Here is a 53,117-nt window from a genome sequence, read left to right on the forward strand (position 1 = left end):
CCCGAATGCTTCGCCCCTACAGGACGCGGGCCGATGAAGACGCAAGGTTTTGAACGACGATTCTCTCAAAATCTTGCACCTGTTTCGCTCGTAAAGCCACAAAACCCTTACCTTGCCTACATTTCACATTTATTCAGCCAGCCTACTTATAGAGGAGAGGCACTCATGCAACAGGCAAGAGGCAAAAGGGGGAATAAATAATCAGTTTTTAATAACCAGATTTAGTATCAGTTCCTCTGAACTTAGATGTTCGGCTAAGTCAGCTTTCTTGGGCATTTTATCTCCTTGTCTTTACTCGTTTTATTATAACAGGATTTGGTATTAGAAGACAAAACAGGATAGACTTTTCTCTAGTCCGATCGATTTTGGGGACCATGAAGGATTTATTGGCGATTTTTAGCAAGGAATTAAGCTCTTGGTTTCGGCGCTGTTGGTTAGCGGTACTATTGACCGGCAGGGTTTTTTACTTCCTATTCACGCGCCAACCCGATTGGCGCGTCACCCAAGAACAAATGGTAGCAGCCGGGCCCGCCTCGCTGATTATCGCCATGATCACGGCTGCGGTGATCGGGATGATCTTTACGATCCAAGTGGCCCGGGAGTTCCAAGCCTTGGGCGCTGGCAGTATGGTGGGGGGAATTTTGGCCCTTGCTCTCGGTCGGGAACTCTGTCCGATTATGATGGCGATCGTGGTAGCCGGTCGGGTAGGATCGGCTTTTGCGGCGGAAATCGGTACCATGAAGGTGACAGAGCAGATCGACGCACTCTATATGCTCAAAACCGATCCCGTGGAATATCTGGTGCTGCCCCGTTTAATTGCCTGTTGTCTTATGGTTCCCGCTTTGAGTGTTATGGCGTTGCTGATCGGTTTAGGTAGCGGTTTGCTGGTCGGCGAAAGTTTATACGGAATTGCCAATTCAGTTTTTCTCGACTCGGTTCGCGGTTTTCTGGGTGTGGGAGATGTGCTGAGTGGACCGGTTAAAGGGGTGGTTTTTGGGGCTTTAATCGCGATTATCGGCTGTAATTGGGGTTTAACGACCGATGGCGGTGCTAAAGGAGTCGGCCAAGCTACTACCGCGGCCGTAGTCACTATGCTCTTAGCGATTTTTGTATCTAATCTGCTGATGACCTGGATCTTGTTCCAAGGATCTGGCAATAGTTCGGTTTTATTTGGACAGTAATTTCAGTTAAAAACTGTCATTTTCTCGCCATTGTTCTAATACTAAATCCAGTTATTAAAGACTGATTATTTATTCCTCCTTTTGCCTCTTGCCCCCGCCCCCCCCCGATGTCGTAGGGTTGATTCATGAATCAACCCTACCCCTACCCCCACGAAAAACTTTTTGCCGCAAACCCTAGCTAACTTAACAATACCCAGTTCACCAAAACTACCCCTGCACCACCTGTTTAAGGGTGGTAAAGGTTTCTAGGTTGATTAACCCCCGGCGCTGGCCTTTTTGGTTGGAAATGCCCAAAAATACCGATTCTCCCTGTTTGGGATTGCGATCAAATCGGGGTGAAGAATTGATATAAACTAAAGCACTATCGGACTCCATGGCGAATTGACGACTTTCTCGATAGGATTCGGTGACAATACAATCCGCGTGACCGCTACTATACTTATTAATCCAAGCGATCGCATCAGTGAGGGTATCCACTAACCTAAAGGCCACCGTTTTTTCTAAATAGGGTCTTTGCCAATCATTATCGGTGGCAATGGTTAAATGTTCGGGAAAATCCGCCGCTAATCGGGTATCTCCCCGCAATTTAAAGCCTTTTTCCTGCAAACTTTTAAACAAACGACTTAAAGTCGAAGAATTCTGATGGGGACTAATTAAAACTTTTTCGATCGCATTAACCGGATCTGGTATGCTGCCATGACTATCGATAATTACCTGACGGGCTAACTCCAAATCGCCACTAGGAGACCAATACAAATAACAGTTTCCCATGGCCGCGCGCAAAACGGGAACCGTGGCCAATTGACTCACCTGACCGATTAAACTAGGGCGACCGTAGGGAATAATCAAATTAACATAATTTTCCTGCGTCACCAACTCCTCTAGGGAGGGACTAGAATCACAGGGTAAACCACTAACACAATCCACCGGTAAACCCACATCCTCCAATGCTTCTTGGATAATTTCCGTAATCACTCCATCGGAATGACTAGAGGCATTGGAACCGCGAATAATCAAACTATTGCCACTTTTTAGGGAAAATCCCGCCGCTACCATCGCTAATTCGGGAAAACCTTCATAGACTAAGGCAATCACTCCTAAAGGCATCCTTTGGCAATAGGTTTGGGACGGATTAAGTTGATAGGCCGCGTTAATTACCTGTTGCAGCGGATCCGATGCTTCCGCTAGTTGTTGCAATACCTCCACCGTCGTCTCTAAACGTTCGGGAGTTAACCGTAACCAGCGAATCATTTGTTCTGAGACGGCCATCTCTCGACTGACCTCTAAATCGAGGGTATTGGCTTCTAAAATGCGATCAAAGCCAGTTTTAATGCCATTAGCGATCGCGATTACCCCGCGATTTCTTTCGTTGCCATTGAATTGACCCAGATCCAGAAAAGCATTGTATGCTTGCTTAAAGATCGTCGGGGGGGTTTTGGGGGAACTTTCGATCATAGATTCTTGTCTAGCGTCGATAGGCTAACCAAAAGATGAATGCGGGCAAAATAACTAATAGCATAACTAGAATTGCCCCAAAAATCACGCTTACCCCCGGCGGTGATTTCAAGATTAACGGTAGCCAGACGACCGATAATAACAGAATTATCCCCATCATCAGGGGCAAGACTCCTTCCCCAAGGCGCTGATTCGTACTCACCCAACGAAATCCCGTCCAGCGCCAAGTGCGTTTATAGGGATAGTGGGGGGCTAATTGTTCGATAATTTGGCCGTTTTCCTGTACCACAAATATCTGTTGACAGCGATCGCAGCCAAAGGCATCGGTCAATAAAATCGGGCATAATGTCCCTTTCCGACGACAGGGACAAGGATAGTCTTGGTGTTGGTCGATTTTGGTATATTTATGCGGTCGCACAAGCTAAATTTTTGTTTATAAACGGTTGTTTTTAGTCGCTCGTGGTCAATGGCTAAGGTATTCAACGGTTGCCCAAAATTCTCAACCCTATTGCTCACGGGTAATTCCCATCTTAAGGGATATCCCTAAATTATTCATCCTGACCTTAAGGTATATTTCAAGATTTTTTCAAGCGGGCAACGCGATTCGAACGCGCGACATTCACCTTGGCAAGGTGACGCTCTACCACTGAGCTATGCCCGCAAGCTTTTTTTTACACTTCTATAAGTGTGCCAAATCTCAGAGCATTTGTCAAGTAGTTTGGAGCATTTTTTTACAATGATTCATCTTCTGGCAAATCCCCCAAACCGGTAATAGCTTCGAGAACCACTTCTATCTTAGCCTGTAGTCGGTTGAACTGATGTTCCAAACGATCAAAGCGCTTGTCAATGGCGGCGAATTTTTCAGCCACTGCGGCGAATTTTTCATCTATATGCCGTTCCATAGCGTCAAAAGCTTCCGTAATCCGCCCCTCTGGTTCTAAATCTAATTCCAGAGTCTTGATTCTCTCGACAGCGTTGACTAATTGCCGTCTGAGTTGGTTAATATATTTGTTCTGTTCAGCTTCGCTCATCAGTGGAACTCCGGGAGTGGGGACAACTAAAATCCTAAATGCCGGGGGAATTTTCTTAGCCTTCCATCAGTGCCTGTTGGGGATTATTTTCCAATAATTCTAGGGGTTTATCTTCATTCCGGGGGCGCAATTGACGCATGAGACTAGCCATTTCTAGGGCAGATAGGGCATAATTCCAGCCCAAATTACTTTTTATACCGGCCCGTTCGAGGGCCTGTTGTAGGGTATCAGTGGTGAGAATACCGAAGACAACGGGAACACCTGTCTGAAAAGCGGCCGCAGCAATACCCTTAGCAGCCTCGGCGGCAACGTAATCAAAATGGGGCGTTTGGCCGCGAATAATTGCCCCTAGACAAATGACGGCATCGTAACGGTGGGAAAGGGCGACTTGACGGGCTACCATTGGCACTTCAAAGCTACCCGGTACCCAGATATAATCGACTTGGGTGCCATCGGGATTGACATCAACCCCGTGACGCTTCAGACAGTCTTGACAGCCTGATAACAGTTTATCAGTGACGAGATCGTTAAAACGACCAATCACGACCGCAAAGCGCAAAGAGGATATGTCCTCGGTAAAATTTCCCTCAAAAACAGTCATAGGTAGAAGGGGATAGGGGTTGGGGAAGTGGGGAAGTGGGGTAGTGGGGAAGTGGGGTAGTGGGGAAGTGGGGAAGTGGGGTAGTGGGGTAGTGGGTAAGCTGTCTCATCACCCTATCACCCCAAAACCCTATCACCCTATCTCCTCCTGTCTCCCATCTCCTGATCAAGGCTAAATCACTAAAAAGTTTAAAATAGCGACGGCAACCACTAAAATCGCCCAAATTGCCGAACCCACATAGAGAAGGGGTTTCGATTGATCCCAGTTTTGGGGGGAAGCATAGGCAACGGGGACACCAATCACCATCAGCAAGGAAAATAAAACTAAGGCAATGAGAAAAAATTGAAAAACAATAGACATGATTGGGTTCTCCTAAAGCAGTTGATGTTTATTTAGATAATTCTCCCAGATTTGATACTTGTATGGAAGAGCCTCGCTTCCACTCAACTTAACTGGACGATCCTTCCTCTAAGTCCTCTCTGAATCAGGGGTTCCCAGGAGATATCCCTGTCAGACTGAATCCACGAGCATTTTAATTTTACTGCCACTGACTACCCAGCCGCAGCGGGTTCTAAAATTTTTTTGATGTCTCCATCCTTGTCAAAAGCAGGATTGTAAGGGTTAGGTGGGGGAAGTGACTCCCTGTAATCCCTTGCCCAGATTACAGTATTTTCGCGTTTTCGCCAAACCTAGCCTAGAAAGGTCTCCAGACTGCTGAACTGCTAAAAGCTAATGGTCAAGCCCCCCAAACGGATGCCAGCGCCAAAAATGACGAACAATACTGCTAGAGTGGTGACGGCGACTATGTGCAGGGCGAGGAAATTTAAGTTTTCCTCGCTCAGTTTAGGAATGAGAAAAAAGCGGGAATGAAGGGCCAAGATGAGAGTTAATAGCAGTAAAGCTAACTTAATGCCTATATAAACCGATAAAAAACTATCAAATGACCAAAAATCACGAAAAACGGGCAAATAAATCCAAGTCAGTCCTAGGCCTGTTATTACCTGCAACAATAGCGCAGATAACCCAAAACCTTCAAAATATTGCTCAAATTGACGAATTCGGTCTGGTTCTCGGTTTTTGAGGGCCTGGGGTAGAACGGTGACTGCCAACAATAAATGACCACCGGCCCAGACGGTCGCCCCTAGGGTGTGGAGAATTACTAAAATTTTGAACAACATCGGTTTCTCTCAGTCAAGATTTGCTAACTTATAGTTCTTGGCTCGGCTATTTCCGAGCATTTAGTAACAATAGATACAGAAAAAATCCCGATAACTTCTCCTTACTAAAAAATATGGATTTAATTTTATGTCATCAAACGGCGGATTTTGACGCTTTGGGGGCAGCGGTGGGTTTATCGTTGCTGAAAGCGGGTAGTCGCATTGTGTTAACGGGGGGAGCGCACCCGACGGTGAGGGAATTTTTGGCCCTGCATCGGGATGAATTCGCTTTAATTGAACTGCGTAGTGTCAATCCGGCCCGTATTCGCTCTTTAATTATCGTTGATAATCAGTGGCGAGAGCGTCTGGGAAAAGCCTCCCAGTGGCTCGATTTAGGGCATTTACAGGCGATCGAATTGTATGATCATCATTTAGATAGTGAAAGCGATATTCATGCCTCTAGCGTCCATTTAGAAGCAGTGGGAGCCACCACGACTTTAATTGTCGAAGCTTTACAAAAAGCCCAGATTAAACCAAACTCGATGGCAGCGACGGTAATGGCACTCGGTATTCACGTTGACACGGGTTCCCTGACTTTTGCCGGTAGTACCCCCAGGGATGCCTATGCTTTGGCTTGGTTAATGACCTGTGCTGCTAACATTAAAACGATCGCCCAATACTGTCAACCGAGTTTTTCCCCGCGCTTACAGGAGTTATTTAGCCTTGCTTGGGAAAATCTAGAGATTAAAACGATCCATGACCGTAAAATCGCCCACGTTCTCCTCCATACTGCCGATTTTATCCCGGGTTTGTCTAGTGTGGCCGAGCGCCTGCTGGAATTATCCGATAGTGATGCGCTACTTTTTGCCCATAGTTATAGTAAAGACGAGGAAGATAATTCCCGACAGCGTTTAACCGTGATCGGTCGCTCTAGAATCGATGGGGTGAATCTATATCGGCTTTTTTCCCCCTATAACGGCGGTGGTCATGCTCAGGCCGCTTCGGTGAGTTTTCGCGATGTTCAGCCAGTTCAACAGTTAAACCAACTACTGGGGGACTTAATTGCTCAAATTCCCCCTTCTCCCACCGCTAGGGATTTAATGTCTTCTCCGGTGCGGACAATTCGTCCCGATACTTCCATATCTCAAGCCGAGCGCATCCTTTTCCGTTACGGCCATTCGGGTTTATCGGTGGTAGATGAGCAGGATCGCTTAGTTGGGGTGATTTCTCGTCGTGACCTCGATTTAGCTCTCCATCACGGCTTTTCTCGCTCTCCCGTGAAGGGATACATGACTTGTAATCCGAAAACTATTACCCCCGACACTTCCCTTCAGGAAATCGAGTCGCTGATGGTAACGTACGATTTGGGGCGTTTACCTGTACTAGAAAATGGGCAGTTAGTCGGTATCGTCACTCGTACAGATGTATTAAGACAGATTCATCAAAATGAGCGGGTGCGTTTTGAAGGGGTTGCTTTGGTTTCCTGTCTTTTACCGACGATTAAAGAGCGTTTAGAGCCGATTTTATGGTCATTCCTGCAAGCTGCCGCCGCTGCCGCTCAAAAACGCGGTTGGCATCTCTATCTGGTTGGGGGTGCGGTGCGGGATTTATTGTTAGCCACAGAAAGGGATACTTTATTGTTACAGGATATCGATTTAGTGGTGGATGGCTGCCATCGCGCCGCCGGTGTGGGTGCAGGGGTGGAGTTGGCTAATTGTTTACAGGAAATTTATCCGGGGGCCCGGTTATCGATTCACGGGGAATTTCAGACGGCGGCTTTGTTATGGCACAAAGATGAGCGTTTTGGCTCGTTATGGGTGGATATCGCCACGGCACGCACGGAATTCTATCCCTATCCTGCCAGCAATCCCCAAGTGGAGGCTAGTTCGATTCGACAGGATTTGTATAGAAGGGATTTTACGATTAATGCTCTGGCAATTCGCCTAACTTCGCCGAAAGAGGGGGAATTACTCGACTTTTTTGGCGGTATGTTGGATTTACGCGCCCAACAAATCCGGGTTCTCCACGCTAATAGTTTTATCGAGGATCCGACGCGCATCTATCGAGCGGTGCGTTTTGCCACTCGGTTAGGATTTGTTATTGAACCCTTGACAGAAAGCTATATTAGGTATGCGATCGAAAGTGGAGTTTATGAGCGCTCACGGCAACAAAATCAGAATGCACCCGCTTTACAGTCTCGTTTAAAAGCGGAGTTGAATTATATTTTAGAGGCGGATTACTGGGAAAGTGCCTTAGAAAAGTTGGCCGATTTGGGGGCTTTGCACTGTTTACACGGGGATTTAAGTTTAAATCGGGCTTTATGGCGACAATTGCGCTGTCTCAGTCGTTGGTTAGATTGTTTAAGTCTGGAATTGCTGGTGAATGCTTGGTTAATGCGGTTGGAATTATTAATCGCTTCTCTGGCTGTGGGGGAAAGAATAGCGATCGCTAATAATTTACAATTGCCCAAAGATAGTGTGGGGCGTTTACAAAAACTAGAAGTTATGGAAAGGGAGATTAGCAATAATTTTGCTTATGATCGACCCGTTAGTCAAATCGTCAGCTTTTTCAATGGTTATAAGGTTCCTAGTTTGTTACTGGTGGCGGTGAGGAGTGAGACTAGGATGCGGGCTTTAATCTGGCAATATTTAACTAAATGGTCGCAGATCGAGGCTCCTATCGACGGCAATGACCTAAAAGCTTTGGGTTATCAACCCGGTCCCCAGTTTAAATCGTTACTTGCGGCGGTGTTGGGGGCGACTTTAGATGGAATAGTCAGCAATAAAAGCGAGGCTATGGCTTTTATTGCTAGATTAACTAAGTCAGCAGATTAGGTATCGGCTGCCCCTTCATTTTCCGAAGATTGTCTTTGATCGCTGGAATAACCGCCTCTACCTCCTCTGGTGGTGGTACGATTAGAGGCAGCCCGGAATTGACGCGCGTAGGCGCGGTTGCGTTCAGCTTTTTCTTTTTTCAAATTACGACGTTTAGCCACAAGAATCTCCTTGGGATATTAGATAGACAAGCGGGGAAACGAGCGCTCGCTTCCCCTGTTGACATTGACACTCTCCGCCCTAAAAGTGCGGAGATTCTTGGGCTGAATCCTGCCTCCACTAGCAACGCTAATTTTGGTCTTACGGTTTCATGTCTAGTCCGACTACACCGATAAGGCAAGCACTCTTATGGACTACTCCCCAAGCGTAAATTTCTGTGTGTCCCACAGTATTTAATTGTTTTGCGTTCTTACAGTTTGGACTTAATTGAACACCATTGACTGTTAGAAATTTTCAGATCACGGAGTAGGACGTTTAACCTGTTTCCTCACGTTCTCACGCTCGGAACCACCGACAAACATTCTCGCACAAAGCCGTCCTAAAAGGACGGGGTTTTCAACCCAAATTTCCGATCACCTAGAATGGTTACGGTCGGGGATTAGTAGCGACGCTCCCGATTGCGATCGCCGCCAGCGCCGAAGGAAGATCTGGGTTCTTTTTCGCGAGCTTGATTGACTTTTAATTCTCGTCCCATCCATTGAGCGCCGTCAAGAGCGGCAATAGCGGCCGATTCTTGCTCTGGGGTTTCCATTTCCACGAAAGCGAACCCGCGTTTTCTTTTCGTTTCCCGATCCATGGGGAGGTGAACGCGCTTAATTGCACCATATTCCTTAAAAACCTCAACTACGTCGTCTTGGTCAACCTCGAAGGGGAGATTACCAACATAAATTGACATAAAACCTATCCTTGCACCGATAAAAACAACAGATTTGTAGAGAACGAAGATTTCGGGAACTAGCTGAACCAATACTAAACAGAAACGCTTTAACCATTAATACTGACCACGAGCCGCAGTGCCGACTTTTATTCTCGACTTCCATCCTAGCACATAGCTATTAGCTTTGCTCGATTCTGCCTGTCTCGCCACGGGAGCAGATAAACTAGACTAGAATGCTGCCCTATAAAATGCCCTAATTATGAGTTTATCCCCCCATCCGATCGAAACTGCCCTAAAAACCCTGGCAGCGAAAGCGGAAAATTCCATCGAACAAACAACAACCCTAGAAGACTTAGAACAGCTAAGGGTGAATTATCTCGGTAAGAAAGGAGAATTATCGCAGATTTTACGCGAAATGGGCAAATTAACCCCCGAAGAGAGACCGCGATTAGGTGCGATCGCTAATGAGGTCAAAGAATTAGTACAATCGCTGCTGGAATCCCAGCGAGAAAGTCTCCAGAATGCCCAAATTAAGGCGAAATTAGCGGCGGAAACCCTCGATGTCACCCTACCTGCTCTTAGCCGTCCTTTAGGGCGAATTCACCCCTTAAATAGCACAGTTGATCGCATGATCGATATTTTCGTCGGTCTGGGTTACAGCATCGCCACCGGGCCGCAGGTAGAAACCGATTATTATAATTTTGAGGCTTTAAATATCCCTGCTGACCATCCGGCCCGGGATATGCAGGATACTTTTTTCTTGAGTGATGGTCGTTTATTGCGGACCCATACCTCCCCGGTGCAGATTCGCTACATGGAAAGTCACGAACCCCCGATTCGGATTGTGGCCCCGGGCCGCGTTTATCGTCGCGATACCGTGGATGCAACCCATTCCGCGGTTTTCCATCAAGTGGAATTATTAGCGGTGGACCGGGGATTAACCTTTACGGATTTGAAAGGAACAATTAAAGAATTTCTTAAGCAAATGTTTGGGGCCGATTTACCGGTTAAATTCCGCGCTTCCTACTTCCCTTTTACTGAACCCTCGGCCGAGGTAGATGTGCAGTGGAAAGGCAAATGGTTGGAGGTGATGGGCTGTGGTATGGTGGATCCCAATGTCTTAAAAGCAGTCGGTTATGACCCCCAAATCTATACGGGTTTTGCTGCTGGTTTTGGCGTGGAAAGATTTGCTATGGTATTACATGAGATAGACGATATTCGCCGTTGTTATAATAGCGATATCCGCTTTCTCCGCCAATTTTAGGGGGATAAACCCGATGGTCATGAGTGAAGATTTAACCAAAAAAAGACTCCTATCCGTGGCTTGTCATGCTTCGATCTTTTTGAGTGCTACGCTGGTATCGGTGGGGATTCCCTTAGCTATTTATTTCATTTCTGATGATGGAACGGTGAAGGAAAACGCCAAAGAAGCTTTAAACTTTCACCTGAATATGTGGTTATACTACCTAATTGCTGGGATTCTGGTTTGGGTTTTAATCGGTTATTTGCTCTTACCGATTCTTGCTGTGGTGAACATTGTTCTCCCCATTCTTGCTATCCTGCAAGTCTGGAAAGATGCCTATAAGGTTTTCCGTTATCCTTTTATTTTCCGGGTTCTGTAATTAATTATCGGGGTTGAAACCTGTTCAACCCTTTTTTAGTCCTATTCCCACTAGAAAAATAGCCTCTGGAGTTTATGACTAAAATTGTCATCATCGGTGCGGGGATAGTGGGGGCCACCATTGCCTACGAATTAAGTGCCATCGAAGGATTAGAAATTACCCTCATCGATGAAAAAAAACCAGGACAAGGAGCAACCGGGGCAGCCCTAGGGATTTTAATGGGGATTATCAGCCATAAAACTAAAGGTAGAGCCTGGAAACTGCGGCAAGAAAGTTTAAAACGTTACGAAACTCTCCTTCCTGAGCTAGAATCCCTCACCGGACTGACTATTCCCTGTAACCGTGATGGTATTGTCCTACTGCGATCGAGTGCCGAAGACGAAGAAAATTGGCGCAAGTTAGCCCAAATCCGCCAAGAACAGGGATATTGTCTAGAAATCTGGGATAAAGAGACTTTAAACCAAAAATGTCCCCAAGTGGCCAGCGATCATCTCCAGGGTGCTATCTATTCTCCCAGGGATCATCAAATTAATCCGGCCCTGCTCACGGAGTCTCTCGTCGCTGCTGCGGCAAGAAGGGGGGTAAAATGTCAATTTGGGGTAAAAGTTGAAAATTTCGGGAAGACAGAGCTTCAAGGCTCTAATGTGAGGCAATGCACCCAGGTTTATAGTTCCAATGGTATAGAGGAAACCGACTCTTTGATTCTTTGTGCGGGAATTGGTTCTACTGCTTTAACCGAAACTCTTACCCATCCAGTGGAAATCCGACCGGTTTTAGGGCAAGCTTTACAGATAAAATTGACGCAACCCTTAGAAAGTTCCGATTTTAAGCCGATTTTAACAGGAAATGACCTGCATATTCTGCCTTTGGCTGGATCGGAATACTGGATTGGGGCAACGGTGGAATTTATGGACGAAAAGGGCGAAATTATCGCCGATACTGCCTTATTAGAACAAGTGTATCAAAAAGCGATCACTTTTTGTCCCTCTTTGGCTGCGGGTGCGATCGTGCGTACTTGGTCCGGTAAGCGACCGCGACCGGAGAAAAAATCCGCTCCCATCATCGAATATTTGCCCGGATACGATAACGTTATTCTGGCCACGGGACACTACCGCAACGGGGTTTTATTAGCCCCCGCTACCGCTAAAATCGTCAGGGAAATGTTAAGTGATAAGTTAGCTATCGATCGCTAAATTAGTGGCTTGCCGATGTAGTCCCCTTAATCTCTCGGATTTGAGGAGCGGGTGTTTACTCATCTTGCGCTGATAGGAAATGCGATCGAGATACTGTTCGATAAGCTTGTTGAGGATGGTTCCTTAGTTGGGGGTGTTTAAGCTCCAGCAATCCCTCATCTATCATCGGGTTGACATAGTGATTACGAATAGTATCAGGTTCTCTTCCGAGCAGTTGAGCTAATGTTCCGAGGGGTAGATATTGTTGGGAGCATAGTTCAAGAATCACTTTTCGTACCGAGTCTTTACTAATGCGGCCTTTTCTGCGTATGGGTTCAGCAATTGCCTCTAACTGTTGGTAATGTTCGGAGCTTGGTGGGTAATGTTCGGAGCTTGGTGGGTAATGTTCGGAGCTTGGTGGGTAATGTTCGGAGCTTGGTGGGTAATGTTCGGAGCTTGGTAATAGAGAAAGTTGCGCTGAAAAATTCTGGTTCGGTAGGGTGTAGCGTGTTCCCCGACACTTACCTGACTGGTGTAACCAGCCATTTTGAACTAAATTACGAAGGCGTTCGCTAATATCTCTGGGATGTTCTGATCGATAACGCTGAATGTCAGTATTACTAATTTCCTCAAACTGATGCGCTAATACTAATATTATCCTATCAAGATCACCTAACTGACGGTAAGCATCCCCGATAATCCTTTTTAATTCCACTTCAACTGCTTCGGGAATAAAACTTGTCATCGGTAAATTAACAGATGTAACTTCTAGGTCAAGTTTTTCCGAAACTAGGGGACTCAACCATTGTTGTTCTTTCCAAGCACGAAGAATTTTCCCAAATCCAGAGCCAGCTTTTTCACCTAATCCGAGCATTTGAAACATTTTTTGTAGATGAGGATTACGAGGATCGCTAGTACCGCCTTCATAGAGACGCTGTAGGGGAATTCTCAGACGACCGGGATTAGAAAACAGATAGCCATCGATAGATTTTACCACCTTTATAGGCCGTGACGACTGGTGATCGGCGTGGATTAAAGTATTAACTAAAGCCTCTCTTAAAGCTTCATGAACATGGGTTTCATCTTTACGAACGGCATCTTTGTCTAATTGAAAAGGAACATCTAAATTATTAATTAATCTGCCATAAACACGATAATAAGAGTTAAGTAAATTAGCTTCCCATTTACCATCAAGAGTTAAGCGATATGTCCATCTTTTTTCAGGATCATCAGATAATTTTTCCTGATAGTCGAGACTATAATGGGGGAAAGCATCTAAAATACTGCGTTCTCGTCCAAACATGAGTAAACCCGCTACAGTTAATCCTTCTTTGCTAGAATTTCTATCTCGTCGCCATCCTCCTAACTGATGGAGTAATTGTTGATCATTGTATGCTAACCAAGGATGATCGGGTTCGCGATTGCTGAACCGTTGGCGAAATACTTTCAGAGTATCAGGATCAATATCGTTGAGATTAAAATTATCTAAAACTTGAAAATCTTGAGGTTCATTGCTGGCATCGCGAAACATTTGCTCTATTTCCTCCTTATGACAGCGATAATCTCCCTCATAATTTCGCTTATATGTACCAGTCATTGGGTTATTGTTAATATATACAGGACGCTGAGTTCGGGTAGCTCTAGGAATATGAATAATGAGAAGCTGATATTCATTAATCTTTTTTACTTCTACGTCTGAATTAGAACAGATAGATATATTCAGTTTTTGTCGGTTGTTGTGGTTATCCCAAAACTCTTGTTGAAGATTTTTAGGGTTACGCACTCCTGTAATTTCTAATCTAGGTTTTTTTTCGCTAACACCCAAAATAATGTAACCGCCATCGGTATTAGCGAAAGCTGAAAGAGTTTCCCAAATGTCTTTTGGCAAGCCTCCCTCGGCTGATTTAAACTCATATTCTTGGTCTTCTCCAATATCAATTTGCTGCAGTAGTGTGTCAATTTCCATGCTAAAATTCGGCGATAAATTTATGGATGCAGTTTTTGCTGTGAAAATGAGCAACTAGGCTGAGTTCGAGGTCGGCTAAAACTCTGAGACTATCGTCGGCTGAAAGTTCGATGTAGAAGTCATGGTAAAAGATACTTAAACAAAACTGATCTTAAATCGCCAACTCAAAAATGAAACCCACGACTCCTTAAGAGTTGACAGAGAAAGGCTCATGAGGTATTGTCCGCTCAATGCAACAACAAATCCCAAAAACTAAGCCCCCAACACCTTAACATAGAACAAAGAAACTTGCTCTACCAACCTAGTCAAGAGGGAAATTTATCTCAACGGCAAATGGCCGTCTTGCTCGGATGTCATCAAAGCACGACCAAAGGGATAATTAAGAAGTAATCAAAGTTGCCTCGGATGCTATCTAGCCGATGACCCTATCTGACCAAGAAAGACAACAACTCTGTGACACTGCTCGGGAAGTGGCGAAACTTTCCTATTCTCCCTATTCCCGTTTTCGGGTGGGGGCAGCGGTCTTGACAAATAAAAAGATTTATGCTGGTACTAATGTAGAGAACGCTAGTTATGGCTTGAGTTTGTGCGCGGAAAGGGCAACTTTAGCGCAAATAGTCGCAGCGGGCGATCGAGAAGTACGGGCGATCGCTATAGCCTGTATCGATGGGAAGGATGATATTAGTCAGTTAACTCCCTGCGGAGCCTGTCGTCAATGGATAGCCGAATTAGCGCCGCAAGCGGAGATTATTATCTGTGGAACTCAGCAAAATTATCGTTTTAATCTCTCGGATTTACTGCCTTTTTCCTTTCGTTTTTAACTGTGGGTAAAGTATAGGGTTCAAGGTACTACAACGCTATCGCCTTGAGGCACTTTTGACTATTTAGCAATCGTTTTAATCTTCGGCTACCTCTGAATTTTTAGCCGCTGCCGTTGGAGCAAGAGCCTGATTATCTCGCATCACTCTAATTAAGAATCGTAGTGCCTCATTAACTGCATCAGCGCTAGGAAACATTTCTGCGACATCAGGTTCTAACCGTACAGTAACTCCACCAAAACTTTTTCTTCCAGGGCCTAACTTTCTGACTCGAAGGCTCTTGAAGTCATACTCTGCCCGTAAATCATCTTCCATTCCTGACTTATCCCTGTTCATAGGTTTCTCGCTCGGTTTTTGTCACTTCTCTTGCGCTAATGAGGCGTATTAAGTTATCCCTTTCGGTATAGGATATAATCAACAATCGTCCTCGGTTTGACTGTCCAACGAGAAGATAACGATCCTCATCTTCAGAATGCTCTGGATCGTAGAAGTCAACATAGAGAGGATCATCAAAAACAGTTTTTGCCTCCTCAAATGAGACTTCGTGCTTTGATAGATTGCGTTCTGCCTTATTTTTATCCCAGTCAAACTGCATAAAGCCATTATACTGCTACTTACCGAAACTGATGGCACATTTTTGATATGTTTTGTCTATTACTTGAACGGAATATATTCAACTGTATTGAACCATAGATCTGGTTCAGAAGCCTTAGCAATCAATTCTAAATCCTTGACAAATTGACCAATAGTGCCTCCAAGTTGATGACCAAAAATTAAACCTGAAAACGGTTTGCCTTTTACTTGCCAAGTTTCGGCTAAAACTCTAAAGCGAATGTCTTGGGTAAAGAGAATGCGCTTAAGCTCAGTTACTCTTAGCAAAAGTTGATCATCAGGTAGTTGTTCGGTTCCGTCTTCAAATGCTGTTAATACATCTATGCCTCGGCGACGCAACTGTTCGGTAATTGCCTGGGGAACGTGAACATCCATGTACAAAGCAATAGTCATTTACAGTAGCCCTTTGGCTTTCATACGAATATAAAAAGGCGACTTGGCAGCTTGATTAGTCATATTTTCTTGTACTTGTTGCCATTCCATTGTGATTTCTTGGTCAATTTCTTCTTGATGGTCAAAATAGTAACCCATGACTGCATGAGCTTCGGCTGGGGTTAAATAAAGGTGTTGACGACAGATTTCTTCTACGGACCAACCATAGGCGATGTAGTCCATGACAATTTGAGCAACGCGGATACGCGGTAATCTTTGTAAATGTGCGGGTTGGTCGTCACTTTTTTCTATGTGTGGATAGGTTAGAGCTAACATAGGGCCTCTAGTTAATTGATTTGACCTATTCTAACAGTTTTAGGCGTTGCTGGATCAAGATATGGATGCTAATTGTGAATCCTATCCACAACCAACGCTTAGGACTAGGTTTGAAAAATTGTCTAGGGGACAATTCATACTTAAAATCAGCAAAGCCGTTTCCCGTTCAAGAGACGCATTACACTTAGTTAATATACTACAAGCTCGGCACAGTATTAGGCAGTGCCTTCGGTATTGCACTGAAAACGTCTAACTGATAACTGTTATTAGTCGGTTCACCCTCGGACACTGGACGAATCTATATCTACATACCACAAATTCTTAAGATATTTTCCCGTCGCTCTAGAGTGTATCAGATTTATCTGAAATGACTATATTCTTTGAATACCGATCAATTATCTCCTCCCGTAGCGACATTTTTAAATCTTTCTTGGGCAGCAGAAAAAGCCTCTTTCATCACCCTTTGAATCCTCTTAGGATCGGGTTTTTTACCCCCCATTAAATCGCCAAAATAGACACAAGCGCCCTCTCCTAGGGCCCAGGTATAGGCAGCAGACCAAGAAGCGGCGATCACACTGCCAAAACCGGGGATAAATTTCACCAATTCCCGACCGATGGCCTGGGCCAAAAAGCCGCCAGCGATCGCACTGACAACTCCGCCGGCTTGGGATGGGGTTAACACTTGACCGTATAATTTGCCTAAAACACCCACCATTGACACTTGTAGGGCGGTTAACACGGGCATAGTCGCTAAGGGTAAGGGAATCGCCGCCAAGGTCGCCGCTATGACGGAAAAGGCTAACATATAGCGTCGGGCCACGTCCCGATAGAGATTGCCTAATTTATTGCTGGTTTCCCGATCTAAAAGTTGGTGGATGGTGTTAGCCTCGGCTTTTGGCAATAAATCGGCTAAATTGTCTCTAAATGCCTCTAAACCGTAAAAAACGGGGTTATAACCGTCTTCCTCTAGGGTAAAATCTATTAGCACAGAATTGTCGTATAAATCCTTAAAAGTTTCTTTAATTTCTTGATAGGCGCGATTGATATCCTCGCAATCGGGAGGATAAGGGGGATGATCAACGGTATTAGGAGTATAAAGCTGATGAAGACAGGTGACAGCCAGTAAACAGGGGATTTTAGGATATTTTTGCCGCAGTTGTTTGGTAATTTCCAGAAGGCTATCGGTGGCAAAATCATCAATTTTTACCGTCAGGATAAAAACTTGGGCGCGTCCCGTATTTTCGGCTAAATCTGCTAATAATTCCGCGATTACCCTGTCTGTGTGTTGATAGGCATCCCCTAACCCCACCGTATCGGTAAAAATCAACAGGGGTAAGTCTTCCGCGGGGTAGGTGTAGCGCTGGGTGTTTTGGGTGTGGGGACGGAAACCCTGCCCGACGATTTCCGCCGAAACTCCCGTTATTCCCCGAATAATCGAACTTTTTCCCGTTTGGGGTTTGCCGATTAACAGCGCCTCGGTGGTGGGTAATTCTTGACGGACTTTTTCTAAAATTTCCGCCACTTGAGTGTCACTAACACTAAACCACTGGAGGACAGTATTAGTCAACTGGTCGATGGGGAGTCTTTTCATCACTTCCCCCGTGAGACTATTCCAAGTATTGACCAAAGAATCAATGGGCAGTTTATCAGTCATGGGGATTAGAAAGGTTTATGATAACTAAAATAGAGATTTTCAGCCATAGAATCAGACGATGACAAAAGCCGCAATAACTCCGCAAGATTTATCATGGCCTTTTTGGCCAATTGTACCACTTTATCCCTACGGTCAAAGACGGACAATTCGCCAAGAAGTGGTGCAAGATACGCTCTGGACATTTGAGCAATTGCAGGGTATTTTTTATGTGGTCGTGCCGATTCGCATGACGGTAATTAGGTTAGCATCTGGGGGTTTATTTGTTTATGCACCAGTGGCCCCGACTCCGGAATGTATTCGCTTAATGCGTGAGTTGGAAGGTGAACACGGGGAAGTTAAATATATTATTTTGCCGACGATTTCTGGGATTGAACATAAGGTTTTTGTCGGTCCTTTTGCCCGTTATTTTCCTAAGGCTATAGTTTATGTTGCTCCTAATCAATGGAGTTTTCCTCTTAATTTACCTTTGAGTTGGTTGGGTTTACCGGCAAAACGAACAGAAATTTTACCTGCTGACTCGGCAACCACTCCTTTAGGAAAAGATTTTAGTTATGAAATTTTACCCGCAATTGATCTGAATGTGGGATACTTCTCGGAAGTGGCTTTTTTTCATCACTACTCTCAAACTCTGCTGCTGACTGATGGAATTATTTCTATCCCAGAAAATCCTCCCGCTATTTTAGAATTAGACCCCTATCCCCTGCTGTTTCACGCTAAAAATAGTGCTAAGGATTTGGTGGAGGATACCCCAGAAAATCGCCGTCGGGGTTGGCAAAGAATTTGTCTTTTTGCTCTTTATTTTCAACCTGCTGTTTTAGCTGTTCCCAATTGGATTAAGGTCTTTCGAGATGCTTTTACTGCTCAGGAAAAGAGTAAAAAAGCCTATTTTGGTTTATTCCCTTTTCAATGGGGTGATGATTGGCAAAAGACTTTTTTAAATTTGCGTCGAGAGGGGAGGTTAATAGTAGCACCCATTTTGCAAACTTTGATTCTTAATCGCACTACTGACGAGGTTAGTCAATGGGTTGAGCGAATTTGCCAATGGCCGATTAAACAGGTTATTCCTTGTCATTTTGCTAGTCCGATTCAAGCTGATAGTCAAGAGTTTCAGCAGGCTTTTTCTTTCTTGTTAAAAGATTCTTATTTACCTAAAGATGACTTGGAATGTTTAGAAAGTATTGATAGTTTTTTAGTGCGCTGGCGATTGACTCCTCCTCCTGATAAAAAATTGTAATTTATGGCTAAGAACTGCTATAATATATGCGGTTGTTAGTTGATTGCTAATCAAGGTCATGCAAATTCCCGAAAATCCCAGTAATGATGACATCAGAGAAGCGTTGATTCAATTGCGAGAAGAACTTGGTCAAAAAGTTGACCGCTTAGAATATAAATTTGATGCCTATCAAAAAGGTACAGATGGTATGGTGAGAATGGCTACTACTATCATCATTGCCACCGCTTCTGTGGTAGTTTTATCTAGTCTTAGTCCTGCGGTGACAGCAATTATCACCGCTTTATATTCTGGTAATGCTCATTAATTAATTTATCGCTAAATTCTGGTGCGTTAGGCTACCTTTTGGTGCGATTCGGTGCGTTACGCGCTCGCTAACACACCCTACCTTTCCTGAATTTTTACCCGTTTGTTTAATTGATTCATAGTCAAGGAAATCACCAGATTAAAGAATAAATAGGTGGCCATAACTACTATTAACATTTCTAGAGCTTTTCCTGTCTGATTAGCGATGGTACTAGAGATAGCATAAATATCATTATAACCAATAGCGATCGCTAAACTAGAGTTTTTAACCAGGTTTAAACATTCATTAGTTAAAGGAGGAATAATCACTGGCAAAGCTTGGGGAAAAATTACTAATCTCATCACTAATAAAGGTTTTAATCCCAAGGCTTTAGCTGCTTCCCATTGTCCCCGATTAACCGATTGAATCCCTCCCCGTACCGTTTCCGCAATAAAGGCGGCTGTATAAACAGTTAAACCGATTAGGAGAGTAGCAAACTCGGAAGAAAGATGTAAACCGAAGTCAATATTTTGATTAAGAGTATTAACTTGGGGACTTTGCCATTGTAAACCCCAGATTAGAGGAATTATAACTAGGAGTATTAGGCTAGTTAGACATAAACTAAGTTTATTTTTTAGGTATAAAAATACTGAGATAATTATTCCTAAAGCAATGATAAATAAGGCTAACCATGTCCTGAAACTATTAGCGGGGAAAGGCAAATAGACTCCTGAGTTATTTAAGAATACCCTGCCAAAAAACTCTAGAGAGTCCTCAATCTTCGGCAGTTTCAGAAATACAGCAAAATACCAGAAAAATAATTGTAATAATAGAGGAGTATTGCGAATAGTTTCCACATAAATTGTTGCTAACTGACGAATTAACCAATTATCCGACAAACGACCTAACCCGATGACTATTCCCAGACTAATCGCCAAAAATATGCCAGTAATCATAATGCGGAGGGAATTAACTAATCCCACCAAAAGAGCGCGAAAATAGGTATCGGTGGGACTGTAGGCAATAGGAGAGTCACCAATAGCAAAAGAGGCTGGTCGGTCAGGATCAAAGAGAAAGCCAAAGCCAAAACTTAAGCGTAAGCGTTGGAAATTAATCACTAAATTGCGACCAAAAAACCAGAAAATTAGGCAGACAATTAGCAGAATAATTACCTGTAGAAAAATCTTCTGAAATCGCTCATCGTACCAAAAAGAATTTTTTTGAGGTAAAGTCATAAGTAGTCGTGCAAAATTAATTTCTTGGTTAGGATAGGCAAAAGGCAAAAGGCAAAAGGTAAGAGGCAAGAGGTGGTTAGATATGTGTAATTAATTTTGCTTAGGTACTTAACAAAAGAAATCGGTGACTTTTGGCCACCGATTGAGAAAATCAAAACATATTTAGATAACTCCCAGACGGGAAAGACCGAGGATGACACCGGCACCGAGGACATGACCAAAACTGGTAGTACCCAGTAAAGCGCCTAATCCCATACCACCGAATAAAGCGGGGGAAGGTAAAGCAGGACCGACATTTTGTTGTTGAATAGTCGCTTTACCGAAAGCAATAGCGAGAATATTGCAGATAATCATGACAATCGCCACTTTGGGACTCCATTCGCTGGAACCTTGTACGGCGGTAGCGGCCATTAATAGGGTTGAATACATTGAAATTCTCCTGAACAGGTCGTTTTAAGTTTTTAATCTTAAAGGTAGTTTTCACCCCACATCACGCCCTGTTGCAATACTTAATAATCAAAAGCAGAGGAGTCAACAATAAGGCCGATTCGTCTCCACTTATGAACTACTCGCTTAGTACAAATTCAAGTTTAAGCCTACTTCTCTAGCGAAGACGGCTAATCCTTTCTTTTCAATGGTTTTGATAGCTTTGGTGGAGATGCGTAGTTTTACCCAACGGTTGCCTTCCGACCACCAAACTCTTTTCCATTGTAGGTTAGCTTCTTGTAATTTTTTGGTGCGACGGTGGGAGTGGGACACCGCATAGGCGTTATTGGCCTTTTTCCCCGTCATAGTACAGACTCTAGACATAATTTACTCCTGTGCGATCGATGTTTGTCAATAGTCAACCTTTCTAGTTTAACTCAAATCTCGCCAGAAGTCCCCCCTTCCCCTGGGTGAAGTGAACGGAGATAAATTTAACAGCAAGTGGGGGGATTAAGAAGTTGATTAAACCGGTTCACTGCTCAGACAATTTCGACAATTGCATCAAAGGTAATGGTGAGAATATTGTCAACAAATTTAGCTGTAATTTTTTACTGAATAAAAAATATTTTAATAAGTTTTACATAGTTTCTATTATTCTGGTTAATTCATTTTTATTTTTCCACAATTTTACTTGAAAATCTTGGTATATTTTGGCGATAAAAGGGGCTTGATTACCTTGAATTATTTTTTCGATTTTATCGATTGTTTCGACAAAAATATTAACCATGGTTTGACGAGGTAAGTTACCAGAAACTAAAACAAATACTTGAGCCTGATAACGGGCTATCTGTTGAACTTCTAAAATATTTCTACCAATGTTTACATCTTTAGTTAATACTATCCATCCTCTTTGACTAACAATAGGTAGCCACTCCGTATCCGGTGCATCTGGGGCAAAATGGGCATGATGAAATTCAATTTTAACCCCTATTTCTTGCAAAGCTTCACCGATAGATTTTCCTAAAGCGCGGTCGATAAAATAGGTGTATTGATAGGTCATGCCGCTTGCCAATTGCACTCGAATAAAATCGCTTTTTCAATTTGCCAAGGTTGACAATTATAATCATTGGCAATATCTTCTATAGAGTCCCCCGCATCATAAAGTTCTGTGACAACTTTAGTGGGAATTCCTGTTCCTGTGATCACGGGTTTTCCGAAGGAAATATTAGGGTCTATCTTTAGGACTTTATTGCTGAAGTCTTCCCCATTTATGTCGATAGTGGGAAAAAGCCGTGTGGCGATATCTTGTTCATCCCATTCAATACGAGTTAAGAGATTATTTAAGAATTGTTTCATCGTCAATTGTCCCGAACGGGAGGCATTAATTAAATGTTCAAATTGTTCAATAAAAAGGTCAGTTCCATCGGTACTAAATTGTTTTTGAACCAGAGGATGATCGGTGTTAAATTGTTCACTAATATAGTCTAGGGCAAGTCTAACTTTATCGAGAGGGATGTTATGAACTTTGCGAATAACTCTTAAAACGTGCGCTTCCACTAAGTTAGTAAAGGAAAGTTGCGGAATATTCGGATTAGGTCGTTGAATGAGGGGTAAAAACTCTTTTTGTCCTTTTTTAGTGGGGTAGGTGCGTCCTCGTACCCACGTTCTCAGAGTGGGCAAAGGAATATGGAGATAGCGCGCAGTATCGGCTATAGTGTAGGTGGGAACATGATAGAGATGCTCTAGAGATAAGGGAGATGATGCTTTGACCATCGTTAATATTTTGGTGAAGTTGTTGGGATGAGATTATCGCCTATTATTTCATTCTAGCTAATTTTGGTATCCTTGAGGATAGGGATAAAGTAGGATGAGGGCAGTGGACATTGGGGGCAAATGAGGTTATATTTTATCTAGAGAAGAACGTTTGTATGCAACACTGATAATGAGTAATTCACTGCCAAAATATCTAGAGGAAATCACAGGCATTTATCAACAGGGTAACGCCACAGAACACAGTTATCGTCCTGCTTTAAAAAAATTAATTGAATCCCTAAATAATAACCTACAAGCTCTCAATGAACCCAAAAGGATTGCTTGTGGCGCTCCAGATTTTGTGATTAATCAGGGTATGGTAGAAATTGGCCATCTGGAAGCAAAAGATATCGGAACTTCTCTCAAAAAGATTGAAAATACTCCCCAAATAAAACGTTATTTACAGGCTTTAGGTAATTTAATTATCACCGATCATTTAGAATTTCGTTGGTATGTATCGGGAGAATTGCGTCTATCAGCGTCCGTGGCAACTCTTAATCAAAAAAAGCAAATTAAACCTGATTCCCAGGGTATTTTACAAGTAGAACAATTGTTCTGTCAATTTTTCCTCTCAAAAGTTATTCAGATAACAACACCTCGAGAATTAGCCAAAAAAATGGCCGCTTTAGCGCAGTTAATTCGAGACGCAATCGGCCAAGCTTTAAAAGATCAAGATTGCGGGGGAATGTTGCGGCAACAATTGCAATCTTTTCAACGAGTTTTAATTAGTGATCTCAATGAAGCGCAGTTCGCGGATATGTATGCACAAACAATCTGTTATGGTTTATTCGCAGCACGCTGTAATACGGATCAAATAAGTTCTTTTTCCAGGGAAACGGCAGCATTTCGACTCCCAAAAACTAACCCTTTTTTGCGGGGAATTTTTCATCAAATTGCTGGTACAGAATTAGATGAGCGGATTACTTGGGCCGTGGATACTCTAGCGACTATTTTACAACAAACGGACATGGAGGGGATTCTTAGCAGCTTTGGAAAACGCACGCGCAAGCAGGATCCTGTAGTTCACTTTTATGAGACTTTTTTAGCCGAATACGATAGTAAAATGCGTGAGTCTAGGGGTGTTTATTATACCCCTGAACCCGTGGTTTCTTACATGGTTCGCAGTGTGGACTATATTCTGAAAAATAAGTTTCAGATTCCTAAAGGTTTGGCCGATGCCAAAAAAATTACGATTAAGCATCCTAATGATAGCCAAGAAACTCAGGAAGTTCACCAAGTTTTAATCCTCGATCCTGCTGTGGGAACTGGCACTTTTTTACACTCTGTTATCGACCATATCTATGATAGTTTTCGTCAACAGCAAGGGATGTGGTCTAGTTATGTCAGTAAACATTTATTACCCCGTCTCTTTGGGTTTGAATTACTGATGGCTCCCTACACCGTAGCACACATGAAATTAGGTTTACAACTTCAGGAATTAGGCTATGATTTTAGTGCCGATGAACGCTTAGGAATCTATCTCACTAACACCCTACAGGAAGCTTTTCAAATTCCCCCTGCTGATGGTTTTTTAAATCGTATTCGCGATGAAGCAGCCGCGGCAAAAGATGTTAAGCAAGAAATGCCAGTTATGGTTATTTTAGGCAATCCACCCTATTCCTATCAGTCGATGAATACTGACCCTTGGATTGTGAATTTGGTTAAGGATTATTATCAATTAGATGGAAAACCATTGGGAGAGAGAAACCCTAAAGGTTTATTAGATGATTATGTGAAGTTTATTCGCTTTGCTCAGTATCGGGTAGCGGAAACTGGTTATGGAGTTGTGGCGTTAATTACAAATCATGGTTATTTGGATAATCCCACTTTTCGGGGAATGCGTCAAAATTTGATGCAGACTTTTGATGAGATTTATATTTTAGATTTGCATGGGAATAGTAAGAAAAAAGAAGTTTGTCCCGACGGTTCACCCGATCAAAATGTGTTTGATATTCAGCAAGGTGTAGCGATTGCGTTTTTTATTAAGTATCAAGATAGTCAGCAAGATTTAGCCAAGGTTTATCATGCTGATTTGTGGGGTGTTAGAGAGGTTAAAGAGCATAAGGAGTTAGTTGGGGGTAAGTATTATTGGTTAGATGAAAATGATATTAGTTCAACTGAATGGGAAATTATAAATCCCAAATCAGATTTTTACCTATTTAATCCTCAGAGCAAAGTCTCATCTGATGAATATAAAAAATATTGGGAACTTGATACAATCATGTTGACAAACGGTTCTGGCATCAAAACCCATAGAGATCACTTTGTCTATGATTTTGATAAATCTAAATTAATAGAGCGAATCAATGACTTTAGAAATACACTTATCAATGATTCAGAAATAAAAAATAAATATAAGTTGGAAGACAGTTTAGATTGGAATTTAAATCAAAAGAGAAAATCTTTTACCTCTGAATCTAATTGGCAATCTTATTTCACTCAATGTTTATATAGACCTCTTGATATTAGACCTTATTATCATCATGATGCTTTAGTAAATCGGTTGAGGCATGAAATAATTCAGCATACGATGAATAAGAATAACATTGGTATAGGTATAGGTCGCCAAGGAATTGCGGTTAATGATCCTGAATGGGCTTTGATTACTGTTTTTGAGAATGCCATTGATACTAATATTTTTAGAAGAGGTGGAGTTAATATTTTCCCCCTTTATCTTTACCCAACCAATACCCCAACCCTATTTGAAACAGAAGCAACCAACTCGCCAAATGGTCGCCGTCCCAATCTAGCGCCAGAATTTATTAACAAACTTTCGGCAAAACTTGGCTTAGAATTTATCAGTGATGGCAAAGGAGAAGAAAAGAAAACCTTTGGACCAGAGGACATTTTTAACTATATCTATGCCGTCTTTCACTCTCCCCAATATCGCCAACTTTACGCCGAATTTTTAAAAATAGACTTTCCTCGTGTTCCTCTCACCAGTAATCAAGAATTATTCTGGGAATTAGTCAAAAAAGGTGACAGATTAGTGCAGTTACACCTGATGAAAGCAACGGGAAAAGAAATTAGTAGCTATCCCGTGGCGGGTTCTAATCTAGTCGAACAGGTGAAATATAACGAAAATAAACAACAAATTTCGATTAATTCTGACCAGTATTTTGCGGGGATTCCGCCCCAAATTTGGAACTTTTATATCGGCGGTTATCAAGTGTGTCAGAAGTGGCTAAAAGACCGCAAAGGTCGCCACCTTAGCTACGATGACCTAGAACATTATCAACAAATTATCTCCATTTTGGGCGAATCGATCGCAATTATGGAAACTATAGATATAATTATCAATAAATATGGTGGTTTCCCCTTTAGTTAAGCCACCAGTGAGAGAAGATTAATACTAAATCCGTTGACTATAGGCTACATATCAGGACAGGTAAAAGGGAGAATCAATAATCAGTACAGGTGCAAGATTTTGAGAGAATTGTGCTTCAAAACCTTGCGTTTTCATCGGCCCGCGTCCTGTAGGGGCGAAGCATTCGGGCAATAACCTATCGGTGAAACCGGAGATTTTCTATCCGAATGCTTCGCCCGTACTTTTTGCCGCAAACCCTAGATTGATATTTTATCGCAGGTTTCAACCACAGATAAAGCGTCTTCTAGGTTATATTTATTAGGGTTTTTCTTCCTTTTTTGTTGCGGTTGCCTTTTAAATTTATATTGAAATGTCTCAAAAATTTTGGCGTTGTCAAATTGAAAGATCTCCGAATCAGCACCGGAACTGAAATTACTTTGATAGGAAAGATTACATGGCATCTTGACAATTAGTGTTTAATGAACGAATAGTGCCGATAGTTGGGCTTAAGTGGGGAACAAGACTTGCCCTGAGCCAAGTCGAAGGGGTCGCTCGATTTAGCAGTGGAATTAGCCCTACAATCGGCGTAGGGCTAATTCATGAATTAGCCCTACAATCGGCGTTGTCAAATTGAAAGATGCTCCGAATCAGTTGGGAGCATTGCATCTTTCCTCTTCTGAATCTGACAACGCCGTCCCTTTTCACCGATAAATGATTCTCCACTCCCAACCAGAGTGATACAATTGTTAACACCACAGACCAAGAGCCAATCGAAGCGAGAGAATAAAAACTGCTATGTTAAAAGCCCTACTCGGAGACCCCAACGCCCGCAAAATTAAAAAATTTCAGCCCCTCGTCACCGAAATCAACCTGCTGGAAGAGGATATTAAAAACCTGTCCGATGAGGAATTAAGGGGCAAAACCAGCGAATTTAAGGAAAGATTAGACAAAGCGAGAAATTATGAGCAAAGAGAGGAGATTCTCGAGGAAATCCTCCCCGAAGCTTTCGCCATTGTCCGGGAAGCGGGAATCCGAGTCTTAGGGATGCGTCACTTTGACGTGCAGTTATTGGGGGGAATGGTACTGCACAAAGGACAAATCGCCGAGATGAAAACCGGGGAAGGAAAAACCCTGGTTGCCACTCTCCCCGCTTATTTGAATGGATTGACCGGAAAAGGGGTTCACGTCGTCACCGTCAACGATTATCTCGCCCGTCGTGACGCGGAGTGGATGGGGCAGGTACATCGCTTTTTAGGGTTAAGTGTGGGACTAATTCAAGCCGGCATGAGTCCGGAAGAAAGAAAGAAAAATTATGCCTGTGACATCACCTACACCACTAACAGCGAACTCGGCTTCGATTATCTGCGCGATAACATGGCTACAGTGATGGGGGAAGTTGTCCAAAGACCCTTTAACTACTGCGTTATCGACGAAGTGGACTCCATTCTTATTGATGAGGCCAGAACTCCATTAATTATATCAGGACAGATCGATCGACCCACAGAAAAATATATTCTCGCCGCCGAAATCGCCAAGCAATTAGTGCGCCAAAAAGTAGAAGACGGACCGGGAGACTACGAAGTTAACGAAAAAGACCGTAACGTTTTAATGACCGATGAAGGCTTTAAAAGAGCGGAAGAACTATTAGAAGTTACCGATTTATACGACCAAGAAAATCCCTGGGCGCACTATATTTCTAACGCTATTCGTGCCAAAGAACTCCAGAAAAAAGACGTTAACTATATCGTCCGCAGTGGTGAAATTGTTATTGTTGATGAGTTCACGGGACGGGTATTACCGGGGCGACGTTGGGGCGATGGTTTACATCAGGCAGTGGAGGCTAAGGAAGGGGTAGAAATTCAACAGGAAACCCAAACCTTAGCCACGATTACCTATCAAAACTTTTTCCTACTCTATCCGAAATTATCCGGCATGACTGGGACGGCTAAAACCGAAGAAACGGAACTAGAAAAAGTCTATAACCTGCAAGTAACAATTGTTCCCACTAACCGCGTTTCTCGTCGGCAAGATTTAGCCGATGTGGTCTATAAAAATGAACAGGCAAAATGGAACGCCGTCGCCGAAGAATGTCAACAAATGCACGAACAGGGTCGCCCGGTTTTAGTTGGTACCACCAGTGTGGAAAAATCAGAAGTGCTTTCGCTGTTATTACAGGGAAGAAAGATTCCCCATAACTTACTTAATGCTCGTCCGGAAAACGTGGAAAGGGAATCGGAAATCGTCGCCCAAGCAGGCCGGGCTGGGGCCGTAACTATTGCTACGAATATGGCGGGACGGGGAACCGATATCATCCTCGGTGGTAACTCCGATTATATGGCCCGATTGAAAATTCGCGAGTATTTAATGCCGAAATTAGTTATGCCCGAGGATGACAATTTGGCCTTTAGTTTACCCAGTTTAGGAGAACGCAATCGCCCGCAAGGATTCGCCCCGGGTAAGAAGAAAAAAAACTGGCGCGCCTCGGCGGAAATTTTTCCCACCGAGTTACCGAAAGAGGTAGAAAATGCCCTGAAAGAAGCGGTTAAATTTGCCGTTGATACCCACGGAACTCAAAGTTTACCCGAATTAGAAGTAGAAGAAAAAATCGCCATCGCGGCCGAAAAAGCCCCCACGGATGACCCGGTTATTCAAAAGTTACGCGAAGTCTATAAATTAATTCGCAAAAGTTATGAAGATTACACAGGTAAAGAACACGATGAGGTAGTAGAAAGGGGCGGACTGCACGTTATCGGGACGGAACGCCACGAATCCCGCCGTATTGACAACCAATTGCGAGGCCGGGCGGGCAGACAGGGCGACCCCGGTTCCACACGCTTCTTTTTAAGCCTAGAAGACAATTTATTGCGGATTTTTGGTGGCGACCGCGTGGCGGGTTTAATGGATGCCTTCCGGGTGGAAGAAGATATGCCCATTGAATCGGGAATGTTAACTCGTTCCCTGGAAGGAGCGCAAAGAAAAGTGGAAACCTTCTATTATGATGCCAGGAAACAGGTGTTTGAATACGACGAGGTGATGAATAATCAACGGCGCGCTATTTATGCCGAACGTCGTCGGGTTTTGGAGGGGATGGACTTAAAAGAACAGGTGCTGCAATACGCCGAAAAAACCATGGATGAAATCGTCATGGCTTATATTAATCCCGAACTGCCGGCGGAAGAATGGGATTTAGAAAAACTGATTAGTAAATCTCAGGAATTCGTCTATCTCTTGGCAGATATTACCGCTAAAGATATCGAGGATATGAGTGTTAATGATATCAAGATGTTCCTACACGAAGAAGTTCGCAAAGCTTACGAAATTAAAGAACGTCAAGTGGATAGTATTCGTCCCGGTTTAATGCGCGATGCCGAACGTTATTTTATCCTGCAACAAATCGATATGTTATGGCGCGAACACCTGCAAGCTATGGAAGCTTTACGCGAGTCGATTGGTTTACGCGGTTACGGTCAAAAAGACCCCCTAATTGAGTATAAACAGGAAGGCTACGAGATGTTTTTAGAAATGATGATTGATATCCGTCGTAACGTGGTTTATTCCCTGTTCCAATTCCAACCGCAAGGACAACCCCAAGCAGTGGCTAGTGAACAGTAAAAATTAAAAGTTGGCTGAAATTGGGGAGAATTGGCTAAGGCTGATTCTCTCATTTTTTTCCCCTGAGAAATCAGTCACCCACAATCCACACTAGGACGAAAATTATCAGTCCAATCACTCCATAGGACAGTAACGACCCCAAAAAATTGAGGATTTGTACGGGAAAATGAATCAAAACTTGGTAAGTAAAATCGGCAGCTGCCAGCAAGGCAGCGAAAAACATAATCACAAGTGTTATCATACTTAATATCTTCTCAATCTGATAGAATAAATGGCTATCCTTTGCGGGAATCGGCACCCCAAGAAAAAACTCCGAGTCACTCTCCCGATTCTACCGCAATTTTAACAGCGATCGAGTTATAATAAATCTTTAATTGTAACTGGCTACTTAGTTGATGATAGGTGGTGCGTTACGACGGATTGTTACCTTCAAGTCAAAGCAGCAATTTCTGCCGTCTAACGCACCCTACGTTTTACTTAGTAGATTGACAAAAATAAGATGCACCCATTAAAAACAAATAAATATTTCCCCGTTTCTCCTTCCCTTTTGCGATAAGATAATTAATATAACTGCAAGGGTACTACTCTATGAATATTCGTATTGGTAACGGCTACGATATCCACCGATTGGTAACAGGAAGACCTTTAATTTTAGGAGGAGTAGAAATTGCCCATACTGTCGGTTTATTGGGTCACAGTGATGCCGATGTCTTAACCCACGCTATTATGGATGCCATGCTGGGGGCGCTTAGTTTAGGCGATATCGGTCATTATTTTCCCCCCACAGACCCGCAATGGCAAGGGGCGAATAGTTTAAAATTATTAGAGCAAGTTAATCAATTAATTATCGATAAAGGTTGGCATATTAATAATATTGATTCGGTAATTGTCGCCGAAAAACCGAAAATGAAATCCCACCTTATTGCGATGCGAACCAAGTTAGCAGAAACTCTCAAGATTAATCCGGAACAGGTGGGAATTAAAGCCACTACTAACGAACAATTGGGACCAGTAGGACGAGAAGAAGGTATCGCAGTTTATGCCGTGGTTTTATTGGTTAAGGAATAAGTAATTAGTAATAACTAGCTCAAATTAAGTATCCCAAACCTATGAATATAGACACAAAAATCTTAGAAACTGTCGAAGCAATGCCAGAGTTCTTAAAAATAGAGCTGCTTCACTATGCTGAATATTTGATGGCCAATTATCAATCAGATGTTATTATAGAGAAACCTTCTCTTAGGAAACGTCGTTCAGGAATTTTACAAGGTACATTTACCTTGCCTTTGTCCGATGACTTTGATCAGTCTTTGGAAGATTTTCAGGAATATATGTGATGACATCTTTTCTTCTGGACACCCATACTTTCATCTAGTTAACTGAAAACGATCCTAACTTGCCTGATAATCTTCGGGAGGAAATAGATTTTGCTCCTGAAGTTTATGTCAGTATTGTTAGTCTCTGGGAAATTGCGATTAAGTTAAATTTAGGTAAGTTAGCCCTACAAAAAAGTTATGAAACCATTGAAACTAAACTAGAAGCATCAGATATAACCTTGCTGTCTATATCATTTTCTGATACTCTAAAAATTTGTACTTTACCCTTGCATCACCGTGATCCATTTGATAGAATGCTAATTGCTCAATCTCTAAACAGATCGCTAATTCTAATTAGTAAAGATACTAAATTTGATGCTTATAATGTACCAAGAAAATGGACATAATGCCCCGTTCGGCTTAATTCTATTCAGGATGAGAGCAAGATAAATTTCCTAATTACCCATAGATTTCTAACATTCATTGCTAAATTCTCTCTATGACTGCCATTATCCAACAAATAAAAGAGCGTTTTTCCCAATCCCTAGTTAAATCCTTTGGGGAAAACTTCGCTGATACCGATCCTCTAATTGTGGCCGCTAGTAACCCCCGTTTTGGCGACTATCAATGTAATATTTCCCTCTCTTTAGCCAAAGAATTAAAACAAAAACCGCGGGAAGTGGCGGCGACTTTACTAAAAAATCTAGAGATAGATGATCTCTGTCAAACCCCCGAAATTGCCGAACCCGGTTTTATCAATCTTACCCTTAAACCCAGTTATCTAGAAACCCAATTAAAAGACCTAATTACTGACAACCGTTTAGGAGTTGTCGCTGCTAACCCCAGTCAAAAAATTATTGTCGATTTTTCCAGTCCCAATATTGCCAAAGAAATGCACGTCGGTCACTTGCGATCAACTATAATTGGTGATTGTATTGCTCGGATTTTGGAATTTCGTCATCATCAAGTAATTCGTCTTAATCACGTTGGGGATTGGGGTACTCAATTCGGGATGTTAATCACCTATCTACAAGAAGCTCATCCTAGCGCTTTAACCCAAGCAGATGCTCTCGATTTAGGGGATTTAGTTAGCTTTTATAAAAAGGCCAAAATTCGTTTTGATGAAGACGAAAACTTTAAAGAAACGGCCCGTCAAGCTGTAGTAAAATTACAGTCGGGTGATCCTCAAAGTCGTCAAGCATGGCAGTTACTTTGTCAACAATCACGACGGGAATTTCAGAAAATCTATGATATTCTCGATATAAAACTGACCGAAAGGGGGGAATCTTTTTATAATCCCTACCTGGAAGCGATAATCAGAGAATTAGATCAACAGGGATTGCTAACAGAAGACAACGGTGCTTTATGCGTCTTTCTCGATGGTTTTACCAACAAAGAGGGGGAGCCTTTACCCCTAATTGTCAAGAAATCCGACGGCGGTTATAATTACGCCACCACCGATCTAGCGGCAATTTGTTATCGAGTGCGTCAAGATAAAGCTGAAAGAATAATTTATGTCACCGATGCTGGACAAGCTAACCATTTTGCCCAAGTATTTCAGGTGGCTAAAAAAGCGGGATTTTTGCCCGATAATGTGGCAGTGGTTCACGTCGCTTTTGGATTAGTTTTAGGGGAAGATGGTAAAAAATTAAAAACTCGTTCCGGGGAGACGGTAAAATTACAAGAATTACTCGATCAAGCGATCGCCTGTTCCTTGGCTGACTTAGAAAAAAGACTGGCAAGCGAGGAAAGAGAAGAAACCGGCGATTTTATCGCTAAGACTGCCGAAACTGTCGGATTAAGTGCCGTTAAATACGCCGATCTCAGCCAAAATCGCCATAGTAACTACGTTTTCAGTTACGACAAAATGCTCAATCTGCAAGGCAACACCGCCCCCTATATGCTGTACGCTTACGCTAGAGTCCAGAGTATCAGTCGCGAAGGTGGTATTAATTTTCAGGATTTAAGTGCCAATTCATCGCTAATTCTCAAGGATGAAAGCGAATTAATTCTGGCTAAACAATTACTGCAACTGCCGGAAGTAATTAGTGCCGTGGAAGAGGATTTATTACCCAATCGTTTATGTGATTATCTTTATGAACTCAGTAAAAAGTATAATCGTTTCTATGAGAATTGTCCCGTTCTGAAAGCGGCAGAACCGATTAAAACCTCTCGTTTAGTTTTGTGTGATTTGACGGCAAGAACCCTAAAATTAGGCTTATCTCTCCTGGGAATCCCCGTTTTGGAAAGAATGTAAATCAGTTATCAGTTATCAGTTATCAGTTATCAGTTATCAGTTCACTGTTTACTGTTTACTGTTCACTGAAAAATTCATAATTCCCACAACCCGCACCCCACCCCTTGGATTGCGTATCTTTGACAAAAGCGGGTGCTATTTTATACCCAGAAAAAGTGTACTATGCTGACGTGAAAAAACCTGAGTTTTTGCTAACCTAGAAATAGCTCTAATCAGAGCCAATATCTTTGGGTGAAGCTTAGAGATTAATCTAGTTAAACTCACTCGTGACGTTATCTTATTGTCGTCTGTTGCCTATTCGCTTTCAGGTGATAACTCGAAGATGGGAAGTTAGTACAAATGCTCAAACTTCCTCTCCCTGCTCCCTGCTCGCTCATAGACAGTCTTAACGAGTAGTTTAGATAGTTAATAGCTTACTCCCGCATCCGGGCCGCTGACGCGGTAGGCCACACCTATTATCCCAGGGATGTTATCGTTAAAGCGGTCAAATGTCCGAACGTCCCAGAGGATTTTCGGGAAAGATTGTTCGCCCTGTCGTAATCTCAGATAGAACCTTATGAGTCAATCAATAGAAGGTAAGACTATGGCCGATGCTGATGTATCAGATTATACCACAAATAAAATAATTTTGTCTAATTGGATTGCCCCTTGGTCGAAAGGCAATCGGAAAAACCCGTCACCGCAACCAAAATGGGATTTATGGCAACCCCTGCGGCAACGAATTGATCGCCTAGAGATTAATACACCTGCACTGGCTCATCGGATTTGTCGTCTAATTCCGGCTCAATGTCCCTTTGCGCGGAAAATTACCCTATTTAGCCGGACAATTCTAGAGATTCCGCCCCTTTGCAAGCTAAATCCCCTCTACGAAAACCTAATGATGTTAAGATTTCGCGCTCTTTCTTACCTAGCCGATGAATGTGGAGAGGATATCGGTGCTTACTGCTAGAATGGGTGAGTGTCTTTAATCGCCACACCTATGGCCATCATTGCCCTGAAAGCTTGGTATCTGGACAAATACGAACCTATCCGCGAGGTTGTCAAACGTCCCCACGACTTGCGCTTAAGTCGCAATAGTCTCTTAAAATCGGGTTTAAGAGCCGATTTTCTCGATGATAGTCTGACGATACAGGGTTCTGTCTGGTTCCAACGCTATCTAGAAGGGGAAAGGGTGGAATTTTACCTCGAAGGTAGTGGCGGTTACGTCATCTCGAATATTGACCTGATTTCCCAAGAAATTTACTTTACTAAACAGGACCTCAGCGCTTGGTTGGATCCCGTCATTTATTTTAGCTCCCAAAGCCAATTTAAGGACTCTAGCACCGCTTTAAGAACAATTTTGACCGAAACCGTCGAAAATCTCAATAAACGCTCCCGTTTGCCCTTAACCATGGAAGAAACGCCCCGAACTGAGGGCAATGTCACCAGATTGAGTGATAGTCAATTACGCCAAATTCGCAAAAGTTTATTATTTATTGCCGATGCTACGGCGATTAGCCAAAAGGAAACGGAATTACTGCCCAGTCCCCTAGTGGGTGTAGAATTAGGTTATGCGATCGCTTGTAAACAGGGCGGACAAATTCTGTTAACCTATCAAAATCGAGCGGAATTAAAGGGTAAACTAGCTTTTGACCTGCCAAGCTACCAAAAATTAATTTTCTCGGATCTGAGCGAATTGCGTCTCACTTTTCCGCCTTTAATGGCAACTTTATTACAAAAATTCAATCTGATTAGTTAAAAAAAATGAGTAGAAAAGCTGACGAGTACGCCGTACATTTGTTCTTAAGCAGTGGACATCGCGAGGAAGTCCGTTTTTTGACTATCCAAGAATTTCAAAAGTGGTACAGTAACGAATTAGTTCCGAAAGCCGATTCCCAGGATTTTATCAATGTTCCGATCAGAAATATCCAAGGGGAATATATGGTTTTACGTCCGGCTAGTGTCATTGCTATTCGCGTGGAACCCGTCTTTTTTGGCAGTGTGGAAAGAATCTAATTTGTCGTTATTGCTAAAAAAGATAGTTAGATGCCGAAAATTTCAGAGATTATCGATAATTCTCTCAATATCAGCTTGAATTTGATTGCTGACTTTGCCTTGCCAGCGTTCTTTTAATTCCCTTAATCCCACTTCTGCGTATTGACATATCTTATCTAAAACTTCTTTGCCATCGCTGGGTTGAGGATAGGAATTCTTTTTACAGATAATATAAATTCCTGCGGTTAAAGCTAAAATAACTTCTGGATCGATTTGGCTAATAGTAATTAAATCCTGTCGATTGCTCAAAGTGGTTCCGTAGATACTGAAGTCTTGTTTAATGGCAAAAGCAGCGGCGAATAAATAAGCATCTACCATGCGCTCAAAGGTTTTATTATCTTTTAGTACCTGTAGATAATTTCTGGAAGTTTCCGAGGCATAAATCTTCAAACTGGGATCGATTCTCTGCATTAGTAATTCTCCATCACTTCAATCACGGAAGCATCTTCATCGGCAGCTAAACGGTGTATTTTGAAAATATCGGTAGTGTGGGGAAGCAAGAGATTTAAAAGTGGATATGGAAGATCGCGATCCGTTGCTAAAATAATTACTTGGGAGTTTAAATTAGGGAGAGAGTTAATAATATTTTTTTGATGTTCTTCGTCTAAATGTCCAAAAGGTGTATCCATAATTAGGGGAACACAAGTATCAGTTATTTGATTTAAACTGGTGATAAAAGCAAAAGCTAAAGCTTCCTTTTCTCCCGCACTTAAAACATCGGGATTTAATAATTTTCCTGTGATGGTACGGATTCCTAAAGTGTATTCGGGAGTGATTTCTACTCCTCTATATTCCTCCGGTTTGTTGGTTACTTGTAAATAGCGATCGCTGGTTACTTGATTAATCATTTTTTGGGAATTATCGATATTCCATTCGATTAATTCGTTAGTGGCATTTTTTAAACCTCTGGCCATTTTAACCTGATTAGATAACATCAACGTGGTTTGATTTTCACTAGCTAAAATTTGCACTTGTTTGCGTAAATTTTCTAATTGCTTTTCTTTGATTTCAATTTCCTTTTGCAAGCGTTCGATCCTTTCTTGGATAACCTTAACTTTTTGTTCCGATTCGCCAACTTTTCGCCAAATCTCATTAGCTGATTCTTGATTGGTTCCCGTAGTTTCCCGTTTTAGCTGTTTAATATATTGATTAATTTCTTCGATTTCTTCTTCTAAACGATCTCTTTGTAAAAGCCATTGACTATAATAGCTAAATTTGGCATTATCTCGGATAATTCCCTGTAAATCAATTCTAAGTTGGTCTTTTTCTATTCTGGTGGCGTTGTCCACTTCTAAGGACTCTAGTTCGGCAATTTGTTGCAGGATAAAGTCACGAGAATTTTGATCTAAACAACGACCACATAGACAACTTTCATCGTCAAGTATTAATTTTAAAACTGCTGTAGAATTAGTTTTAGAAGTGCTTTTTAAGCTAGTAACTTGCAAATCGTCAGCCATTTCCTGCACAAAGTTAATCAGCAAAGGTATCGAAGCTTTTTTTAACCAAGAATCGATAGACTTTTGCAGGTTATCTAACTGAGTTTGTAAACCGATACGCTTTTTCTCTAAGTTATCAATTTCCTCTAATTTTTCTCGTAAACTTTCAATCTGAGCGGCTTTTTCTTGAGCGTCTTGGTAGATAATTATAGCATCTTTTTCGCTATCTTTGGCATTTTTAAGCTGACCTTTTTTAAGATCAATTTCTTCTTCTAAGTCTCGTAATTGTTGCAGCTTATCTGTAAATCTTTGACTGGTTCCCTCTGCTTTATTTAAACGGTTTTCTAATTCTTGTAAGGCTTTTTCTGTATCATCGCGCAGATTTCTTAATTCCGGGATACCCAAAACTTTTTCAATTGCTTCTTTTGCTTCTTTAGTTTGAGTTATCTGGGTATATTGTTCAATTTTTAAGCCATCAAAACAGAAAAAATCTCGAATAGATTTAGGAAGCAATGCTTCGATATATTCCCTAGAGTTACTTCTTATGGTTCCATCTTCATAAAATAATGCTTCCTCTGCGCTGGGATAAAAAGTGCTACCATTAACTTTTAATTTTGCTGTGCGACTGATAAAGTAATTTTTCTCGTTTCTAGTAAAATTTAATTCTACCCGCATTTCTATTGTCGGTGAAGAATCTCCCTTACCTCGATAAAAATAGGTTTTCAGAGTCTCTTTAGATACAATATCTCCCCCATAGAGACACCATAAAATCGCCGTCATCAGAGAAGTTTTACCGTGACCATTATTACCGAAGATAATCTGAATTTTTCTGTCGGGATGCAGATTAAAAGTAATATTTTGACTAGGGTAACATTTCCAATTAGTTAAGCGAATTTGTTTCAGTCTCAAAGTCATAGAGTTTATTTATTGTGAGGAGTCGGTATATTTTTCGATAAGTTTGACAATTTTAGGTGATAGCTGCCGATTTTTTAGAGTAATTTTTTCTACTTCTAAAGCCATGGCTTCCTTGAGCAGTTGGGGAGGTATCTCATATTTTTGTGCCAGTTCTTCAATTTTAGCAGTTATGTCCATGGATTTTCTGGGGGTTAGGGGTTAGGGAGTGGAGATTGTCAAGTCTTAATTCTTATTGGCCAAGAGATACCTTGATGAGGATAAATTTTATAAGATATCTGAGTAGGTAAGGCCATAGTAAGTTATAGCCTTTGTCATAAACATGAAGTATAACCTAATTTGGTATTGACGACTGACTACCCAAAAGGAAAACTTCGTACTTCACCATTAAGATAACTGCTATAAGCTGATCTACTCTCAACCTTATACAAAAACACCATAAAAGCTAAAATAGATAGCTGACAGTGATTCTGAACACAATAGTAATATAGACTAAACCGCCTTGTATTATCGTCTTCTTCTTGATTTTAACACCCTAGAAAACGGGTTAATTGTCTTAACACCCGAACAAAGTCATTATCTTAAAAAAGTTGTTCGTTTAAAATCCCATGACCGTTTTATTGCCCTCAATGGACAAGGACAAGCTTGGTTAGCAGAAATAATTGATAATTCGGCCCATCTTTTAGAAGCGATAAACGAAACCACGGAACTACCAGTACAAGTGAATTTAATGGTAGCAATTCCCAAAAATGGCTTTGATGATATCGTTCGCGCTGCCACCGAATTAGGAGTTTATCGGATTATCCCGCTGCTGACAGAACGGGGTTTAGTTAATCCTAGTCCTCAAAAAATTGACCGTTGGCGAAAAATTGCCCGGGAAGCTGTAGAACAATCAGAAAGACAGATTATTCCCATAATCGAAGAACCACAACCATTTTTAGCCATCCTTAAGCGGGGAGCTAACCCAGGGACAACTTGTTATATTGGTGTTACCCGTAGAACAGTGGACCGGCTACTTTCTCAATTGCAAACATCAACCGAGATAACCATTGCCATCGGACCGGAAGGGGGATGGACGGAGACAGAAATAGAACAAGCGATCGCCGCTGATTTTCTACCTGTATCACTGGGAAAACGGATTTTGAGAACAATTACCGCTCCCTTAGTGGCTCTCGCTATTATTAACGCCTATTTAGACAGCTAATCGACTGGAGTTTCTATGTTCAAAGAAATTGCTGAAGCGCTCGATCGTCAAGACTATCAAACTGCCACCCGTCTTGTCAACGACTTCCAGACCCGAGAAAACGATAACCCCTGGCTGAAATTCTACCAAGCGCGTTTAAACGAAATCACGGGAGAAATCGCCCTAGCAGGGCAAGAATACCGAAAAATGTTGCGATTAACCGCTAATCCTCAACTTATCGCCCAAATTCGTCAAGGAATCGCCCGCTTAGAAGCGATTGAACAGGTGGAAGTTGAACAGCAACAACAACAGCGACAGGCTGCCCTCGAAAAAGCCAAAACCAACCCTAGTAATCGAGAAATGGGGCTTTTAATGCTTGAACCGGTGGCTAACGCAGAAAAACAGCCCTTAGCTCTAAAATTTGCCCAAATATTTAAAATAGATGCCTATAACGCCCGCTTACACATCCCTAGTCGTTCGTGGCGCTTGTATCGAGTCGGGGCGATGGCCGAATTAGCAGTATATGTTCACGACTTGCGAAAAGAAGGAATTCCCTGTTTTTGCCAGCCAATTAAAGCGATTAATCAGCCTAGGGTCTATTTAGCTCGATATTTCCAGGCTATCCAACCAGAAGCCACCCTAGTCTATCAATCTTCCCACGGCCTAACCGCAAGTATAACTTTTGATTGGTCAGAAGTTACCGCCGTGGTAGAGGGAATCTTGCCGATTTTTGGGGAATGTGTCGATAGGGATGCGCGCCGCCATCAAGTGAGAAAAATTAGTATTCTTGATTATGCCCAGATTATTGATCTACATTTGAAAAAACAGGATTTAATTATCCGTATTTGCGATCGCCATTACCACTTTCAAGCGGGGATTACTTTTTCCGACCACCAACAAAGTCGGGAAAGACAGACCAGCAATCGAGATAACTGGAATCATTTCGCTTCTTACCTAAAACAACAACTAGCAGCAGTTCCCCTGTGGTCAGATTTTCCAGCTTTTGCCGAAACCACCGCCGATTTTTACGAATTACTGCCTATGGTCAATCCCCATTTGGACTTATTACGCATTGAAGACACCTACTGGGACACCGCCTTTCAACTCTATAGCGCCCTTATCTTCCTCGAAAAAACTCCCCCTACCGCAACTTTATGACCCCTAGTAGCCCTTCTAACCCCTCTTTCGACTGGTTTAACCCTTCGCCCCAGCAAGACAGCGATTTACTGGCACAAATCGGCTTTATCCCCGGTTTCAAAGAATTTCTGACCCTGCGACAGGTTCACGCCTTGGAACACGCCACCGTCTGGGTATTAAGCGAAATGGCTGCCCGTCGTCAATCGCCTTTTGACCATTCCCCCGCAGATAACGAGGCCCTGGGGGGACTGTCCACCGATAGGGGTTTTTATCTCTACGGACAGATTAATACTAATGAACTGCGAATCGCCGCCAAACAAGCACTCCATCGTCTCAAAAATGGCGAGGGGCAATTGGCATTACATCCGCGTTGTGGCACCAATTTATCGGTAACTTTAGCCTTAACCGCTGGCTTAGTCTTAGGAACTCATCTTCTCTTACCCAGAGGTCCGATTTCTCAGTTATTAGGCTTAGGTTTAGCCACCGCCGCCGCTTTTCAAATCGGGCCAGATGTGGGAATGTCGGCCCAAAAATACCTGACCACGGCTATTCCCTTTAACTTAACAATCGTTAACATTGCACCAAAGGCAGACCTATGGGGACGTTCGGGGCATTTCGTCCAAACAGAGTGGCAAGATTTGCAATAAAACTTAAAGTAAAAACCCTTTCGGCAAACTCGCTCTGATTGTAACCTGTTAACTAAACCCTAAAAAAAAACAACAGCTATGCCTGGAATCGAACGCGGAGCCAAAGTTAGAATCAAACGTAAAGAGTCTTACTGGTACAACGATGTAGGAACCGTAGCCAGTGTTGATAAAAGTGGTATCCACTATCCCGTTATCGTCCGTTTTGACACTGTTAACTACCACGGTTTTAGTGGTAGCGCCAGTGGACTGAATACCAATAACTTCGCTGAAAGTGAATTGGAACTCGTTAAGGCTGCCCCCGCTAAGAAATAAAGCTGAGTAAAATTCGGCCTATCATCACCGACTGACTGACGGGAATTCTCTCTTGTTGGTCGGTTTTTTTATAGCTATCAGTTATCAGTTATCAGTTATCAGTTATCAGTTTACTGATATTACATTTTGGGCGCACGCAATGCGCCTCTACCATATAAAAACTGACTAATAAATTATCTAAAAGTCGCTTGAACCTTTAGCCAATAAGAGTTAATTAGTTTAATTATCCTAGATAAGTGGCTGGTTATAATTAAATTAAAAATGGATTTTAGGTTCGATCCCCCCCGCCCCCCTTAATAAGGGGGATGCCGATAGGCGGGGGGATCTGAAAGTTTTTAATACCTACCTACTTAAGTTCCTAAATGGCGAATGCTTGACAAAATATATCAAATAATTTATAATATTAGATAACCAAAAATCATGATAATGTGCTATGGACATAATCGGTTTTGAGGTGTTTGAAAAATAGTTTTTCAGTAATCAAATCTGGAATTTATGAGCATTTTAGAACTGATAGAAAAAAGACTAGAAGAAAACTTTGCCCTCCACGAACAATACCTAAACCCCCAGATGGTCAGGGTACTAAAAACGATCGGCTACGATCGCCACTAGGTTAAAGCCCAAGGTGCATACCTATTCGACAATCACGGGGAAAAGTATCTGGACTTACTGAGTGGTTTTGGTGTTTTTGCCCTCGGACGCAATCACCCCAAGATCGTGCAAGCTTGACAAGAGGTATTGACGGCAGCATTGCCCAATTTAGTCCAATTGGATGCTTCCATCCTAGCGGGATTGCTGGCCGAACGGTTAGCAGCGATCGCACCTCCCAGATTAGAACGAGTTTTCTTTGCTAATTCCGGCACAGAAACCGTCGAGGCTGCCAATGAACTACCCCACCGCAAGCGGACGGGGTATCAGAATCAAAATAGACTCAATTGTAGATTTTGGTGTAGCTGCAGGTATTCTTTATCTTGTTCTTTTACATATCTCGCTATCATACCTTCATCCCCATGCTTTCCTACCGTACTTGCGTAATATCCATCACTCCAAAACTCTCCTCCCCACAACTGCTTTTTCACTTGAGGACACTTTTTGAAAATTTCTCTCCCCGTTATACTTTTAATCATTGTCACTATCCTTGTCACACTATAGGTCGGTACTGATTGCACCAGAAAATGCACATGATCTTTATCCACTCCAATTTCTACAAACTTGATCTCGTATCGTTTTTCCATCTCTAGACAGACTTCTTTCAACAGGCTATCTACCTGTTCGTCGAAAACGGCTTGACGATATTTGGCTGGGAACAATAAATGATATAGCAAAACACTTACATTATGGCTCTTATGGATGTATTCACTCATTTTTCTATTGTACGCCGCGAGCGGCGGGGAATTAGACCCGAAGAGATTAAATTCAGCCGCTACGCCACCGGACGCAGCCAAATTGTTTACTGTCAGGGAGGCTACCACGGGTTAACCATGGGTTCCCTTTCCGCCACCGGCGATCCCCATTATCGCCAGGGATTTGGACCATTTGTCGCCGATTTTGAGGAAATTCCCTTCGGCGATCTGGCTGCGCTCGAAAAAGCTCTGATTAACCAAGAAGTAGCGGCTTTTATTACCGAACCGATCCCAGGTCACGGGGTGAGAATTCCCGAACCGAACTATCTCCCCGCAGCGGCTGCCCTTTGTCGTCGTTACGGCACTCTTTTTGTGGCCGATGAAGTGCAGACCGGTTTGGGCCGGACCGGCAAAATTTGGGCAGTGGAACATTGGGGGGTAGAACCGGACATTTTATGTGTTGCCAAGGCTCTTTCGGGCGGTTTTGTGCCAGTGGGAGCGGTTCTCTGTCGTCGCTGGATCTTCGATCGAGTCTTTGATCGCATGGATCGTTCTGTGGTGCACGGTAGCACTTTTGGTAAAAATAATCTGGCCATGGCCGCCGGTATTGCCACTTTACAGGTGATTGAGGAGGAAAAATTAGTCGAGCGAGCGGCTGTAATCGGTCAACAAATTATCGCAGAACTACAGCCCCTCGTAGATCAGTACGAATGTTTGCGAGAAGTGCGGGGATTGGGTATGATGATGGCCTTGGAATTTGCCGAGCCGAGCAGTTGGTCACTAAAAGCCGCCTGGAAAATGCTAGAAACCGCCAATAAAGAGCTATTTTCCCAGTTAATCGTCGTTCCCCTCTTTACCCGCCATCAAATCCTCTCGCAGGTTTCCGGCCACGGCATGAATATCATCAAGTTTATCCCCCCTCTCACCCTCTCCGATGAGGATTGCCGTTGGCTTGTCACCGCCGTTAAAGATGTGGTCGCTGATGCTCACCGCCTACCTGGGGCCGCTTGGGAATTCGGCAAAACCTTGGCCAGCCAAGCTATCCGCCAAAAAAACGCTAAAAAATAGTTAATATGTCCAGTTTGTTTCATCCCCTCTGCGGTAGCAACCTTAGCACTCTCCTTCATTTATTTTTGACCAATGGCGGCATCGATCGCCCCAATTTGGCCCCAGCAACCCTGGCCCTGGCAGTTACCCTGGCGCGACTGCCTTTTTCTACCCTAGAACGAATTTTAATCACAGGGTTTTATGAGCGCAGGGTGCGGGTAAAAGCACCCATTTTTATTGTCGGCTATTGGCGCAGCGGCACGACCCATCTGCACAATTTACTCGGTCAATCGGAGCATTTTGGCTATATTTCGCCCCTAGCGGTGGGATTACCCTGGGATATCCTCGGTATCGTCCGCTTATTTCAACCGCTGCTAGAATTAGCCCTACCGAGCGATCGCCATGTGGATAACGTTGCCGTTACTCCCGATTCACCCCAAGAAGATTCGATCGCCCTGGCCAGCATGATCCCCCTTTCCTACTACCATGGTTTATACTTTCCCCAACGTTTTCAGTATCATTTCCAGCGAGGGGTTTTTTTTCAGGGCTGCAGCGAGAAAGAAATCGCTACTTGGCAGCGTTGGCATACTCATCTATTAAAAAAAGTTTCCATCCATCAAAGAGGCAAACAATTACTAATCAAAAACTCCGTTTATACGGCACACATCGCCAAATTGCGAGCTATCTGGCCCGATGCTAAATTTATTCATATCTACCGCAATCCCTATCTAGTTTTTCCCTCAACCCGTCACTTTTTTACCCGCATCCTACCGGAACTAGCACTACAATCCTACGATAATTTATCTATTGATGTCATCGAGCAGACAATTCTGAAAAGTTATCCCCCAATGCTCAATTCTCTCCTGGGAGATAGTGCCGATTTACCCGCCGATAGTTTTGTAGAAATTCGTTTTGAAGATTTAGAAAAAGAACCCCTAGCACAAATCGAGAAAATCTACGATCAACTGCAACTTCCCGACTTAAAAATATCTATGCCTCGCTTTGAGAAATATATCAGCAGTCTGCAAGGATATAAAAAAAATAATTATACCCCAGACCCAAAAGCGATCGAGTTAGTCGAATCTCATTGGCTACCATTTATTCAACGTTGGAACTATTTTTAGTCATAAGTTATCAGTTATCAGTTATCAGTTATCAGTTATTAGTTATAATTCATAATTTAATATGAAATATCTTAAATTTATCTTTCTGGGTTTAGGTTTTGTTTTACTAGGGATAATTTTACGTCAAACAAATCTGCAAGAAGTGTGGCAACAAATCACCCTAGTCGGTTGGTGGGGAATGACATTAGTAATTATTTTTTATTTCCTAGAATTCCTCACCGATGTTTTTACTTGGCAACTAACTTTTAAAAGCATTCCTATCCAACCTCAATGGACAATTCGCCTATTATTAATTTACATGGTAGGGGCAGCCTTTAATCGCGTGACTCCCTTCGCTTCTTTGGGAGGAGAAGGTTTTAAAGCAGTGATGTTGAAAACTCACTATCAGATTAGCTATAAAGAAACCAGTGCCTCGATTATTCTGACCAAGACATTAAATACTGCTTCCCTTGTCTTCTTTGCAATTATCGGTTTTTTTCTGCTCCTAGCTTCCCCAAAATTCTCCAATTCTTTTAAAACTTTTACCGGATTAAGTCTCGCTATATTCTCCAGTTGTATCCTGATATTTTTCTTGATTCAGCGATTCCGTTTATCCTCCCGAATAGTTAATCGATTAGGTCATTCTTTTTTAGGCGATCGCCTAGTTAAACCTTTAGAAAATCTTCGCAGTGTCGATGATCGTTTAGGGGAATTTTACCGGAATCTGCCACTATTTAGAAATGGCTTGATCGTCGGTTTTCTCAATTGGCCTCTCGGAGTTTTAGAAATCTATGTTTTAATGCAGTTTCTCCAACATCCGATTAGTTTTGCCGATGCTTGGTTATTTGATTCTGTTGCCCAATTAGTGCGCGCTGGAACCTTTTTTATTCCCGCTAATATCGGTACTTTAGAAGGTTCTTTAGTGCTGCTGGGTGCTTCCTTAACCGGCAGTCTAGAATTAGGTTTAGCGATTTCCGTAATTCGCCGGGTTAAAGATGTTCTCTGGATTATATTAGGTTTATTGATCTGGTGGTTATTTTCCCTAAGACCAACTTTACCCGATCGCCCTTCAAAATAATCTCCATCAGTCAACTCCCGATTATTCATCCTGTAATTTTTCGCGCACATTGCGAACAATCCGCGATAATTCACTCTTTTCATCGACGCTAATTTTAGTTGGAGAACCACTAATAATCCGCTCGTAATTGCGGAAAGAATCCTTGATATCGGCCCCGTCCTGACTGATAGTATATTCACGAATCCCTTTATCGTGCCAAGAACCGCGCATCTTAAAGACGTTAATCGCTCGCGACATTTCGCCGCGAATTTCCACATACTGCAACATTAGAATCGTGTCGGTAATCGTAGAAATATGGGATTCGGTGATCGAGTGCGCTCCCATAAATTGGTCGGTAGTATTGGTGAAAAATCCCGTAATTTCCTCCTGTTTGGCGTATCCTGTCACCCCGATCACAAATTGCCGAAAAGCATTATTTGTCACCCCGCGCGCGAGCGCCGATAGAGAATCAATAGCAATACGAGAGGGTTTAAATTCCGAGATTTCCGACTTAATCATCTGTAAATGGTCTTCTAATCCCGCCGATTCGGGGTAAGAACACAATAATTTTAATAATCCCTTGCGTTCCATCTCCTCAAAATCGATCCCCCAAGAAGAGGCATTTCGGGACAATTGGGCGCGAGATTCTTCATAAGCGAACAAAATTGCTCGCTCACCGCGCCGACAGCCTTCTTCCAGAAATTTACTGACTAAGAGAGTTTTACCCGTACCTGTTGCTCCTGTAGCCAAAATAATCGAATCCTTGAAAAAACCGCCTCCACACATATCATCGAGGGTTTTTACTCCCGAAGAAATGCGGACATTAGAAGAGCGCTGAGTTAAACGCATGGCTCCGAGGGGGAAGATATTAATGCCATCATTGGTGATAGTAAAGGGATATTCGCCTTTCATGTGGGTTGTTCCCCGTAATTTGAGGATTTCTGCGGTTCTGCGTCGCCTTTCTCCCTCTAGCACGTTCCGCATAATTACCACATTATCAGAGACAAATTCCTCTACACCAAAACGGGCCACCGCTCCGTATTCTTCGATACGTTCCGTGGTCATAATTGAAGTCACTCCTAATAATTTTAACCGGGCCACGAGCCGAAAAATTTCTCGCCGCACCACTGACACCGCTTCGTACTGCTGAAAAACAGCAGTTACAGAGTCAATTGATACCAGTTTGGCTTTATATTTGGTAATTGCGTACTGAATGCGCTCGATCAGGGCCGAAAGATCAAAACTACCCACCACCTCTTGACCTTCCGGATCCGGAGAAGCATCGAGAATAAATAACTTACCCTGGTCAATTAATTCTTCTAAATCCCAACCAAAACTATAGGCATTTTGGATAATATCGGTGGGAGATTCTTCAAAAGTAACAAACAGGCCTGGATAGTCAAAATACTTGATCCCGTGGTAGAGAAATTGAACGGCAAGCAGGGTTTTTCCCGTGCCAGAAGTGCCACTCACTAAGGTAGTTCGCCCCAGGGGTAAACCACCGTGAGTGATCTCATCAAAGCCTTCAATTAGGGTTCTAATTTTGCGAACACCTTTCGGTTTAATCGGTGGATTCAATTGGCTATTAGAGTTAGATTGAGTCATTATTTATCCAGCGAATATTTAAAGAGTAGGATTTTTATCTAATTTTTCCACAGAAACATATCAAGCCTGACTAGACACTTTACACCATCTTGATTTCCATTGACTCTTGACTTTCTCATAGAGGTACTAGATTAGGCCCCGATCATTTCTCCTTCAATAAATATAACCCGTCTAATCACCTATGGCCGAAGACCTAGCTATCATTTTCTCGTTCACGAATTTCCTCGTACAGTAAGTCTAAACCGATCAGAACCTTCTCTCGATCGGACAAATCACCGATAATTTTCCGCACCGGGGGAGGGAGGACTTTCGCAAGGGTAGGAGTGGCGAGAATCTTGTCTTCCTCCGCTAGTTGCGGGTTTTTCAGCACGTCAATCACCTTGAGCGCATACACTCCCTGAAATTCCTCTTCTAGGATATTTTTCAGGGTTTTCAAGGCACGCACGGAGTTGGGGGTATTCCCGGCGACGTACAGTTTTAAAACATAGGTTTTTTTAAAGACGCTCATAGGTTAGAATCAAAAGGGCTTGGGATACGAGTTCATCGCTATTTTTCTGGGATATTTTAATCTATTCCCAATATTGACACTCCCATCGCACTCAAGCGAGGGATTCTTAGTTCAACGAGTCCACTTAAATTAGATGCCTTGCGTTATCCAACCCAGAGGTGGTTCTCTCCCTAAGCGTTACTTTTCGTATGCCCTACGATAGTTGTATTTCTACAAAGTTTGCTTGAATTGAAACGTTAGCTTCAAATACTGCTTTGTCTAGTTCCTGCAAAGATTTTACCTACTCACAGGTGAGAAACTAGAACTATTGAGTAGAACCCTATATCTTTGATTGTCAAGGTGCAGATAGCGTAGTGGTTAGACTACAGGGGTTTTTAGAGCGGTTGATTACCCTATCCGCTATACTCATATAGTAGCTATTTGGCCTGAGTAGGTCAAGACCCTTAAAAGAAGAAGTTATTCGAGATTTTTTCAGGATACTGGACACTTATTTTTAATCGTGCTTCGTGTCACTGAGCCTGTGGAAGTGCTGTTTTATATTGGCGCTTGGTTTCATCCCGTCGCACTAAGTGCTTCGGGTCTTCACCCCGACATTTGAGATAAATCATCAGGGATATCCTCGCGAGGTATGGAACGACGGTACATTTCCCCCAAGTGAGCAAGGATATCAATGAGAGCGAGACGATAATCTAGGAGAATTTCCTCACTTCTGCCTTCTAATTTTAACTGTTGGGAAAATTCATCCATTAACTCCATGTGAATTTCCAGAATTTGCGACACTGAGAGATCGGTAAAAAAGACATTATTAACCAACTCATCGATCGCTTGATTAATCGGATAATCCTGTTGGAAGTAATTTAAAATAATCTCCCGATAATCTCTTCTTAATTCCCGCAGTAATTCGTTTTTTTCCTCCGGGGCAAGATGGCGATAGAATAGCTGCGGGTTGCGTTTGTAGTAAACACCTAAATAGCCGAGTCTTTCTTTTAATTTTTCCGCTAAACGGCGCTGTTGTAGGAGGAGAAAACTGTGATTATTTTCCACGGGATTTGGTTGGTTAACAATCGTGGTAGGTTCGGAAAAAGAGCAATTAGGAGCTAAATGGAGAAATCGAGCGATCGCTTGGTCGATGACCGAGGTGATGCTGTCTAATTCCTTGACGGTAATTTGTAATTCGGCACTATGATAGAGACAGGTGGGAGAGTCATTCGTCTCGGCAGTGATGTTCTTGTCAGCGACAATGATCACTACTGGCAGTAAAATCCCCCCTTCGTAGAGTTGATTAAAAGTCGGCTGTAGGGAAGGATGAGAGACCACCAGCAAACAATCGATTTTTTCCTTCTCTGCCTCGATATTAGCCAGTAATTCGCTAGAAGAAGACCCTAGGGTTAGATTATAGCGTTCATTAGCCAATAAAGCCGTCAAAGAATTAACCAGCCCCGGAGGTGAACTCACTCCCGTCAAGGGTGGGTCCGTTGGGACAAAAGCATAAATAGTCAGTCTCGGAGGCAACGTTTTCTCACCCGCAAGGTAGATAGAAAATAACAAACTATAGGTTAGGCTTTCTCTGTTGAGAAGACAACCCCCTCGCCATCAGATCGGGGAAGTTAAAGTTAACTTTGCTTTTTGGCAGTGGGTATTGTAGTTAATTGTAATCAATGGGGAGGTCGTCTAGATGAGCAAGCGTCATAATCAAGGTAGATTCAAGTTCTAGGACTACTAATAGTTTGGCCATCAGTTTGTTAATTATGCCCTAAAGTTACCGCCACCGCCCACCCAATTATCCCCATGCCTAGCGTTACCCTCAGCCTCCATCACTTTCATCAATCCGTCACTGCCTGTGAATTAATTATTGACCGGGCAAGTCTTTGCGATTTAATTAATACGGGCAATCCAGAAGCGATCGTGGTGGTGGATGAGCGGTATTGTCCCCTAGGACTGATTGAGAGTCAAACCCTGATTGCTTATCTCCTCTATCAACAACAGCACCCCGAAACCAGAAACCCCTCCTCCAGCTGCCTGGATCTGAGCGGTTGGCTGCGTCCGATTATCCCTCTTAACGCTCGCATGGCCGTAAGTGAGTTTCTGGCAACCCTGACGGGAGAAGCGCTCGCCTTCGTCCCCATTTTAGTGGATGCTCAGGGCAAACTGTTAGGACGCTTAGACACGGGCAAACTTCTCCAATTTTGTCTCGGGTGCTCGATTCTCGATGATCCTCCCCCGCAGCCCCGCATCAGCGATCGCAATTCCCTCCCCCGCAGCGATCATCCTCTGGAATTTCTGGAACAATTACCGCTGCCGCTGCTGCTCTACAGTCCAGAAGCGGGAATTTTATACCAAAATCAGGCTTGGTGTCAACAAATCGGGGCGGCTTTCCCCGCTAATATCGATAACTTTCCCTTTGCTTTGGTTAATGACCCCTTAACCCGCCCATCCCCCACCCCCCCCCTGTTTCCCCAGCGTCTAGAAACGGTGACATCGGGTTTAGCCAAGACTTGGCGACTGTTGTCCGTGCCGTTAAATTGGGCGGATAATTATCCCTTGCTCGAGAAAGCTTCGGGACTGTGGTTACTGTTGGCCACCGATATCACGGAACAACAGCAATATTGTCAGGAATTAGCGGTTAAAAATGCCGATTTAGTCCATTTAAATCGTCTTAAGGATGAATTTCTCGCCTGTGTCAGCCATGAGTTTAAATCGCCCCTCACCGCCGTGATCGGTCTCTCCAATCTGCTGCGGGAACAAAAAATCGGTGAACTTAACCCCCGACAGTCGAAATATGCCGATTTAATCTATCGCAGCGGTCGCCAGTTGATGGCTCTGGTCAATGATCTCCTCGATTTAACCCGCTTGGAGACAGGACAACTAAAATTAACTTTCACTAGAGTCAAAATCGATCGCCTCTGTCAACGGGTGTACGATATCATCGTCGATAAGTATCCCCAACGTCTCGATCTCCCCGGCAGCTATCGTCTTGACATTGAATCAGGGTTAGATTATGCCCTGGCCGATGAAGCCCGTTTACAACAGATGTTAGTGAATTTGTTAGATAATGCGGTTAAATTCACCATTGATGGCGGTAATTTCGGCATTAAAGTCAATCGTTGGGAAAATTGGCTGGCTTTTACCGTCTGGGATACGGGGATCGGTATTCCGGAAGAATCCCAGCATCTGATTTTTCAGAAATTCCAACAGCTAGAAAGTCCTTTCACCCGTCAATTTGAGGGTGCAGGTTTAGGTTTAGTCCTCAGCCAAAAATTAGCGCGCTGTCACGGTGGCGATCTATCCTTTGTCTCCAAGGACCGGGAAGGCAGTCAATTCACTTTACTGCTGCCGGTTCATCCCCAAGCTGCCGAGCAGGAGTCCGCCACTCCCCAGCGTCTGGTGTTAGTGGTGGAAGCTAATCCCCAAGTGATCGAACAGTTTGTCGATCGCTTGAGTGAATTGGGATTAAAAGCGATTATCGCTCGTAGCGGCACTGAGGCGATCGAAAAAGCCAGGCAGTTAAAACCCCGTTGTGTTTTTCTCAATCCCAATCTACCCCTGTTGTCCGGTTGGGATGTGTTAACGCTGCTGAAATCCCATCCCCAAACCAAAGATATGAAAGTTATTGTCACCGCTGCCGATTCTGAGCGCAACCGCAGTCAACAGCAAGGGGCCGATAGTTTTCTGGTTCCGCCGATCACATCGGCAGCTCTGCAAGCTTGCCTGAATCTGACCGTTTCCCCTGTTCCTAGCCGCAAACGGCGCACTGCTCCGACTCTGCTGCGTTTACACGGCCATTATGCCCCCAATTTCTCCGATTTATCTTCCTTTAGCTGGATTTGGAATAATCAATTAGTTCGGGAGAATTATCGTTTTATTGAGGCCGATAGTTGCGAACAGGCGGAACTTTTAGCTGGTGTCTGGGAGGTGGACGCTATCTTAATCGATAGTTCGATCGCAGAAGATTTATACTCTTATCTGCAAACCTTGAGCGAGTCGCAAACCCTAGCTAATTTACCCCTAGTCACCCTTGATGTGGCTGTCACCGAGGTGGCCAATCAAATCCCCGGTTTAGCCGTTTTTCCCTGTTTGGCCCCCCCGACGGAAAACCGCATCGAACAGCTATTAAAGGTAATCGAGACTGCTGATCTGGCTTTTTCTGGCCACTTGAGCGGCGATCGCGTCCTGTAGGGGCGAAGCATTCGGGCATAACCTATCGGTGAAACCGGAGATTTTCTATCCGAATGCTTCGCCCCTACTTTTTGCCGCAAACCCTAAATAGCTGAAAATTTGTCAAAACGTCGTGCTTTGCTTACCTCATAAGCGATTAAAGGTAACAAAACAAAGAATTAGATTCGGAGAATGAATCAGATCTAGGGAAGTGGGGAAGTGGGGAGAAACTCTTTTCAGTGATCTGTTGACAATTTTTCAGTGATCTCTTGACAAATAGGGAATTATGTGTTGACAGAGGAAAAATTTGCTGTTAGCATTACGATAATTATTCATACATCCACTTTACCTCTGTGGGAGTCTATACAGATGACAAAATTACTCAGATTTACCATTCCTAGCGCTGCTGCTCTGGCCGTCGCCACTGCCTTAGGCCTCGCCACTGCGCCAGCCCAGGCGGCTGCTATGGTAACCTATAAGGGCTGTACAAGTACCTCATTCTGTACACTCACCGAGCTCATTAACGGTGGTTCCATCACAGTTGATGAGGACGGAAATGGCACAATTGAGAAAACCTTCGCCAATTGGGGTAATTACGATTTTATGCCCTCCGGAGCGGGCAATACTCTGTCCGATCCCGCAAGCAACATTCGAGTGAGTGCAACCGGCACTTACATTCCTGGTGTCTCTGGTAGTGCTACTCTCAATTACACTGTTGTTAATAATGCCCTGAAGTTAGCACCGACACTTCCGGCGGGTAATGCCCTCTCGTGGAGTGCTGTTGTTGACTTCACGTTCGATATCACATCCGCTGAATATGTCCCAATCACTGAACAGATAGATAAGCTAACAGGTGCGGCAGTTGTTGGTCCCACTTCTGGAGTGACAAGTTACGCATCTTTCAATAGTACCACGTTGGTCTCCGACGGCACGTCGATGATGACTGACACTATTCCATTGAGTCCACCAATGACAACGTCGATGATCGGGAACACATTAGACCTCAGAGCTCGCCGGATTAGAATTCCAGCGGCTTCGGCTGTTGTGGGTACGTCCGAAATTACGAGTTTCTCACAAACCTTCACCCAGGTGGTTATTCCCGAACCGGGTACTGTTGTTGGACTGCTGGTTGTTGGTGGCTTAGGTCTGGCGATGAAACGTAAGCAACAGGGATAACTGAGCTTGGCTTCAGGACAACTTTGAGCAGAGACATCGTAGCTGCTTGCATTGAAACTCCGTCCTTTGGGGGCGGTTTTTAATTAGGGTATGCTGAACGAACCCGCGTCAGTCCCCACAGGAGAAACTTTTTCAGCCAACCCTAATTGGGGTTATACTTTAGACGTTCATAATCTGAGATTTATTAAACTTCTGAAATCGTAGAGTCAGCAAGGAATCCAGTTCTTTTTTATGTTTCAGATGGGCATCATTCAGACATTCATAAATAGCTGAAGAAAAGTCAGAAAAGTTC

At 43.1% G+C, this 53,117-nt stretch carries 53 protein-coding genes, 1 tRNA gene and 4 pseudogenes; 30 read left to right on the forward strand and 28 right to left on the reverse strand.

Going from position 1 to position 53,117, the window contains the following annotated elements:
• Both IM500_RS01825 and IM500_RS01830 read left to right on the forward strand, forming a co-directional pair.
• A partial coding sequence (locus IM500_RS01825) for a hypothetical protein (RefSeq protein ID WP_287737521.1) occupies positions 1–201 on the forward strand: 201 nt, incomplete at its 5' end.
• Between the two features lie 173 nt (positions 202–374).
• Positions 375–1,181, forward strand: a complete 807-nt coding sequence (locus tag IM500_RS01830) for an MlaE family lipid ABC transporter permease subunit (RefSeq protein WP_190719005.1) — start codon at positions 375–377, stop codon at positions 1,179–1,181.
• A 207-nt stretch (positions 1,182–1,388) separates the two neighbouring features.
• Here IM500_RS01830 and IM500_RS01835 read toward each other — a convergent pair whose 3' ends face one another.
• The 7 genes from IM500_RS01835 to IM500_RS01865 form a co-directional block, all read right to left on the reverse strand.
• Positions 1,389–2,636: a glutamate-5-semialdehyde dehydrogenase gene (locus IM500_RS01835; RefSeq protein ID WP_061432145.1), complete on the reverse strand. Its 1,248-nt coding sequence runs from the start codon at positions 2,634–2,636 to the stop codon at positions 1,389–1,391.
• A 10-nt stretch (positions 2,637–2,646) separates the two neighbouring features.
• Positions 2,647–3,054 carry a hypothetical protein gene (locus IM500_RS01840; RefSeq protein ID WP_012266165.1) on the reverse strand — a complete coding sequence of 136 codons (408 nt, stop codon included), beginning with the start codon at positions 3,052–3,054 and terminating at the stop codon, positions 2,647–2,649.
• A gap of 171 nt (positions 3,055–3,225) precedes the next feature.
• A tRNA-Gly gene (locus IM500_RS01845) sits at positions 3,226–3,297 on the reverse strand.
• 70 nt (positions 3,298–3,367) lie between these two features.
• Positions 3,368–3,667 (reverse strand): hypothetical protein, encoded by a 300-nt coding sequence (locus tag IM500_RS01850; RefSeq protein ID WP_190719008.1) that lies wholly within the window; start codon positions 3,665–3,667, stop codon positions 3,368–3,370.
• Between the two features lie 55 nt (positions 3,668–3,722).
• Entirely contained in the window at positions 3,723–4,268 is a 546-nt protein-coding gene (gene ribH / locus IM500_RS01855; RefSeq protein WP_287737522.1) for a 6,7-dimethyl-8-ribityllumazine synthase, read from the reverse strand.
• 171 nt (positions 4,269–4,439) lie between these two features.
• Positions 4,440–4,628 carry a photosystem II reaction center protein PsbZ gene (gene psbZ, locus IM500_RS01860; protein WP_002732865.1) on the reverse strand — a complete coding sequence of 63 codons (189 nt, stop codon included), beginning with the start codon at positions 4,626–4,628 and terminating at the stop codon, positions 4,440–4,442.
• 362 nt (positions 4,629–4,990) lie between these two features.
• Positions 4,991–5,446 carry a CopD family protein gene (locus IM500_RS01865; protein WP_287737523.1) on the reverse strand — a complete coding sequence of 152 codons (456 nt, stop codon included), beginning with the start codon at positions 5,444–5,446 and terminating at the stop codon, positions 4,991–4,993.
• Positions 5,447–5,559: 113 nt separating this feature from the next.
• On the opposite strand from IM500_RS01865, the gene IM500_RS01870 reads away from it, so the two are divergent.
• Positions 5,560–8,259 carry a CBS domain-containing protein gene (locus tag IM500_RS01870; protein WP_287737524.1) on the forward strand — a complete coding sequence of 900 codons (2,700 nt, stop codon included), beginning with the start codon at positions 5,560–5,562 and terminating at the stop codon, positions 8,257–8,259.
• Here IM500_RS01870 and IM500_RS01875 read toward each other — a convergent pair.
• A complete protein-coding gene (locus IM500_RS01875) occupies positions 8,256–8,420 on the reverse strand; it encodes an Asl3888 family RNA-binding protein (RefSeq protein ID WP_002733784.1) in 165 nt (54 codons plus the stop codon). The genes IM500_RS01870 and IM500_RS01875 overlap by 4 nt on opposite strands.
• 437 nt (positions 8,421–8,857) lie before the next feature.
• Positions 8,858–9,154 carry an RNA-binding regulator gene (gene rbp, locus IM500_RS01880; protein WP_190719018.1) on the reverse strand — a complete coding sequence of 99 codons (297 nt, stop codon included), beginning with the start codon at positions 9,152–9,154 and terminating at the stop codon, positions 8,858–8,860.
• 241 nt (positions 9,155–9,395) lie between these two features.
• On the opposite strand from rbp, the gene pheS reads away from it, so the two are divergent.
• The 3 genes from pheS (at position 9,396) to IM500_RS01895 (ending at position 11,951) form a co-directional block, all read left to right on the forward strand.
• Positions 9,396–10,400: a phenylalanine--tRNA ligase subunit alpha gene (pheS, locus tag IM500_RS01885; RefSeq protein ID WP_287737525.1), complete on the forward strand. Its 1,005-nt coding sequence runs from the start codon at positions 9,396–9,398 to the stop codon at positions 10,398–10,400.
• A 13-nt stretch (positions 10,401–10,413) separates the two neighbouring features.
• Positions 10,414–10,758 carry a DUF4870 domain-containing protein gene (locus IM500_RS01890; protein ID WP_080754337.1) on the forward strand — a complete coding sequence of 115 codons (345 nt, stop codon included), beginning with the start codon at positions 10,414–10,416 and terminating at the stop codon, positions 10,756–10,758.
• A 74-nt stretch (positions 10,759–10,832) separates the two neighbouring features.
• Positions 10,833–11,951 (forward strand): NAD(P)/FAD-dependent oxidoreductase, encoded by a 1,119-nt coding sequence (locus tag IM500_RS01895; RefSeq protein WP_287737526.1) that lies wholly within the window; start codon positions 10,833–10,835, stop codon positions 11,949–11,951.
• A 55-nt stretch (positions 11,952–12,006) separates the two neighbouring features.
• Here IM500_RS01895 and IM500_RS01900 read toward each other — a convergent pair whose 3' ends face one another.
• Positions 12,007–13,896: an RNA/DNA-binding domain-containing protein gene (locus IM500_RS01900; protein ID WP_190719026.1), complete on the reverse strand. Its 1,890-nt coding sequence runs from the start codon at positions 13,894–13,896 to the stop codon at positions 12,007–12,009.
• A gap of 219 nt (positions 13,897–14,115) precedes the next feature.
• Between IM500_RS01900 and IM500_RS01905 the strand changes: the two are divergent.
• Positions 14,116–14,317, forward strand: a pseudogene (locus tag IM500_RS01905) (helix-turn-helix domain-containing protein); the annotation flags it as partial.
• Positions 14,316–14,717 carry a cytidine deaminase gene (cdd, locus tag IM500_RS01910; RefSeq protein ID WP_190719029.1) on the forward strand — a complete coding sequence of 134 codons (402 nt, stop codon included), beginning with the start codon at positions 14,316–14,318 and terminating at the stop codon, positions 14,715–14,717. The pseudogene IM500_RS01905 and the gene cdd, both read left to right, overlap by 2 nt.
• Positions 14,718–14,792: 75 nt before the next feature.
• On the opposite strand, the gene IM500_RS01915 is transcribed toward cdd, so the two are convergent.
• From IM500_RS01915 to IM500_RS01935, 5 genes are all read right to left on the reverse strand, one after another.
• Complete coding sequence (locus IM500_RS01915) at positions 14,793–15,050, reverse strand: hypothetical protein (protein ID WP_002793495.1); 258 nt, start codon at positions 15,048–15,050, stop codon at positions 14,793–14,795.
• A complete protein-coding gene (locus IM500_RS01920; protein ID WP_190719031.1) occupies positions 15,037–15,309 on the reverse strand; it encodes a BrnT family toxin in 273 nt (90 codons plus the stop codon). The genes IM500_RS01915 and IM500_RS01920 overlap by 14 nt, the downstream gene beginning before the upstream one ends.
• 59 nt (positions 15,310–15,368) lie before the next feature.
• Positions 15,369–15,719, reverse strand: coding sequence for a DUF5615 family PIN-like protein (locus IM500_RS01925; protein ID WP_190358697.1), 351 nt, complete (start codon positions 15,717–15,719; stop codon positions 15,369–15,371).
• Positions 15,720–16,034: a DUF433 domain-containing protein gene (locus IM500_RS01930; protein WP_190719034.1), complete on the reverse strand. Its 315-nt coding sequence runs from the start codon at positions 16,032–16,034 to the stop codon at positions 15,720–15,722.
• Between the two features lie 391 nt (positions 16,035–16,425).
• The gene (locus tag IM500_RS01935) at positions 16,426–17,688 is read right to left on the reverse strand and encodes a YcjF family protein (RefSeq protein WP_190719037.1); all 1,263 of its coding nucleotides are present in this window, start codon (positions 17,686–17,688) and stop codon (positions 16,426–16,428) included.
• A gap of 58 nt (positions 17,689–17,746) precedes the next feature.
• Between IM500_RS01935 and IM500_RS01940 the strand changes: the two genes are divergently transcribed.
• Together IM500_RS01940 and IM500_RS01945 are read left to right on the forward strand one after the other, a co-directional pair.
• On the forward strand, positions 17,747–18,922 hold the full coding sequence (locus IM500_RS01940) for a DUF4336 domain-containing protein (protein ID WP_287737527.1): 1,176 nt from the start codon (positions 17,747–17,749) through the stop codon (positions 18,920–18,922).
• A gap of 58 nt (positions 18,923–18,980) precedes the next feature.
• On the forward strand, positions 18,981–19,226 hold the full coding sequence (locus IM500_RS01945; protein WP_002749050.1) for a ssr2422 family thylakoid membrane protein: 246 nt from the start codon (positions 18,981–18,983) through the stop codon (positions 19,224–19,226).
• A 77-nt stretch (positions 19,227–19,303) separates the two neighbouring features.
• On the opposite strand, the gene IM500_RS01950 is transcribed toward IM500_RS01945, so the two are convergent.
• From IM500_RS01950 to IM500_RS01970, 5 genes are all read right to left on the reverse strand, one after another.
• Complete coding sequence (locus tag IM500_RS01950) at positions 19,304–20,440, reverse strand: amino acid ABC transporter permease (protein ID WP_190719045.1); 1,137 nt, start codon at positions 20,438–20,440, stop codon at positions 19,304–19,306.
• A gap of 162 nt (positions 20,441–20,602) precedes the next feature.
• Positions 20,603–20,869 carry a photosystem I reaction center subunit PsaK gene (gene psaK, locus IM500_RS01955; protein WP_002760753.1) on the reverse strand — a complete coding sequence of 89 codons (267 nt, stop codon included), beginning with the start codon at positions 20,867–20,869 and terminating at the stop codon, positions 20,603–20,605.
• A 144-nt stretch (positions 20,870–21,013) separates the two neighbouring features.
• On the reverse strand, positions 21,014–21,250 hold the full coding sequence (rpmB, locus tag IM500_RS01960; protein WP_002732080.1) for a 50S ribosomal protein L28: 237 nt from the start codon (positions 21,248–21,250) through the stop codon (positions 21,014–21,016).
• A gap of 253 nt (positions 21,251–21,503) precedes the next feature.
• Positions 21,504–21,926, reverse strand: a complete 423-nt coding sequence (locus tag IM500_RS01965; RefSeq protein ID WP_190358692.1) for a PIN-like domain-containing protein — start codon at positions 21,924–21,926, stop codon at positions 21,504–21,506.
• Positions 21,923–22,639 (reverse strand): DUF433 domain-containing protein, encoded by a 717-nt coding sequence (locus tag IM500_RS01970; protein WP_002760746.1) that lies wholly within the window; start codon positions 22,637–22,639, stop codon positions 21,923–21,925. The genes IM500_RS01965 and IM500_RS01970 overlap by 4 nt, the downstream gene beginning before the upstream one ends.
• Positions 22,640–22,808: 169 nt before the next feature.
• Between IM500_RS01970 and IM500_RS01975 the strand changes: the two genes are divergently transcribed.
• From IM500_RS01975 to IM500_RS02020, 10 genes are all read left to right on the forward strand, one after another.
• The gene (locus IM500_RS01975; protein ID WP_287737528.1) at positions 22,809–26,006 is read left to right on the forward strand and encodes a type ISP restriction/modification enzyme; all 3,198 of its coding nucleotides are present in this window, start codon (positions 22,809–22,811) and stop codon (positions 26,004–26,006) included.
• A gap of 774 nt (positions 26,007–26,780) precedes the next feature.
• On the forward strand, positions 26,781–29,597 hold the full coding sequence (gene secA, locus IM500_RS01980) for a preprotein translocase subunit SecA (RefSeq protein ID WP_190719052.1): 2,817 nt from the start codon (positions 26,781–26,783) through the stop codon (positions 29,595–29,597).
• 231 nt (positions 29,598–29,828) lie between these two features.
• Positions 29,829–29,960, forward strand: coding sequence for a hypothetical protein (locus tag IM500_RS01985; protein WP_277925588.1), 132 nt, complete (start codon positions 29,829–29,831; stop codon positions 29,958–29,960).
• Positions 29,961–30,185: 225 nt separating this feature from the next.
• A complete protein-coding gene (ispF, locus tag IM500_RS01990) occupies positions 30,186–30,665 on the forward strand; it encodes a 2-C-methyl-D-erythritol 2,4-cyclodiphosphate synthase (RefSeq protein WP_190719055.1) in 480 nt (159 codons plus the stop codon).
• Positions 30,666–30,706: 41 nt separating this feature from the next.
• The gene (gene vapB, locus IM500_RS01995) at positions 30,707–30,934 is read left to right on the forward strand and encodes a type II toxin-antitoxin system VapB family antitoxin (RefSeq protein WP_190719058.1); all 228 of its coding nucleotides are present in this window, start codon (positions 30,707–30,709) and stop codon (positions 30,932–30,934) included.
• Positions 30,935–30,993: 59 nt separating this feature from the next.
• Positions 30,994–31,320 carry a type II toxin-antitoxin system VapC family toxin gene (locus IM500_RS02000; protein WP_242034513.1) on the forward strand — a complete coding sequence of 109 codons (327 nt, stop codon included), beginning with the start codon at positions 30,994–30,996 and terminating at the stop codon, positions 31,318–31,320.
• 92 nt (positions 31,321–31,412) lie between these two features.
• On the forward strand, positions 31,413–33,170 hold the full coding sequence (gene argS / locus IM500_RS02005; protein WP_287737529.1) for an arginine--tRNA ligase: 1,758 nt from the start codon (positions 31,413–31,415) through the stop codon (positions 33,168–33,170).
• A gap of 556 nt (positions 33,171–33,726) precedes the next feature.
• On the forward strand, positions 33,727–34,119 hold the full coding sequence (locus IM500_RS02010) for a Mo-dependent nitrogenase C-terminal domain-containing protein (protein ID WP_147068834.1): 393 nt from the start codon (positions 33,727–33,729) through the stop codon (positions 34,117–34,119).
• 30 nt (positions 34,120–34,149) lie between these two features.
• Positions 34,150–34,908, forward strand: a complete 759-nt coding sequence (locus IM500_RS02015) for a hypothetical protein (RefSeq protein ID WP_190719063.1) — start codon at positions 34,150–34,152, stop codon at positions 34,906–34,908.
• Positions 34,909–34,913: 5 nt separating this feature from the next.
• Positions 34,914–35,165 carry a hypothetical protein gene (locus IM500_RS02020; protein WP_002760725.1) on the forward strand — a complete coding sequence of 84 codons (252 nt, stop codon included), beginning with the start codon at positions 34,914–34,916 and terminating at the stop codon, positions 35,163–35,165.
• Positions 35,166–35,207: 42 nt separating this feature from the next.
• Here IM500_RS02020 and IM500_RS02025 read toward each other — a convergent pair whose 3' ends face one another.
• The 3 genes from IM500_RS02025 to IM500_RS02035 are packed head-to-tail and all read right to left on the reverse strand — an operon-like array spanning position 35,208 to position 37,732.
• Entirely contained in the window at positions 35,208–35,615 is a 408-nt protein-coding gene (locus tag IM500_RS02025; RefSeq protein WP_002798003.1) for a hypothetical protein, read from the reverse strand.
• Positions 35,615–37,555 (reverse strand): AAA family ATPase, encoded by a 1,941-nt coding sequence (locus IM500_RS02030; protein WP_190719066.1) that lies wholly within the window; start codon positions 37,553–37,555, stop codon positions 35,615–35,617. Before IM500_RS02030 ends, IM500_RS02025 begins: the two co-directional genes overlap by 1 nt.
• 9 nt (positions 37,556–37,564) lie before the next feature.
• The gene (locus IM500_RS02035; RefSeq protein ID WP_180995436.1) at positions 37,565–37,732 is read right to left on the reverse strand and encodes a hypothetical protein; all 168 of its coding nucleotides are present in this window, start codon (positions 37,730–37,732) and stop codon (positions 37,565–37,567) included.
• A 322-nt stretch (positions 37,733–38,054) separates the two neighbouring features.
• Between IM500_RS02035 and IM500_RS02040 the strand changes: the two genes are divergently transcribed.
• The 5 genes and pseudogenes from IM500_RS02040 to IM500_RS02060 form a co-directional block, all read left to right on the forward strand.
• Entirely contained in the window at positions 38,055–38,756 is a 702-nt protein-coding gene (locus tag IM500_RS02040; RefSeq protein ID WP_287737530.1) for a 16S rRNA (uracil(1498)-N(3))-methyltransferase, read from the forward strand.
• A 15-nt stretch (positions 38,757–38,771) separates the two neighbouring features.
• Positions 38,772–39,893, forward strand: a complete 1,122-nt coding sequence (locus IM500_RS02045) for a tetratricopeptide repeat protein (RefSeq protein WP_190719071.1) — start codon at positions 38,772–38,774, stop codon at positions 39,891–39,893.
• Positions 39,890–40,519 (forward strand): DUF6391 domain-containing protein, encoded by a 630-nt coding sequence (locus tag IM500_RS02050; RefSeq protein ID WP_012266133.1) that lies wholly within the window; start codon positions 39,890–39,892, stop codon positions 40,517–40,519. Before IM500_RS02045 ends, IM500_RS02050 begins: the two co-directional genes overlap by 4 nt.
• A gap of 78 nt (positions 40,520–40,597) precedes the next feature.
• Positions 40,598–40,831: a photosystem I reaction center subunit IV gene (locus IM500_RS02055; protein ID WP_190719074.1), complete on the forward strand. Its 234-nt coding sequence runs from the start codon at positions 40,598–40,600 to the stop codon at positions 40,829–40,831.
• Positions 40,832–41,326: 495 nt separating this feature from the next.
• Positions 41,327–41,713, forward strand: a pseudogene (locus IM500_RS02060) (aminotransferase class III-fold pyridoxal phosphate-dependent enzyme); the annotation flags it as partial.
• Between the two features lie 38 nt (positions 41,714–41,751).
• Here the strand turns inward: IM500_RS02060 and tnpA are convergent.
• Positions 41,752–42,195, reverse strand: coding sequence for an IS200/IS605 family transposase (tnpA, locus tag IM500_RS02065; protein WP_149987267.1), 444 nt, complete (start codon positions 42,193–42,195; stop codon positions 41,752–41,754).
• 45 nt (positions 42,196–42,240) lie between these two features.
• Here tnpA and IM500_RS02070 point away from each other — a divergent pair.
• From IM500_RS02070 to IM500_RS02080, 3 genes and pseudogenes are all read left to right on the forward strand, one after another.
• Positions 42,241–43,242, forward strand: a pseudogene (locus IM500_RS02070) (aspartate aminotransferase family protein); the annotation flags it as partial.
• Between the two features lie 5 nt (positions 43,243–43,247).
• Positions 43,248–44,345, forward strand: coding sequence for a sulfotransferase family protein (locus tag IM500_RS02075; protein WP_190719076.1), 1,098 nt, complete (start codon positions 43,248–43,250; stop codon positions 44,343–44,345).
• 61 nt (positions 44,346–44,406) lie between these two features.
• Positions 44,407–45,402 (forward strand): lysylphosphatidylglycerol synthase transmembrane domain-containing protein, encoded by a 996-nt coding sequence (locus IM500_RS02080; protein WP_190719079.1) that lies wholly within the window; start codon positions 44,407–44,409, stop codon positions 45,400–45,402.
• Between the two features lie 21 nt (positions 45,403–45,423).
• Here IM500_RS02080 and kaiC read toward each other — a convergent pair whose 3' ends face one another.
• The 3 genes from kaiC to IM500_RS02095 all read right to left on the reverse strand — a co-directional run bounded on the left by kaiC (position 45,424) and on the right by IM500_RS02095 (position 49,006).
• A complete protein-coding gene (gene kaiC, locus IM500_RS02085) occupies positions 45,424–46,986 on the reverse strand; it encodes a circadian clock protein KaiC (protein ID WP_190719082.1) in 1,563 nt (520 codons plus the stop codon).
• A gap of 193 nt (positions 46,987–47,179) precedes the next feature.
• Positions 47,180–47,494 (reverse strand): circadian clock protein KaiB, encoded by a 315-nt coding sequence (kaiB, locus tag IM500_RS02090; protein ID WP_002733742.1) that lies wholly within the window; start codon positions 47,492–47,494, stop codon positions 47,180–47,182.
• Between the two features lie 582 nt (positions 47,495–48,076).
• Positions 48,077–49,006, reverse strand: a complete 930-nt coding sequence (locus IM500_RS02095) for a circadian clock protein KaiA (protein ID WP_190719084.1) — start codon at positions 49,004–49,006, stop codon at positions 48,077–48,079.
• Between the two features lie 276 nt (positions 49,007–49,282).
• On the opposite strand from IM500_RS02095, the gene IM500_RS02100 reads away from it, so the two are divergent.
• On the forward strand, positions 49,283–51,670 hold the full coding sequence (locus IM500_RS02100; protein WP_287737531.1) for an ATP-binding response regulator: 2,388 nt from the start codon (positions 49,283–49,285) through the stop codon (positions 51,668–51,670).
• Between the two features lie 348 nt (positions 51,671–52,018).
• Entirely contained in the window at positions 52,019–52,825 is an 807-nt protein-coding gene (locus tag IM500_RS02105) for a PEP-CTERM sorting domain-containing protein (RefSeq protein WP_190719090.1), read from the forward strand.
• A gap of 159 nt (positions 52,826–52,984) precedes the next feature.
• Here IM500_RS02105 and IM500_RS02110 read toward each other — a convergent pair.
• Positions 52,985–53,117 (reverse strand): annotated as a pseudogene (locus tag IM500_RS02110) (IS630 family transposase); the annotation flags it as partial.

The organism is Microcystis sp. M179S2, assembly GCF_020245805.1.
Taxonomy (GTDB): Bacteria; Cyanobacteriota; Cyanobacteriia; order Cyanobacteriales; family Microcystaceae; genus Microcystis; species Microcystis aeruginosa.

Excerpts from the sequence above, each read along its gene's own strand:
- IM500_RS01915 (WP_002793495.1), bottom strand. The coding sequence starts at position 15,050 with ATGAACAGGGATAAGTCAGGAATGGAAGATGATTTACGGGCAGAGTAT.
- rpmB (WP_002732080.1), bottom strand. The coding sequence starts at position 21,250 with ATGTCTAGAGTCTGTACTATGACGGGGAAAAAGGCCAATAACGCCTAT.
- kaiB (WP_002733742.1), bottom strand. The coding sequence starts at position 47,494 with ATGAGCGTCTTTAAAAAAACCTATGTTTTAAAACTGTACGTCGCCGGG.
- IM500_RS01965 (WP_190358692.1), bottom strand. The coding sequence starts at position 21,926 with ATGACCTATCAATACACCTATTTTATCGACCGCGCTTTAGGAAAATCT.
- IM500_RS02075 (WP_190719076.1), top strand. The coding sequence starts at position 43,248 with ATGTCCAGTTTGTTTCATCCCCTCTGCGGTAGCAACCTTAGCACTCTC.
- psaK (WP_002760753.1), bottom strand. The coding sequence starts at position 20,869 with ATGTATTCAACCCTATTAATGGCCGCTACCGCCGTACAAGGTTCCAGC.
- IM500_RS01835 (WP_061432145.1), bottom strand. The coding sequence starts at position 2,636 with ATGATCGAAAGTTCCCCCAAAACCCCCCCGACGATCTTTAAGCAAGCA.
- IM500_RS01920 (WP_190719031.1), bottom strand. The coding sequence starts at position 15,309 with ATGCAGTTTGACTGGGATAAAAATAAGGCAGAACGCAATCTATCAAAG.
- vapB (WP_190719058.1), top strand. The coding sequence starts at position 30,707 with ATGAATATAGACACAAAAATCTTAGAAACTGTCGAAGCAATGCCAGAG.
- IM500_RS01900 (WP_190719026.1), bottom strand. The coding sequence starts at position 13,896 with ATGGAAATTGACACACTACTGCAGCAAATTGATATTGGAGAAGACCAA.
- IM500_RS02010 (WP_147068834.1), top strand. The coding sequence starts at position 33,727 with ATGAGTCAATCAATAGAAGGTAAGACTATGGCCGATGCTGATGTATCA.
- IM500_RS01945 (WP_002749050.1), top strand. The coding sequence starts at position 18,981 with ATGCAAATTCCCGAAAATCCCAGTAATGATGACATCAGAGAAGCGTTG.
- IM500_RS01940 (WP_287737527.1), top strand. The coding sequence starts at position 17,747 with ATGACAAAAGCCGCAATAACTCCGCAAGATTTATCATGGCCTTTTTGG.
- ispF (WP_190719055.1), top strand. The coding sequence starts at position 30,186 with ATGAATATTCGTATTGGTAACGGCTACGATATCCACCGATTGGTAACA.
- tnpA (WP_149987267.1), bottom strand. The coding sequence starts at position 42,195 with ATGAGTGAATACATCCATAAGAGCCATAATGTAAGTGTTTTGCTATAT.
- secA (WP_190719052.1), top strand. The coding sequence starts at position 26,781 with ATGTTAAAAGCCCTACTCGGAGACCCCAACGCCCGCAAAATTAAAAAA.
- IM500_RS02105 (WP_190719090.1), top strand. The coding sequence starts at position 52,019 with ATGACAAAATTACTCAGATTTACCATTCCTAGCGCTGCTGCTCTGGCC.
- IM500_RS01895 (WP_287737526.1), top strand. The coding sequence starts at position 10,833 with ATGACTAAAATTGTCATCATCGGTGCGGGGATAGTGGGGGCCACCATT.
- IM500_RS01925 (WP_190358697.1), bottom strand. The coding sequence starts at position 15,719 with ATGACTATTGCTTTGTACATGGATGTTCACGTTCCCCAGGCAATTACC.
- IM500_RS02050 (WP_012266133.1), top strand. The coding sequence starts at position 39,890 with ATGACCCCTAGTAGCCCTTCTAACCCCTCTTTCGACTGGTTTAACCCT.
- IM500_RS02080 (WP_190719079.1), top strand. The coding sequence starts at position 44,407 with ATGAAATATCTTAAATTTATCTTTCTGGGTTTAGGTTTTGTTTTACTA.
- IM500_RS01850 (WP_190719008.1), bottom strand. The coding sequence starts at position 3,667 with ATGAGCGAAGCTGAACAGAACAAATATATTAACCAACTCAGACGGCAA.
- IM500_RS02045 (WP_190719071.1), top strand. The coding sequence starts at position 38,772 with ATGTTCAAAGAAATTGCTGAAGCGCTCGATCGTCAAGACTATCAAACT.
- IM500_RS02035 (WP_180995436.1), bottom strand. The coding sequence starts at position 37,732 with ATGGACATAACTGCTAAAATTGAAGAACTGGCACAAAAATATGAGATA.
- ribH (WP_287737522.1), bottom strand. The coding sequence starts at position 4,268 with ATGACTGTTTTTGAGGGAAATTTTACCGAGGACATATCCTCTTTGCGC.
- IM500_RS01975 (WP_287737528.1), top strand. The coding sequence starts at position 22,809 with ATGAGTAATTCACTGCCAAAATATCTAGAGGAAATCACAGGCATTTAT.
- IM500_RS02030 (WP_190719066.1), bottom strand. The coding sequence starts at position 37,555 with ATGACTTTGAGACTGAAACAAATTCGCTTAACTAATTGGAAATGTTAC.
- IM500_RS02015 (WP_190719063.1), top strand. The coding sequence starts at position 34,150 with ATGGCCATCATTGCCCTGAAAGCTTGGTATCTGGACAAATACGAACCT.
- rbp (WP_190719018.1), bottom strand. The coding sequence starts at position 9,154 with ATGTCAATTTATGTTGGTAATCTCCCCTTCGAGGTTGACCAAGACGAC.
- IM500_RS02020 (WP_002760725.1), top strand. The coding sequence starts at position 34,914 with ATGAGTAGAAAAGCTGACGAGTACGCCGTACATTTGTTCTTAAGCAGT.
- IM500_RS02055 (WP_190719074.1), top strand. The coding sequence starts at position 40,598 with ATGCCTGGAATCGAACGCGGAGCCAAAGTTAGAATCAAACGTAAAGAG.
- psbZ (WP_002732865.1), bottom strand. The coding sequence starts at position 4,628 with ATGTCTATTGTTTTTCAATTTTTTCTCATTGCCTTAGTTTTATTTTCC.
- IM500_RS01870 (WP_287737524.1), top strand. The coding sequence starts at position 5,560 with ATGGATTTAATTTTATGTCATCAAACGGCGGATTTTGACGCTTTGGGG.
- IM500_RS01890 (WP_080754337.1), top strand. The coding sequence starts at position 10,414 with ATGGTCATGAGTGAAGATTTAACCAAAAAAAGACTCCTATCCGTGGCT.
- IM500_RS01970 (WP_002760746.1), bottom strand. The coding sequence starts at position 22,639 with ATGGTCAAAGCATCATCTCCCTTATCTCTAGAGCATCTCTATCATGTT.
- IM500_RS02025 (WP_002798003.1), bottom strand. The coding sequence starts at position 35,615 with ATGCAGAGAATCGATCCCAGTTTGAAGATTTATGCCTCGGAAACTTCC.
- pheS (WP_287737525.1), top strand. The coding sequence starts at position 9,396 with ATGAGTTTATCCCCCCATCCGATCGAAACTGCCCTAAAAACCCTGGCA.
- IM500_RS01950 (WP_190719045.1), bottom strand. The coding sequence starts at position 20,440 with ATGACTTTACCTCAAAAAAATTCTTTTTGGTACGATGAGCGATTTCAG.
- IM500_RS01930 (WP_190719034.1), bottom strand. The coding sequence starts at position 16,034 with ATGTTAGCTCTAACCTATCCACACATAGAAAAAAGTGACGACCAACCC.
- IM500_RS02100 (WP_287737531.1), top strand. The coding sequence starts at position 49,283 with ATGCCTAGCGTTACCCTCAGCCTCCATCACTTTCATCAATCCGTCACT.
- IM500_RS01935 (WP_190719037.1), bottom strand. The coding sequence starts at position 17,688 with ATGACTGATAAACTGCCCATTGATTCTTTGGTCAATACTTGGAATAGT.
- IM500_RS01830 (WP_190719005.1), top strand. The coding sequence starts at position 375 with ATGAAGGATTTATTGGCGATTTTTAGCAAGGAATTAAGCTCTTGGTTT.
- cdd (WP_190719029.1), top strand. The coding sequence starts at position 14,316 with ATGACCCTATCTGACCAAGAAAGACAACAACTCTGTGACACTGCTCGG.
- kaiC (WP_190719082.1), bottom strand. The coding sequence starts at position 46,986 with ATGACTCAATCTAACTCTAATAGCCAATTGAATCCACCGATTAAACCG.
- argS (WP_287737529.1), top strand. The coding sequence starts at position 31,413 with ATGACTGCCATTATCCAACAAATAAAAGAGCGTTTTTCCCAATCCCTA.
- IM500_RS01865 (WP_287737523.1), bottom strand. The coding sequence starts at position 5,446 with ATGTTGTTCAAAATTTTAGTAATTCTCCACACCCTAGGGGCGACCGTC.